Here is a 57,671-nt window from a genome sequence, read left to right on the forward strand (position 1 = left end):
GACCGGAGCTGGCCGCCGAGGCCGCCGCGAACCATTGTTTCCATGTGTTCGGTGTGTACCCGTGGTCCAGACTGCTGGGCCGTGGCATGGACGAGCACCCCGTGAGTGTCCTCGATAATTGCCGAATCAATTGGGGGACAGTGGTTTCCCACGACGAGACGGGCGTCGCCCTACGCTGTCGGAGCCTGGCGTGGAACGGACAGCTGCTCGAGCTCTCCACACCGTCGATACAGCGTGCGGATGTCTGGGCCGACGGCTACAGCGCGCTGCCGGACGTCGCGGTCGGGGATGAGGTCGCTGTGCACTGGGGTCGCCTGTGCGGCCGCCTGTCACAGGGCCAGGTCCAGGACCTCGAGGTGAGCACCGCACGTCAGTTGGAAGCCACCAATCTCCGGCTCGCCGCATCCGTCCGGAGGGAACCGTAGCCGTTGAATGCCGGTAGCTCGAGCAGCGATTGCCCGCTCGGAATGCGAACGGGCGCTTGATGGTTCTTCAAGTTCCGGGTGTTCTGATCTTGGACCGTTGAGGGTCCCCCCTCCGCGCCTGAACCGGCTGTACACGGCCGGATAGCGAGTGCGGGCCGAACGGTTCATGGAACCGTGCGCCGTAGGACATCGGCATGGCCACGGACCGCCGAGCCTTAAAACTCACCTTGCGCGAAACCCTGTCCACGGCTGGGTGAGGCGGGAAAACTGGTGGGGCACAGGGGAATTCCATTCTTCCAGGGAGAATCCGTGACTGTCGATGCCAGTGCATTTCTCAACAACGTCAACATCGACGCTGTCGGCGGCCTTGTGGGGGCAATCCAGGCCGACCCGGTGAAGGCCCAAACCACCTGGGCGGCCCACGTGACATGGAAGGGTGCGTTCGCCTCGGAGGCGAGTATCCGCACATTCGCTCCTGTCCCTTCGGATGAGCCGGCTGCCCTCGGCGGAGCCGACGGTGCCCCGAATCCGGTAGAGCAGCTCCTCGCGGCGCTCGGGAACTGCCTGGCCGTCGGGTACGCAGCGAACGCCACGATCGCCGGTATCCAGCTCAACGACCTGCGCGTCGACCTGAAGGGCGATATCGACCTGCACGTCTTCCTGGGGCTCGCCGAGGGGCACGCAGGCTTCGAGTCGATCACCGCCACCGTGACGATCGACGCCGACGCCTCCCCGGAGCAGCTCGAACAGTTGCACGCGAAGGTGCTGGCCAGTTCGCCTGTGGGACACACGGTACGCAACGCGGTGCCGCTCGAGGTCGTCCTTGCCTAGCCCGGGACCCGAGGGTTCGACGGTTTCGCGCCACAGTGAGACGGGTGTGCGGCCAATTGTCGATCGCGAGTACGGTTTCCGCACCCGGGCGATCCATGCGGGCAATATCCCGGACCCGGTCAGCGGCGCCCGCGCACTGCCGATCTACCAGTCCGCGGCGTTCGTCTTCGACGACACCGCGGACGCGGCCGCCCGCTTCGCATTGCAGAAGTACGGCAACGTGTACTCGCGTCTGTCGAACCCGACCGTGGCCAGTTTCGAGGAGCGGGTCGCCAGCCTGGAAGGCGGGCTCGGCGCCGTCGCTACCGCAACCGGGATGGGGGCGGAGTTCATAACCTTCGCCGCACTGGCCGGGGCCGGCGACCACATCGTGGCGAGCGCGCAACTCTACGGCGGGTCACTCACCCAGCTCGATCTCACGCTGCGCCAGTTCGGTGTGGAAACCACGTTCGTCACCTCCGCAGATCCCTCCGCATACGCCGAGGCCATCACCGACCGGACGAAGCTGGTCTTCGCCGAGACCGTCGCAAACCCCTCCGGGCAGATCGCGGATATCGAGGGTCTCGCCGATGCGGCACATGCCGCCGGAGTTCCATTGGTCATCGACTCGACCATTCCCACGCCCTACCTCAACCGGCCCATCGAGTGGGGCGCCGACATCGTGATCCATTCGGCCACCAAATTCCTCGGCGGTCACGGCACCACCCTGGGCGGGGTGGTCGTCGAATCAGGCAGGTTCGACTGGCGTAATCCGCGGTTTCCCCTGTTCGACGCGCCGGTGCCGCACTACGGCGGTTTGACCTGGAACGGCAACTTCGGCGAGTACGCATTTCTCACCCGGCTGCGCTCCGAGCAGCTCCGCAATATCGGTCCCACGCTGTCTGCGCAGTCGGCATGGCAGCTCGCGGTGGGCGTCGAGACGCTGCCGTTGCGTATGCAGAATCATGTCGACAACGCCCGCATCGTCGCGCAGTGGCTCGAGGCCGACCCGCGGATCGAGTTCGTCAACTGGGCCGGACTGCCCAGCCATCCCCACCATGACCGAGCGGCCAAGTACCTGCCGCAGGGGCCGGGCAGTGTGTTCAGTTTCGGCATCAAGGGGGGCCGCGCGGCCGGCCGGGAGTTCATCGAATCGGTCGACCTGGCCAGCCACCTGGCCAATATCGGTGACACGAAGACCCTGGTGATCCACCCCGCCTCCACCACCCACGCCCAGCTCAGCGAGCAGCAACTGGCGCAGGCGGGTGTCGAACCGGGACTGGTGCGGATCAGCGTCGGGATCGAGGACGTCGAGGACATCATCTACGACATCGATCAGGCCCTGCACGCAGCGGTGAAATCGACGGAGGCGTGATGAACAGTGAGAACGGTGCGGCCGCGGTCGTCAACACCCAGCTCGCCAACGGCCTCACGGCCGCCGTGCCCACCGACTCTCCGCGCGCCCGGCTGCTGCACAGCGAACGCACCTGGTTCGGCCCCACGGCCAAAGAACGTCTCCGCATCCTGCGGCGCGCACGGTCGATCGCGATCGTCGGGTTCTCCACCAACCCCGCCCGTGCCAGCTATTTCGTGGGCACCTATCTGGTGCAGTCCACCGATTACACCGTCTACTTCGTCAATCCCAACGCCGCCTGTCGCACCGTCCTCGGGCAGCCGGTTTACACCTCGCTCGCCGACCTGCCCGAGACTCCCGACATCGTCGACGTATTCCGCAAGGTAGCCGACATCCCCGGCGTCGTGGCCGAAGTGACCGCCCTGACCTCCCCGGATAAACCATCCCCGGTGCTGTGGATCCAGCTCGGAATATGGAACGAGCGTGCCGCCTACGACGCCGAGGCGAACGGGCTCACGGTCGTGATGGATCGCTGCCTGAAGATCGAGCACGCCCGCTTCCACGGCGGCCTGCACCTGCTCGGCTTCGACACCGGCCAGATCACCGCCCGTAAGACCGTCCGATGACCACACCGATCGTCTCAACCCCGTAAACACACATCAGGAGGCATCGCCATGACCGCTCCCACCGTCGACAACGGCGTCAACGTGGAACACCTGCTCGGCGCCCGCGCCGCGCTGGCCGACAATCCCGAGATCGCCAAATTCGAATGGCGCTCGACTGTGAGCTGGGTCCGGGGCACCCACAGCCGCACCGAAGTGGAAACCTTCTACGGACTGGGCGCCGAGCAGCAGCACACCAAGAAGTTCACCTTCGACGCCGACCACCCGCCCCAGTTCGCCGCCGAGGACCACGGCATCACCCCCGCCGAGTACGTCCTGGTCGCGCTGGGCAGCTGCCTGACCGCAGGCGTGGCCGCGGTCGCCCAACAGCGCCAGATCAAGCTCAATTCCGTCCAGGCCACCGTCAAGGCCGACTTCGACCTGCACGGCATCCTCGGCGCCGACCCGAACGTCCGCAACGGCTTCACCAACATCACCGTCGACTACCAGATCGACGCCGACGCCGCACCGGCCGACATCGAGGCGATCGTCGCGCAGTCGCAGAAGCGGTCCGCGGTGTACGACGCCCTCACCAATCCGACGAACGTCAACGTCAACGTCAACGCCTCCTGATGCCGGCCACGGCCGCCGTCGTAGTCGGGGCCGGGCACAACGGCCTGGCGATCAGCCGCCACCTGACCGAACGCTCGATCGACCACATCGTCCTCGAGCGAGGCCAGGTGGCGCACTCCTGGCGCACCCAGCGCTGGGACTCGCTTCGCCTGCTCACCCCCAACTGGATGACCCGGCTACCCGGCCACAGCTACGAAGGTGACGACCCCGACGGCTACCTGACCGTCGCAGAAGTGGCCGACTTCATCACCGCCTACGCCACGACATCCTCGGCCCCCGTCGAGACCGACACCACGGTCACCACCGTCCAGGCCGCCGAAGACGGGTTCACGGTCACCACCGACCAAGGCGACTGGCAGGCCCGCACCGTTGTCCTCGCCGGGGGCATCACCACCTCCCCGCTCCCTGCGCTCGCCGCCGCCCTCCCCGACGACATCGAGTCGATAGCCGCGCTCGACTACCGCAACCCCGACCGGCTCCCCGATGGTGGCGTACTCGTCGTCGGGGCCGCCGCGAGTGGCATCCAGATCGCCGAGGAGGTCCATCGCTCCGGGCGCCCCGTCACCCTTGCCACCGGCGAGCACGTGCGGGCACCCCGCCGATACCGCGACCACGACATCCTGTGGTGGCTCGATGCCACCGGCATCCTCGACCAACGATGGGACCAGATCGACGACATCGTCCGCGCCCGCAATCTCGCGTCCTTCCAACTCGTCGGCGGCCGGCGCACTATCGACTTCAACACACTGCAGGATCAAGGCATCCGGCTCGTCGGCAAGCTGGCCGGCATCCGTGACGGCATCGCCCAGTTCTCCGGCTCGCTGCGCAACGTCATCACCCTCGCCGACCTCAAACTCAACCGATTACTCGACACCATCGACGAGCACACAGGCGAACACGGTGAACGCCTCGAACCCACCCGCGTCCCCGACTCACCACTGTTGCTCGACCTGACATCGGGAGAGATCCGATCGGTCGTATGGGCCACCGGCGTCGAACCCGACCATTCCTGGCTCGAACTGCCCGTCTTCGACCCCCGGGGCAGACTCCGCCACAACGGGGGCGTGGTCGACTGGCCCGGCCTCTACGTCACCGGAATGCCGGTATTACGCCGCCGCAGATCCACCTACATCGACGGAGCCGACGCCGACGCCGCTGACCTGACCACCCACCTCGCCGGCTACCTCCGCGGCAGGCACCCCGACAACACCGGCCACCGGAACCAGGCCCACACCTACTAGAGGGCTTCGCACGAGGTATAGCCGACTCCAGGAAGGCGGTCGGATTTCACCTGCGCGCATACTTGCAGCAATTGCTTCAGCACCGTTTTCGCTGTTCTCGTAACCGATGGAGATCCACCGAGTGCGGAGGTGACAACATGGGTGTGCCCGATCGCCGAACAGTTCTTGTCGGCGCCCTGACCGCGACAACCGCGGTGCTGGCGGGTTGCGGGGGAGATCAGCCATCGAAGCAAGTCCATACCGCGCAGGCGCCGCCGCAGACCTCGAAGGCCGCCTTCGACAGGCTGATGGCAGGCAACCAACGCTGGATCGATGGCAACCTGGACCACCCCGACCGCGATCCCGAGCGACGCGAGCTGCTGGCCCAGAATCAGCAGCCGTATGGCGTCGTACTGTCGTGTATCGACTCGCGCGTCCCGCCGGAGCTGGTGTTCGATACCGGGCTCGGCGACTTGTTCGTGATGCGCACCGGCGGGCTCGCGGTGGGTCCCGTCGTGATCGGTTCCGTCGAATACGGCCCGATGACCAGCGCCACCCCGCTGATCATGGTCCTCGGACACCAGCGCTGCGGTGCGGTCGCCGCGGCATACAAGGCCCTGCAGGAGAGCACCCCGCTGCCGGGCAATCTGCAGTCGATCGTGGAGGCATTGCGCCCGGCATACGAGCGGATGGATTCACCGGGCGACGACCCGGTCGAGACGATGACCCGCATCCAGATCGAGTTGACCGCGCAAGACCTACGGCGCAACAACGACCTCGCGCCGGTGGTGGAGCGTGGCGCTCTTTCGGTCGTCGGCGCCTACTACAACCTCGACACCGGACGGGTCGAAGTGCTCGACGGAGCCCCCGCCTGATACCGCCTCTTGCACATGACCGACCGGGCGGGTACTCCGGATACCAGGAGGTGTTCGATGCTGCCCTCCGCATCCGATCCGCTGACGCGGACAGAAGAGGTCATCGTGTCGTCGGAGTCCATCCGGCTGACGGGGATACTGGCCGTCCCGCAGAACTCCACCGGTCTTGTCGTCTTCGCACACGGCAGCGGTAGCGGCCGACACAGTCCGCGGAATCGGCTGGTCGCCGATGTACTGAATCGAGCGGGACTCGCGACGATGCTCGTCGACCTGCTGACCGCGCCCGAGGAGGGCGACCGTGCGCGTGTTTTCGATATCGAACTGCTCGCCGATCGTCTCGTCGAGGTGACCCGCGCGCTGCGCACGCGGTCGGTCCTGTGCGGCCTTCCGACCGGATATTTCGGGGCGAGCACCGGTGCCGGTGCCGCACTGTGGGCGGCCGCCGAACCCGGCGCCGAGATCGCGGCGATCGTCTCCCGTGGCGGCCGCCCCGACCTGGCCGGTCCGCGGCTGGCGCACGTCCGCGCACCGACGCTGCTCATTGTCGGCGGTAACGACCGGCGGGTACTGGAGCTCAATCGCGAGGCCCAGTTGCGGATGTCGTGTCCGAGCGAGATCGACGTCGTCCCCGGTGCGACGCACCTGTTCGAGGAGCCCGGTGCGCTCGAGCAGGTGGCGGATCTGGCCCGCGACTGGTTGCGCCGCCATCTCAGCGTTGTGCGGTCTTGAACACCACCGGTAGGTCGTCGGGCCGCGATGCGACCCGGGTGCCGAAGTCGCGACTGATGTGCTCGATCGTCTCGCACAGCCATCGAGATTCGTTGTGCGCGGCCGATTCCAGGCGCATGCGCCGGATCCGCAGCGGAATCATTCGCGTCTCTATCGCGCCGGGCTCGATGGACACCAGATACAGCAAGCGAAGATCCGGGCGGTACCGCTCATGGCCGCGGATGCCCTCGTAATCATCGATGACGTCACCGCACCCGTACAGAATCGGTTTGCCCCGATAGATCTCGATCGGCCGCGGATGGTGTGCGGAATGCCCGTGCACGAGGTCGATTCCGGCATCGATCAACCGCTGCGCAAACTGCCTTTCGCTCAGCGACACCCCGTAGCCCCAGTTGGGCCCCCAGTGTACGGAGACGATTGCGATATCGTCATTGCGCTTGTGCGCCAACACTTCTGCCGCAACTTCGTCGGCGGCGCGAATATTCGGCGCATCACCGATCCACCACAGCCCCGGCCGATCGCGGCGAGCCGCCCAATGGTGCGGAACCCCACTCGATCCCGCACCGACCGAGACAATTACCACTCGTCGTCCGTCATCGAGTTCCGATATCGCCGGGACCCGGGCATCATCGAAATCCGCACCCGCCCCGGCGCGCTGGATGCCCGCGGTATCGAGTGCTGCCACAGTGTCGGCCAGCCCTCGAATACCGAAATCGAGAATGTGATTATTGGCCAGCGCACAGACGACCGGCGCGATCGCGGTCAACACCGGCACATTGTCCGGGTTCATGCGGTAGTGGATGCCCTTGACCGGTGCGAACGCGCCATCGGCGGTGATTGCGGTTTCCAGATTGATCAGTCGCACCTGCGGGGCGAACCGAACAAGAATCGGCAGGACGTCACCCCATGGGTGGCCGAAATCCACGGGACGGGCGAATTCACCGTGCATATGCTCCGCCAGCTCCGCATACGTTCGCGCATCCTCGACATACCGTTCGTGCAGCGTCGGATCACCGGGGTGCGGGAGAATCTGGTCCACACCGCGCCCCAGCATGACGTCGCCGCCCAGCAGCACCGTCGCCATACCACCATTATCGATCATTTCCGTCACATGATGACGTGGACGATGAAATCGACAGTACTGACAACCTTGCTGACAGATTGACAATGAGTGTAGCGATGTAACACACTCTCGGGGTTTGCGGTCATCGGAAGAGAGGCTGGCCAGTGACCGATAACGCCCGTGCGGCGCTGGAGTTGGTTCGTGATTCGAGCCAGTTCAAGTGGTATGTGATCCCGCTACTTCTGATCGTCGTCTACGTGTATGCCACCGAGGTGGAGCGCCGGAACTGGAACGTGCTGTTCGGTGGGCTGGCGCTATGGGGGATGGACTGGTTCAACGAGATCTGGAACGCCGCGGTCTTCCACGTCACCGATCGCGCGCCGGTGTGGGGCGCGACGGGGCCGACCGCCTATCAGATCCTGATCGGGCTCAATATCGAGATCTGCTTCATGTTCGCGATCATGGGTGTAGCGGCCGCGAAGCTGTTGCCGCCGCGCGAGATACGCGTATTCGGGCTGCCCAACCGCCCGGTACTGGTGGCGGTGAACGCGGCGCTGGCCGTTGGCGTCGAGATCGTGCTCAACAAGATCGGCGTGCTGACCTGGGACTGGTCCTGGTGGCAGGCGGGCTTCCCGCCGCTGATCTGGCTGATCGGCTACGTGCCGTTCTTCACGGCCTGCTTCTGGGTGCACGATCTGCCCACGGTGCGCGCCAAGGCCGTCGTCGTCGGCGCGATCCTCGGACTCGACACGGTGGCTCTCATTGTTCTCGGCTCACTGGGATGGTTGTGAAAACTCTCGCTCGTTTCGCGCTCACCACCGCACTCACTCTCGTCTTCACCGGGCTCGAGGCCGTCGCCGTATAGGTCGCGGCATGAGGTGAGGTCCTGCAGCACGAAATAGATGTCCGTGCGCATGAACACCATGAACTGAAATGGCAAGGGTAGTAATGCGATCACCGCGACCGCGGCCGAAATCCGTTGGGGCGTCGTGGCCTGGGCTGTCGCAGCGGCAAGCATGATCGCCAAGCCCGCGACCGAGAAGTTCGTCGACATACCCAACCCGTATTCCTTGCGCGGTAAGCCCACCGCTGCTGCGATCCGAACTTCGTTGTCACTGAACCTGTGAGCTATTCGCCGTCGCGCGCCGTCCGGCACCTTGCGCCAGTTTCGTTTACTCTTTGGCAACTCGCGCGTCCGGTTACTGCGCACAGATAGGTACCGACCGGTCTTCGGCTGACGATGGGAATCCCATGCATCTATGGAGCTACATCCGAGGACGGGGCGAGCTTCTGGCGTTCCTGACGTATCAGCATGCCTCCCTGGCATTTCAAACGGTGCTGGTCGGGACTGCCGTCGCTGTCCTCATCGCGATGGCGGTCTATCGGCTTCCGCTGTTGTCCGCGCTTTCGCTGACCTCGAGCCGGGTCGCGCTGACGATTCCTTCGCTTGCGCTGTTGGCGCTGCTGTTGGTCCCGTTCGGACTCGGTGTGGTCCCGTCGTTCGTCATGCTGGCGTTCTTCGCGGCATTGCCGGTGATCGGCAATGCGATCGTCGGCTTGCGGTCGGTCCCTGCTTCGGTCGTCGAATCCGCTCGCGGGATCGGTTTTTCGCGATGGCGCATTCTGCTGACCGTCGAATTGCCGATTGCCTGGCCGGTGATTCTCACCGGCATCAGGGTGTCCACCCAGATGATCGTCGGTGTCGCCGCCATCGTCGCCTATGTTCTCGGACCCGGCCTCGGATCGCTGATCTTCAACGGCCTTTCGCGGCTCGGTGGCGCGAACGCGCTCGAAATGGCGCTGACGGGCACCATTCTCATCGTCATCATCGCGTTGGTGTTCGACGCGCTCCTCGTCCTGCTCGGACGCCTCACGATCGCAAAGGGACTGTCATGACCGATGTGACCAGCCAACCCGCTCCGACCACAGCGGAGCGCAATGTCACCGGTGCGTCCATCGAGTTGGATTCGGTTGTCAAGCGCTACAAGGGCCAGCAGAAACCGGCGGTTGAGCGCCTCGACCTGGAGATCGATGCGGGCGATATCGTCGCGTTCGTCGGCCCGTCCGGCTGTGGCAAGACGACCACACTCAAGATGATCAACCGGCTGATCGAGCCGACCGAAGGCCGGATCTTGATCGGTGGTCGCGATGTCACCAGGGAAGATCCCGACAAGCTGCGGCAGTCGATCGGATATGTCATCCAGTCCGGCGGGCTGTTCCCGCACTGGTCGGTGGCCAAGAACGTCGGCGCCATCCCGCGGGTGCTCGGGTGGGACAAGAAGCGGATCGCCGAACGCACCGAGTATCTGCTCGATCTGGTCGGCCTGGACCCCGGCACCTTCGCCGACCGGCTGCCGAAGGATATGTCCGGCGGACAGCAGCAGCGGGTAGGGGTCGCCCGCGCGCTCGCGGCGGACCCGCCGGTGCTGCTCATGGACGAGCCGTTCGGCGCGGTCGATCCGATCACCCGGGTTCGCCTACAGGACAGCCTGATCGCGATCCAGCACGAACTCGGTAAGACCATAGTGATCGTCACGCACGATTTCGAAGAGGCCACCAAGCTCGGCGACAAGGTGCTCATCCTGTCCGAAGGCGGTCACGTCGAGCAGTACGCGCGCCCGGAAGAGATCCTCACCGACCCGGCCACACCGTTCGTGGAGGAGTTCGTCGGATCCGGCGCGAAGCTGGCATATCTGACCGTGTCGCGGGTGCGCGACGTCGCCTACGAGGAGGTGATCACCGCTCGGGTCGGCGAGTCGGCGCGGGGTGTGATCGAACGTGCGAAGGCCGCCGGACACACCTGGATCGTCGTCGTCGACGAGGCCGGGCGGCCGCGATCGTGGCCTTCGCTCACGGAGGTGGCGACCAAACCGGAGGTCTCCGACTTCCTCGATCGGCGGCTGCCCGTCGTCGCACGATCCTCGACCCTCAACGACGCGCTCGACGCCATGCTCGCGGCCAGCCAGGGCGCCGCACTCGTCACCGACGGCCGTGGCGCGGTCGTCGGCTCGCTCAGCATCGGCTCGGTGACGGAAACGATCCAGGCCAAGCTCGCCGACGTGCGTGCCGATGAGGCAGACCACTCGTACGCGACATACATCGACGGAACCGATCCGGCGCCGACCCCGGTGGTCGCCGCCGACGAACCCGGATCGGCTGGGTAGTCATGAATCGTTTGCGCCGCATTCCGATCGACGTATGGTTCGAACCGATCATCATCGGTGTCATCGGTATCGGTTACGTCATCTGGTATAGGTCGACCACGTTCACCGCGACGGAGAAGGCGTCACTCGGCTGGGCCAACCTGCAGACCACGATCCTCGAACACATCAAGCTGACCGTGGTGGCCACGTTGATCGTGGTCGTCCTCGCGATTCCATTGGGCATCGCGCTGACCCGACCCGCGTTGCAGCGGTTCGAGCCCATCGCCGTCAATATCGCCAATATCGGCCAGGCCGCGCCCGCGGTGGGTCTGCTCGTCTTGTTCACCTTCTGGTTGGGCACCGGATTCCGCACGGCGATAGTCGGTCTCGTCGTGTACGCGATCCTGCCGATCCTGCAGAACACGATCGTCGGGCTGCGGCAGGTCGATCAGCGCACGATCGAGGCCTCGCGGGGCATCGGGTTCTCGGGCACGCGGACGCTGTTCCAGGTCGAGCTCCCGCTCGCGGTGCCGGTGATCCTCAACGGTGTCCGCACCGCGCTGGTCATCCTGGTCGGTACCGCGACGCTGAGCACCTTCATCGGCGCGACCAGCCTCGGCACGCTGATCACGACCGGCGTCACCCTCTTCCTGCCCAAGCTGCTCATCTCCGGTGCGATCCTCGTCGGGCTGCTGGCGTTGATCATCGACTGGCTGGGCAGACTCGTCGAACTGGCCGCGACTCCGCGAGGTGTCTCATGAGATCGCCACTGGTCACGCTGGTTTCCACACTCGTCGCGACGACAGCCATGCTCGCCGGGTGCGGTCTGGTGAGCTCGTCCGGAACGTTCCACGACGCGGAGCTGCCCGGTGGCGAGCGGCCGCTGGACGGTGCGAAGGTGACCGTCACCTCGAAGAGCTTCACCGAGGGTGTACTGCTCGGCAAGATCACCGCGACCTACCTGGCCGCGGCGGGCGCCCACGTCACCGACCTGACCGGGGCGCCGGGTTCCGCATCGTCTCGACAGGCCCAGCTCAACGGCGATGCCGATGTGCTCTGGGAGTACACCGGCACCGGTTGGGTCAACTACCACAACGAGGCCGAGACGATCTCGGATCCGAAGGAACTCTGGCAGCGGGTCCATGACGTCGAGGAGCGCGACCACAATCTGGAGTGGCTGCCGCCGGCCAACTTCAATGACACATACGCATTCGGCGCATCCACGCCGAATGCCGAACGCCTGCAGGTGAAGTCCCTGTCCGAGGTGGCGGCGCTACCGGTCCCCGATCGGACGTTCTGCGTCGACGACGAATTCTTCAGCCGCTCCGACGGTTTCATTCCGATGCTGCAGAAGTACGGGATCCCCTACAACGATCCGAACGGTGTCCCGTCCGGCAATGTCACGCGCATGGACGCCGGTGTCGTCTACACGGCGACGGCCAAGGGCGCCCCGTGCAATTTCGGCATGATCTACACCACCGACGGTCGGGTCAAGAACCTGAATTTGGTCGTACTCGACGACGACAAGAAGTTCTTCCTGCCCTACAGCGGCACCGCGGTCGTGCGCGGCGCCGTCCTCGACCGCTACCCACAGTTGCGAACGCTGCTCGGCACGATCTCCGAACACCTCACCGACGAGCTGATGCAGGATCTCAACGGCCGCGTCGATATCGACGGCGAGGATCCCGCCGACGTCGCCTACGACTGGCTGAAGAGCGAGAAGCTGGTCGAGTAGCTCGCGTGTCGATGCCGACCTGTACTGGCGCCGAATCACCTTGCAACGCAGCAATACCAGAGGTCGACCAAGAACATCTCGTGCTCGGGCTGATGTGGTTTTGCTGGGGTTCTCTCGCCGACGATCAGTACGACAACTTCGACTGGGGTGACCGGGACAGCCGGCTGCACGGGGTGATGCGATCCATGCGGGCGGTTCTCGACGACGCACATCCCCCCGGCGGGGCGTCGAATCCGGTGATCGCCGGATTCGCCGATTTCTGGCCACGCCTGTGTGCTGACCTGTCCGTACGCGGCAGTTGCCGCGCTCCGATTTGCGATAGCGATGATCTGGTCCCAAAACAATGGTCATCTCTCCGGCGCTTCTTTCGGCGTCCCTTCTACCGCGGTGATGATCTTGATCACCGCGGCAACAAGCCGGCCGTCGGGCTCGATGAGACGCGGCAACGATCTCCGATTTACCAACAGCGATCCAAGAGTGAGATCTACCAGTTCAGCACCGACCTGCTCGGCAGATCTACGCCCTTCCGGCTCGAACCACGTCCACGCCCATTGCGCGGCACCGAAGATGAGCAGGCTCCGGATACTTGTATCGACAGGCCGGAACTCACCCGACGCAATACCCGCATCGAGCACGCCGTGCAGGATTCCGATGTAATGCCTTCGTAGCTTGCGCCCGTCGGAACTCTCATCCTCCTGCGCGAACCGCGCGACCTCGCGCTGGAATGCGACAGTCCGATTTCGATCGTGCACCTGATAGAGCATGGACGCGTACAACAGCCCGGCAAGCCGTTCGGTCGGCGTAGAAAACTCCGACACGATGCGCTCTGCCTCATCGATCCGCCGCCGCATATAGGAAATATGCAGAGCTTCTAGCAACCGCGCCTTCGTGCCGTAATGATGCACGATCAAGCCCTGTGAGATGCCCAGCTCACTTGCAACACTGCTGAAGCTGGTCCCGTCGTAGCCCTTCTCGGCAACATGGCGGGTGAAAATATCGAGAATCGCACCCGACTTGCCCGGTCCCGCCGCACGCCCACTCACCGATCCCACCCCTCCTCGTCCTACTTTCCCGCGCACTCTAGCATCCGCTGACTGCTCAACCAGTCATTGACTGAGTGCGCAGTCAGTACTAGCATTATGCGCCGAGTCACGGCGGTGCACTCTCTTCATCAACCATTCATCGCGCAAATATTCGAGCAATCAACTATGAAACAGCACGCCCGTCCCGCTGAGGCCGTCATCGAGCAACGAGCCTCCGAACTCCACACCCGCGTCCGCGGCCGGTGGAACCTGCGCACGACAAGTAGCGACCACCGTGCCGGCGTCGCCGACCAGCGGTACGCGCCGCCGACCGAAATCCGCAGCGATCGCTCACGCACATGCTCGACAGCACCATCCGATCTGTGCTTCGCATGACCGGCCGCTCTGGCGACGCCACCAACATCTCGACGCGCATCGCCCGAGGCGGCGACCACTACGCCATCACCAGCCGCAGCGGGTGGTCCCCACGCGCCACGAGCCTTCCATGCCAGCTGGTCACCATCCACCGCGTTACGGCCCCTGAGTCCGAGCAGACAACCCCGGCGAAGTCCACAACTTGGCCGTCACCAACAACGAACTTCGTGGCCACACAACATGATTCGCTAGCAACCCGGCTCCTCGACCGTGACGGCCTGGCGACGAAGGACCAGCTGGCCTGCCTGAAGCGTCAGCCCGCGATGAAGGGTCTGTGATCACCCATGGACGCGGATACGGCGGCGGCGCAGGGGGATCCGGCGATGGATGCGGCAGCACTGCTGTCGCCGGATCAACTATTGGCCGCGATCGCCGGGCGGCTCGCCGAGCCGTTGCCGCTGATCGCGTGGGCGAGAGAACTGGGCGATCTACACGCCGCCCTGATTTCGGCGGTTTTGAATCCTCGGCGGCCTCCACCCGACGTCACCGAGGCGGCCCTCCATGCGGATATCGCGAAGGTCATCGACAAGATCAACTCTTGGGCGGTGTTCTACGTCCGCCACAGCCGGTGCGCCCGCCGCCACACTCACTCCTTTGGTGAGGTGATCAGTCACGTCGCAAAGACCTACGCCGAGGCGTGGTGGACGGTGCTGCACGCCGACTGCGAGGAGCTTCGGCACTCGGCGTGGGTCCATCTTGGTGAGGTCCGTGAAGGCTACGCGCAACTCATCGGCGAAATCCGGGCCGGCCGCGTCCAACTCCCACTGGGATGGCGAGGCATCCGACATACCCGACAAAATGACAGCTCTTTCACAAAACCGGAAACCGACGCAGATGAGGAGCATCACGGCACGCAGTAGCAGGCAGAACGGCAAGGTCGAACACTCCCGGCCGACTTCTCCTGGCCTGCGTTGCCGCCAACCCTGATCAGTCAGACCGTGAGGATCATGCGGTACCGGGCCCGTCCCTGTTCCATTGCGGCATATGCCTCGGCGGCCTGATCGAGCGGCCGTTCCTGGATTCGCGTGCGCACGCCGGATTGGACCGCGAATTGCATCGTTTCCTCGATATCGCGCGCAGTGCCGGAGGCGTGGCCGGTGACGCTGAGTCCGGGCCCGATCAGCTGCATCGGGCTGATCGGCAGTGGCTCGGCGGTGACACCAATGGCGATGAGCTCACCGCGCGGTAGCAGTCCACCGGCCGTTTCGGCCATGGCTTTGGCGCTGCCCACGGTCCCAAGAACGACCGACGCACCGCCGATCCCCCGCAACGCTTCGCTGACGTCGCCGGCGGTCGAGTCGATGTAGTGGTGGGCGCCGAGCGCGTGGGCGTCATCGGCTTTGTCAGCGCCGCGGCCGATCGCAATTGTTTCAAAGCCCATCGCGCGGGCGAACTGCACGCCGAGGTGGCCCAGGCCGCCGATCCCCAGAACGGCGACGCGGTCGCCGGGCACGGCCCGGGTTTCGCGAAGCGCGTGGTAGGTGGTGACTCCGGCACAGCCCATCGGCGCGGCCTCGGCCATGGAAAGCTCGTCAGGGATGCGAGCCAGCGCATTGGCCGGCACGGTCACCGACTCGGCGTATCCGCCGGGGTACTGCCAGCTGGGGACCTGCATGTTCTGGCAGTGGATGAAGTCGCCTTTGCGGCATGGGGCGCACTTGTTGCAATGGCCACCGAACCAGCCCACAGCGACGCGGTCACCGACGACGTAGTTGTCGACATCGGCGCCGAGTTCGGCGATTGTGCCGGCGATCTCATGCCCCGGTGTCAGCGGCCACGACATATCCGGGAACGCGCCGCTGACGAACGCACGGTCGGTGCCGCAGATCCCGCACGCTGAGACCGCGAGGCGCACATGGTCGCGAGGCGGTGAGGTCGTTTCAACATCGACCAGTTTCAACGCCGCACCGGCGGACTGCACGTGAACAGCCTGATGAGTAGACATCGGTATCCTCGCTTTCCCTGGGGAGCGGCGGCGTCGGGGACCTCCCCGCAGCGGACCGAGGCAGCGGCGCCGGCAATTCTCGAACGGTAATTGGGACCAGATGAAACATCAGTTCTCACGGTTTATCTTTTGTTGCCTTCGGCAACCCCGGATGCCATCGACGGTGCTATCGCATTCAACAACGGTGCCAGCGGCACCCTGGTCACGCCCGTAGAACTTGGTCGTACCACTTTGCAATGGCCAGCCGACGGGTCGTCATCCATCATGCGCGGCGTCGCACGCCCTAGTGCAAAAGGCACCGGCCCAAAACGGTGCGGTGAGAATTATACGTTCGCCGAGGCGGTACCGAGGTGCAACGCGATGTGTGTGCTTGCAGTGCCCCGTCAACAACCGTCGGTATGTAGCCGGATGTCGGATCTATGAGCCGACTGCGAAGTCGCGGACGGCTTGGTGTGCTGGTTGCGCCAGGCTCAGGAGCGCGGCCCAGCAGTCGTCGAACCGACGCGCGTTGCTTGCCCGGCGAGTCTCGCCATGCACCATCACTGTTCCGCCTTGTCGCCAGTGAGTGTGCGTCGACGGGGGGTCTTGCCATCAGGTGAAAATCATCGATGCGAGGGCTTGCATGAACGCGTGCATATCCGCGAGCGTGTGCCCGGGCATCATGATGTCGCAGTACGGCAGGGCCGCCGCCATCGCACCGGTGGTCGGTTGGAATCGGGAGTCGCCCGCACGGGGATTGAGCCAGATGACGCGCCAAGCCCGGCGACGGATCCGGGCCATCGCACGGGCGAGGACATCGGGGGTGTCGCTGTCCCAGCCGTCCGATGCGATCACGACGACGGCGCCGCGCACCGCATTGCCGGACGGAGTTGCGAGCAGCGTGGCGAGGCACCGCCCGATGTGCGTGCCGCCGTAGCGGTCGACCACCTTGTCGTTGGCCCGGGCCACCGCGGCATCCGGCGAACGGTGCGCCAGCACCGAGGTCAGCCTGGTCAGCGAGGTGGAGAAGGCGAACACCTCGGGGCGATCGGGCGAACGGCGCTGCATCGCGGCCCGCATCAGATGCAGGTAGATCGTCGAATACGGCTGCATCGAGCGGCTGACGTCGCAGATCATGACGATTCGGCGCGGGCGGCTACGGGGACGGGTGCGGACCAGCACGGCCGACTCCCAGCCGGTGCGGCGGGAGTTGTTCATCGTCGCCCGGAAGTCGATCCGCTTGCCGTGCGGATGGTTTTCGTAGCGCCTGCTGCTGCGCTGCGGCCAGAGCGCGGACGCCTGCTCCAGCCAGGCGCCGACCGTCCGCAGATCGTCCGGATCGAAGCGAGCGAAGGGTTCCTGTGCTCGTGCCGCGAACCGGCTCGGCAGCACGTCCGGTAGCGCCACCCCCTTGTCGGTCGATCGGTCGGCACCGGCCGCAGATTGTAGTGTCGCCCAAGGGACTTCACCGCCATGCCGAGACTGCCCCCGCCCGCCCACACCCGGCGCCGACGCGCGTTCGGTCGACAGTCCGTGCGTTCGGCTCGCCGGGTCCACACCCAGCACCGCGTCGGCGAACACCATCGCGAAGACCGCGTCGAAGGCGGCGAGATCCTGCATGCGATCGACGAGCGTGAGCCGCGTAGCCCAGTAGAGCTCGGTGCGCGTCCGCGGCGCCATGCGACGCAAGGCTTGCACGAACAGCGCGGGCCCGCTCGGCGCCACCGCGACGCCACCACGCCGCAGCCGCGCGACCACCGCAACGGCGAATGCGGCCAGATCGACGCCGCGCAGCAGTACCGCTCGTGTCATCGTTTCCCGCGCATCTGCCTGCGTACCAGGACAATTGCGAGCGCGGCCGCCAGCACGAACGCAATCGCCGGCGCATACTTCTTGATCATCGCGGGCCCGACCAGATCGACGAGGTCGAGCGGTGCCGGCTCGGGTTGTGCGACCGGTTGCGGGCGCATTCCTCGGCTGTCCGGCCCAACTATCGCCGCCGCGGCGGCCGAATCGCCCCCCGCAAGTTTCGCTTCCAGGGATGTGACGAATTGACCGATCAGTTTCTCGGACACCTGCTGCAACATCCCGCTGCCGAATTGGGCGAGCTTGCCGACGATCTTGAGGTCGGTGTCCACGGTGACGTGGGTCTTGTCGCCGTCTTCGCGGAGTCGGGTGGTGATGGTCGCCGCTGCGTTTCCGGATCCGCGTGAATCCCGGCCACTGCCGTTGATGACGGCGCGATGGTCGTGTTCGTCGCGTTCGACGAAATTCGCCCTACCGGTGAATTCGCTGGTCACCGGGCCGACTTTGACCTTCAGTTTGCCGAGGAAGTCGTCTCCCTCCCAGCCGACCATCTGTGCGCCTGGCATGAGCGGGACCACCTGTTCAAGATCGGTCAGCACCTCCCATGCCTGCTCGACGGGCGCGTTGACGGTGAACTCGTTGGCGATCTTCATCGGAGTATCCCTCTCATCCGGTAGCCAGGCTTTGGGTGTATTCGACGAATGCCGCCTGGACGGTGGCGCGGTCGTCGGGAGTCTTCGCCAGTGCGCTCAGCGCGGCGACCGCCTCCGGCGCGGTGAGATCGGCGACGTCGAGCATCGCCAGCGCGGCGATCCAGTCGATGGTCTCGGCGACGCCGGGCGGCTTGTCGAGATCGAGATCGCGGGCGCGGCCGACGAATCGGGTGGCGTGCTCGATCAGCGCGTCGGTTGCCCCGGGCACGGTGCGTCGCACAATCGCCACCGCGCGGGCCGGCTCCGGGTAGTCGATCCAGTGGTAGAGGCAGCGCCGTCGCAGCGCGTCGTGCAGGTCGCGACTGCGGTTCGAGGTCAGCACCGCGAGCGGCGGATGCTCGGCGACAAAGGTCCCGAGCTCGGGAACTGTCACGGTGGCCTCGCCGAGGAATTCGAGCAGCAGCGCTTCGAATTCGTCGTCGGCACGGTCGATTTCGTCGACCAACAGCACCGGCGGCGTCGGACCGCGATATCGCACACAGCGCAGGATCGGGCGGTCCACCAGGAATGCCTCGGTGAACAGGTCGGCTTCGGTGAGGTCGGCACCGCGCGCCTCGGCGAGTCGGATGCTGAGCAGCTGACGCTGGTAATTCCAGTCGTACAGCGCTTCGCTCACGGTGAGGCCCTCGTAGCACTGGAGGCGTATCAGCGGTACACCGAGCACCGTGGCCAGGGTCTTCGCCGCCGTCGTCTTGCCCACTCCCGGTTCGCCTTCCAGTAGCAGCGGCCGACCCAGCGTGGTGGCCAGATAGAAGGCGGTGGCGGTCCCGGTATCGAGCAGGTAGTCGTCGGCGTCGAATCGTCGCACCACGTCCTCGATATCGTCGAACGGCGACATCATGGCGACGTCGCGGCGCGCAGGCGCTCGTAGTCGTCCCAGGTGTCCACGTCCAGGGGCATTGGTGCGTCGACGTCGAGGCGGGACACCGGGATGCGGCCCGACTCGATGATCTTCCACACGGCCTTGTCGCCGTGCAATCGGGCCACCTCGCTGAATACGCTGCGTCTCAGCCAGAATGGATGCCCGACACCGTCGTGGTAGCGGCAGACCGTGATCGCGGCGGTCGTTCCCTCGGCGATCAGTCGGTCGACGGTCGCCGCCGACAGACCCGGTTGATCACCGAGCATCAGCACGATTCCGGTGGCCCGGGGATGCACCGAGCTCAGGGCCGAACGCAACGACGACGAACAGCCGGCATCGAAGTCGTCGGCCATGGCCACATCCAACCCGGCGAGATCGACCTGCTGCCGGACCGCCGCGGCTGCGCCGCCGAGGGTGACGATGATCTGATCGAAAGCGCAGGATCGCACCACGTCGAGGGTGGCGCCGAGAACCGTCGTATTCCGATACGGCAGTAGCTGTTTCGCAGTGCCGAGACGCCGTGAGGTTCCTGCGGCGAGTACGACTCCAGTGACGAACCCGATTGTCATGAGCCCGTCTTCGCCGCGGCAAAGGAGGTGCGGCAGCCGGAGCTGCAGAACCAGTAGTCGACATCGTCGATAGTGAGATGCGGTGTGTCCGGCCCGACGGTCACGGTCATACCGCACACTGGATCGAGCGCCTCGAATACGACGCTCGCCGGGCGGGGTGCGACGACCAAGCCACCCTTGCGGATCGCCTGGATCAATTGCGCGACAATCGAGACGGCGATCTCCGCGGAGGTCTTGGCGCCGATCGGCAAGCCCACCGGGGTGCGCACGCGCGCACGCTCGGCGTCGGTCGATCCGAGCTCGTCGAGAATCGACGCACCCCGAATCCTGCTGGCCACCAATCCGATATACCCCACACCGGCGTCGAGCGCGGCGCGGATCATCTCGGCTTCCGGACCTCCGTGGCTGGCGATCACCACCGCCGTCGTATCGGCCAGCGAATCCAGCGAGTCGGCTCCGGCAACACTGCGCTGGACCCCGAATCCCACCAGTTCGCACATTTCGGCCAAGGCGTCCGCGATGGGTGTCGCGCCGCAGATGCGCACCAGCGGCGCCGGGATCTGTGGCTCGAGGAATATCTCCAGCGCTCCGCCGGACAGACAGGGATTCACCACCACCGCCGCGCCGGGCGCTTCGGGAAACTGCAGATCGCCGTCGGGTAGCACGCGCAGCAGCACACTCTCGTGCGACTGCAGGGCACCCAGCGCCGCCTTGCGGACCGAGTTCTGGGCGCACTGGCCGCCGACGAATCCTTCGATCGTCCCGTCCAGCAACAGGATCGCCTCGTCCCCGGCGTGCGCCGAGGTCGGCTGCTGCGCGCGCACGACGGTCGCGTGCACGAACGGAGTCCGGGTGCGGACCAGCTGCTGTACTCGCTCGGACATCTTCATCGGTGGTCCCATCGCTCGCACCCACTCAGATAGGCGGTGTGGCCCGGCCCTGCATCGCTTCCCACACCCGCGACGGCGTCAGCGGCATGTCGGCGTGCCGGACTCCGAACGGCGCCAACGCATCCACCACCGCGTTGACCACCGCTGCCGGCGATCCGACCGTGGCCGATTCGCCGATGCCTTTCGCACCGATCGGGTGGTGTGGCGAAGGGGTGACCGTGTACCCGGTCTCGAGATGCGGAACCTCGAGCGCAGTCGGGATGAGGTAGTCCATCAGGGATCCGCTGAGGCAGTTGCCGTCCTCGTCGAAGGCCATGATCTCCATCAGCGCCATGCCGATGCCGTCGGTGATGCCGCCGTGCACCTGCCCCTCGATGATCATCGGATTGATCCGGGTGCCGCAGTCGTCGACAGCGAGGAAGCGCCGCACCTTCACCACGGCTGTCCCCGGGTCGATGTCGACGACGCAGAAGTACGAACCATACGGGTAGGTGAGATTCTCCGGGTTGTAGCAGATCTGCGCGTCGAGTCCGCCCTCGATGCCCTCGGGCAGATCACCGGCGCCGTGTGCTCGCATCGCGATCTGCTGGATCGTCACGGCCGCGGACGGATCGCCCTTGACGTGGAACGAGCCCTTCTCCCATTCGAGGTCGGCGACCGAGACCTCGAGCATGCCGGAGGCGATGATCCGCGCCTTGTCGCGCACCTTCCGCGCCACCAGTGCGGCAGCGGCGCCAGAGACCGGTGTCGACCGGCTGCCGTAGGTGCCCAGGCCGAACGGAGTCTGATCGGTATCGCCGTGCACCACGTCGATGTCGTCGGGCGGGATGCCGAGTTCTTCGGCGACGATCTGGGCGAACGTCGTCTCGTGCCCCTGCCCCTGGGTCTGAACCGATATGCGCACAACGGCTTTGCCGGTTGGATGGATGCGCAGCTCGCACCCGTCGGCCATCCCGAGTCCGAGGATGTCCATATCCTTGCGCGGACCCGCGCCGACGGCCTCGGTGAAGAAGGACATCCCAATGCCCATCAACTCGCCGCGAGTGCGCTTGTCCTGCTGCTCCTTTCGCAAAGCGTCGTAGCCGATCATGTCCATCGCCAGGCGCATAGTCTTCTCGTAGTCACCGGAGTCGTAGACCCAGCCGGTCTTGCTGGTGTACGGAAACTGATCGGGGCGAAGGAGATTCCGCAGCCGCAGCTCGGCCGGATCCATCTTCAGTTCGTAGGCGAGGCAATCCACCAACCGCTCGACGAAGTAGACGGCCTCGGTGATCCGGAACGAGCACGCGTAGGCGACGCCGCCAGGGGCCTTGTTCGTGTAGACCGCGGTCATCTTGCAGTAGGCGGCCTCGATGTCGTAGCTACCGGTGAAGACGCCGAAGAAGCCGGCCGGATACTTCAACGGCGCCGCCGTGCCGTTGAAGGCGCCGTGATCGGCGAGCACGGTCGACCGGATGGCCAGGATCTTGCCGTCGGCGGTGGCGGCGATCTCGCCGACCATGATGTAGTCGCGGGCGAATCCGGTGCTGGTGAGGTTTTCGCTGCGATCCTCCATCCACTTCACCGGTTTGCCCAGCAACAGCGACCCGACGATGGCGCAGACGTATCCCGGATAGATGGGCACCTTGTTGCCGAACCCGCCGCCGATATCGGGTGAGATCACCCGGATCTTGTGCTCGGGCAGTCCGGCCACCAATGCGTAGAGCGTGCGGTGGGCATGCGGCGCCTGGCTCGTCGACCACAGCGTGAGCTTCCCGGTCACCGGATCGAGATCCGCGACGGCACCGCAGGTCTCCATCGGGGCGGGATGCACTCGCGGATAGACGATCTCCTGCTCGACTATGACGTCGGCGCGCGCGAACACCGCCTCGGTCGCGGCGGCGTCGCCGGTCTCCCAGTCGAAGCAGTGGTTGTCCTTCTTACCCTCGAGATCGTCGCGGATCACCGGCATCTCGGGCGCCAGAGCGGTCCGGGCGTCGATCACCGGATCGAGCATCTCGTACTCGACGTTGATGAGCTCCAACGCATCACGCGCGGAGTAGCGATCCTCGGCGACGACGAAGGCCACCTCCTGGCCCTGGAATCGGACCTTATCCGTCGCCAGCACCGCCTGCACATCGTTGGAGAGCGTCGGCATCCAGGCCAGTCCCTTCGCCGCCAGATCCGCACCCGTGACAACCGCCTTGACCTTCGGATGTGCCTGTGCCGCAGAGATATCGACGCTCACGATCCGCGCGTGCGCGAACGGGGAACGCAGGATCGCCATATGCAGCATGCCGGGCAGCGACACGTCGTCGACGTAATTGCCGCGCCCGCGAATGAACCGCGGATCCTCCTTGCGCAGCATCCTGCCGTGACCGCACGGCTTGTGGTCGTTGTCGACACGGTCTTCGGGCCGGGACTCGACGGCGGTCATGACGCGCTCCCGACCGGCGTTGGCGTGGCGGCGGGTTCGGGCTCCACCGCTTCGCCTCGTTGCTTCGCCGCGGCCCACTGGATCGACCGCACGATGGTGGTATATCCGGTGCAGCGGCAGATCTGGCCCGAGATCGCCTCCCGGATGGTCTGCTCGTCGGGATTCGGGTTGCGGTCGAGCAGGGCGCGGGCGGTGATCAGCATTCCGGGCGTGCAGAATCCGCACTGCAACCCGTGACACTGCATGAACCCCTCCTGCACGGGATCGAGTTGGCCGTCCACCTCGAGCCCCTCGACGGTGCGCACCGAACGTCCGCCGGCCATGACGGCCAGCATCGTGCACGACTTCACCGGTTCGCCGTCGACCTCCACCACACAGGTGCCGCAGTTGCTGGTGTCACAGCCCCAGTGAGTTCCGGTGAGCCGCAACTGATCTCGCAGGAAATGCACGAGCAGGGTGCGTGGCTCGACCTCCGCTGTCACCGGCTCGCCATTGACGGTCATGGTTACCTGCATGGCTAATTCCCTTCCAGCACAGGATCATTCAGTACGCGCTCGACCGCGGTGCGCAGCACGCGAATCGTCAGTTCGGACGCGAGATGGCGCTTGTAGTCCGCGCTGCCGCGCGCATCGGAGGCAGGTGAGCACGCCGCGCTCGCCCGGCGGCCCGCCTCCGAGAAGACCTCCTCGGTGGGCGGCTCACCGAGCAGCACGTCGACCGAGGAAGCGATCGCCGCTGGATCGGGGTTGACTGCCGTCAGACCGATCCGCGCGGCCGCGATCGTGCCGCCGTGCAGTGTCACCGTTGCGCCGGCCGCCGCGATCGCCCAGTCGCCGACCCGGCGCTCCACCTTCGCGTAGGCGCTCGATGTCCGATGCCGCACGGGAATTCGGATCTCGATCAGAAGTTCGTTGTGCGACATGGCGGTTTCGTACGGACCGATCAGGAAGTCGTCCATCGCGATCTCCCGGTCGCCGGACGGTCCGCGTACCAGGCAGGTGGCGCCGAGGACCGTGCAGACGGTGCTGAGATCTTCGGCGGGATCGGCCTGGCATAGCGAGCCGCCGATCGTGCCGCGGTTGCGCACAACCGGATCAGCGATCACCCGCTCAGCGTCGCGGAAGATCGGGCACACCGCGGCGAGATCATCGGACTCGAGCATATGCCGATGCCGGACCATCGCACCGATTCGCACCAGGGTCGGATCGGTGACGATGTAACCCAGTTCGGCAGCCAGGTCGTTGATGTCGATGAGATATTCCGGATTGGCCAGACGCAGCTTCATCATCGGCAGCAGGCTGTGCCCGCCCGCGACGATGCGCGCCTCCTCCCCCAGCCGGTCCAGTAGTCCGATGGCGTGATCCACGCCCGTTGCGCGCTCGTATTCGAATGGCCCAGGAACTTGCATGTGATCTACCTCACATCAATGGGAACAAGCTCAGCCTCTGCCCCACCGATGCAGTCGTCAAGACCGAGTTAAGGAATCACTTAATTCGCTGTTCACGCCCGGTGTGTGGTGAATCCGGCCGCCGGTTTGGGCCAGTGCGAGGCCGTGTCCGCCCCAGCGTCGCGCAATGATCTCGGCCGCGATGGACACCGCCGTCTCTTCCGGTGTCCGACCGCCCAGATCGAGCCCGATCGGGCTGGAAAGTCGGGCGAGTTGCTCGGCGGTGAGGCCGGCCTGTCGCAGCCGGGTCAGCCGCTCGTCGTGCGTGCGGCGCGACCCCATGGCGCCGACATAGCCGATCTCCGGCGCGCGCAGTGCCACCTCGAGCAGCGGAACGTCGAACTTGGGATCGTGGGTCAGCACGCAGACCACGGTCCGCGAATCGACCGCGCCGGCCGCGATCTGTGCGGCCAGATAACGGTGCGGCCAGTCGACCACGACCTCATCGGCGGTCGGGAACCGGGCGGAGGTGGCGAAGACCGGCCGCGCGTCGCATACCGTCACCCGGTACCCGAGGAACGATCCCTGCTGGGCGACGGCGGCGGCGAAATCGATCGCCCCGAACACCAGCATCCGTGGCTGTCGCGCATAACTGGCGACGAAAACCGCCATACCCTCGCCGCGGCGCTGCCCGTCCGGACCGTAGGACAGCACCTCGCTGCGGCCCGTCGCGAGCAGCCCGCCTGCGTCATCGATCACCGCATCGTCGGCGCGCGCCGACCCCAGCGTGCCGTGTGCACTGCTCGGCCGGATCAGCAGCCGCCTCCCGACAAGGGCGGAGTCGGGGTGCTCGATGACGGTCGCGATCGCGACCGGCCGGTGCTCGGCGATATCCACGGCGACCTCGCCAAGTTCCGGAAACGTCTCCCGCGAGATCGCCTCGACGAAGATGTCGATGATGCCGCCGCAGGTGAGACCGACGGCGAATGCGTCGTCGTCGGAGAAGCCGTACCGCTGCAGCACCGGACGACCGGTCCGGACGACGTCGGTGGCGAGTTCGTAGACCGCGCCCTCGACGCAGCCGCCGGAGACCGAACCGCCGACCGTTCCGTCCGGGGCGACGACCATGGCCGCACCAGGCGGTCGCGGCGATGAATGGAACGTCCGCACGACCGTTGCGACCCCAGCCGTGCCCCCGGCGTTCCAGGTTGTCATCAGATCCGTGAGCACATCCTGCATGATGTGTCCTCCAGGCACGATGCGACTGTCGGCGCTACATCCACCTCCAAAGTAGACTCGAATTGTGACGCCCGCCCAGCTTCGGGCCTACTCGACCGTGGTGCGGCTCGGCTCCGTCCATGCGGCGGCCAGAGAGCTGGGGATGTCCGACGCCGGTGTCTCGACGCACATCGCCCAGCTGCGTAAAGAGCTCGACGACCCGCTGTTCACCCGCACGGCGGCGGGTCTGGCCTTCACGCCCGGTGGGCTGCGCCTGGCCAGCCGGGCGATCGAGATTCTCGGACTGCAGCGCCAGACCGCCATCGAGGTGAGCGAGGCGGCGCACGGCCGACGGCTGCTCCGCATCGCGGCATCGAGTGTGTTCGCCGAACATGCCGCGCCCGGCCTCATCGACCTGTTCGCGGCGCGGGCAAAGGATCTGTCGGTCGAGCTGAGTGTGCATCCCACCAGCCAATTCCGCAGTCTGATCGAGACCCGCGCGGTGGACATCGCGCTGGGGCCCGGGCCGAATGGCACCGACACGACCATCAGCGCCCGGCCGTTCCTGAAGTATCAGGTCATTTCGGTCGCGCGCCCCGACAGCCCGCTGGCGGATGTCGCACCGCATCCGGCGCTGCTGCGGGAGCAGCAGTGGATGTTGGGCCCCAGCGCCGGCAGTGTCGACGGGCACATCGCGACGATACTGCGCGAGTTGGCCATTCCCGAATCACATCAGCGGATCTTCCAGAGCGACGCCGCCGCCCTCGAAGAGGTCCGCCGGGTCGGGGGCATCACCCTGACGATCGGCTTCGCCGTCTCCGCCGACCTCGCGACCGGTCGGTTGAGCCACATCAAGGGACCCGGCCTTCAGGCATCCGATGAGTGGTGCGCGACCACCCTGCCACCCGACACCCGCCAGCCCGCGGTGTCGGAACTGCTGCGGTTCATCACGACCCCGCGATGCATCCAGGCGATGATCCGCGGGTCCGGCGTCGGCGTCACTCGGTTCCGCCCGAAAGTGCATGTGACGTTGTGGAGTTGAACGCGGGCACTGCGCGGAGCAGCTACGCGCCCCGGGTCGCACCTGCCTCGGCAACGCGCGCGCCGCCGCCCGTCCACAATCTCGAGTACCTCCTGGCCACCGCAGCGCGCGAACCGGACGACGGAATCCGCAAAGGCTCAGTGGGATGTCGTGGGTCCCAGCGGTTGCAACGACCAAGGCATTGCCTCGACCGGGACTGCCGCGGCAGATCTGTCCATTCGGCTCGTCTTGGATCCGGTCGTGAATTCGGGATCGGTCCCCATAATGACGCGGCCTTCGCTATTGACCAGCACTACCCGCTGACCGAATGCCTGGAATCGCGGAAGCAAGATCTCCTCGATCGCGGCAACCGGCACATCGGCACCGGCGATTCCGAGAAATGTTCCCGATGTGGCCGTGACCGGTATCGAGAATGTGCAAACGTACTCATCGGTGCACGCGTAATCGAGGTGCGGCCCCTGTACCCATCGCCGACCCTGCTCGCGCGGAACCGTGAACCAGTCCATTTTGGTGTAGTCGTAGAAGTACTCACTATCGGGATTCAATTCCAGCACCAGGCGTTGCGCGTCCGGAAGCCACCATTCCAAGTGTCGGGGGCGATCGGTGAGAACGCCGTCGGCCATCACTACGCCTGCTCCGGTGAACAGCTTTCCGCGCCGCTCGAGCTCGCCGATAGTGGTCTCGCGCAGCGGTGCCAGATCAGTCGACTGGGGAGCGGACCGCGGCTTCTCGGTGAGACCATCCCAGAGGGTTGTCAGCGCGGTCCCGATGGTTGTCAGCGACAGGTAGACCTCGTCGGCCAGTTTCGCGACGGAATCAGCGAGCGACTCGATGGTCGCCGGGACCGGAAAGTTATCGGTATTCCTCATCGATCACTGAGCTCCAAGCGTAAGGCGACGAGGCGGCGGATGCGTGATTCGGTATGCGATTCTGCCAGTTCTCTCGCCCGGGCATCGTCTTCTCGTTCGATCGCGTCCACCAGATCACGATGGACAGTCCCCTCAGCCGCCGGGTCCAGTTTCAGCCTCGGCAGCCAGAGCAGGGCGGATAGCTCGGCCTGCAGTCCGACCTCGGCGCGGGTCAGCCGGGTGGACTGCGCGCACACCGCCATCTCGATATGAAAGCGGCTGTCGGCCCGGCGCGCCAAGACGAGGTCGGTGCTGTCCTTCAGCCGGTCGGCCAGGGCTCGGAGCCGGACTATGTCGGCCTGCAACCCGCGGCGCGCGGCAAACACAGCAACCGCTCCGGTGACGGCGAAGTGCTCGTCCCCCAGATCGCGCAGTTCCTGGATGCTCATCTGTTGCAACCGTGCCAGCGAGGTGTTCTCGAAGACCTCCGCCGAAGCGCTGATGAAGCTGCCGCCCCCGCGCCCGCGCTTGGTGTGGACGATGCCCTGCTGCCGAAGTACGACCAGCGCCTCCCGCAGAGTCATCGTCGATACACCCAGCTGGTTGGCGAGATCGGTCTCACTCGGCAACTGCTGGCCGTCGACCATCACACCGAGGCTGATCGCTGCGGACAGCCGCTGCACCACGGCATCGGTTTTCGGACCGCCGCCCTCGAGCGGTGACAGCACGGCGCCGAGCGCGGTCAATCCGATCCTCTTCTGCTGGGGCAACACGACTCCTCGGGTGGCGGGGACGTAGCACGATTCTAGCCAACTAACACTTGAACTATGAACTATGAAGTTAGATGTACACCGGTTCTATTCCGCACTCGGGGCTTAACGCGATCTTTACCGACGGACGTCTTGAACTATGAAATCTAATGTCTTATGTTCAGAACTATGTGAATACCCCGACACCTTGACGCGCCGGCGTCACGATCGAAGCAGGAATTTCCCCATGTCCGAGAATCCGACCTGGCCCAGGAAGCACCTCCGGTGGTGCACCGGTGGCCGTGCTGAGTTGCTAGCCGAGATGGCGGCGCATAGCCGACTGCGGCCGGTTGACAGTGGTCGCCAAATGCACGAGGTAAGCGTGCGGCGACGGGGGGTCGAAGATGGATGAGGATCTTCGCCGAACGGAAGTCGACGGCTTCTGTGTGACGTGGCGCTTCGTTCAGCATCATCTGATCGCAATTGTCGCCGTAGACAACGCATCCGACGCTTCGCAGGTAGCTTCCTTCTGCCCGAGCAACTACCCGGATCTCGCGCGGGCGCGAGAGCTCTTTCCGGAACTGGCGAGGCTGTGGGATGCGGTCCGCCACGAATTCTGGACGAAACTCATTCCGCCGCTGCCCCTGGCGGCCAGACGGCGAGTATTGGCATAACGTCGCCGAGGGCCGACCGTTCCGAAGCTGTATGCGGCGTTGTAGGGCCGGATACAGATCTGGCTTGTCGGATCATGCACCTGCGGCGAGGACGGCTGTGATGGCGCGACTGAGTCGATGAGCTTGCCGATCTCTGTGTCGGTCAACTAAGGCGTTCTCCGCTAGGCGGGAGAGCAGAGTCTCCACCGGATCCGGGACGGCTCACCCTCCCCATCACGTCGCAGCAATTCCGGGCTTGCCGATACGACCGACAAGGTGGTGGGCTATTTGGAAACGCCATAACACTCACGTCCCCGATCCCGCTCGCAGTTCGGTCGAGAAGAAAGGCGGTACACCAGGCAATCGCGTGGAGTAGCCGGCCAGATTTCAGCGCCGAGATGATGGAGCAACACATGGACGACGACATCGAACGCACGCCGCGGCCCACGGCGTTCCCGCGCATCGACGACTACGGTTTCATCTCCGACTGCGAGGTCACTGCGCTTATCGCCCCCAGCGGAGCCATCGAGTGGATGTGTCTACCTCGTATGGACTCCCCCAGTATCTTCGCAGCCATACTCGATCGTTCCGCAGGTTCGTTTCGGTTCGCCCCCGCCGACTTCATGGTGCCCACCGATCGCCGCTACGTCCCTGGCACGATGGTCATGGAGACGAGTTGGCGCAGCGGCGACGGGTGGGCAACGGTTCGCGATGTGCTGCTGGTCGGGCCCTGGCGGCACCAGACACCCGGCCGCAGCGCCCACCGTCGAACCCCCACCGACTACGACGCCGAGCACATTCTGCTGCGGACGGTGCACTGTGAGACCGGGCAAATGCAGTTCGGGCTCGACTGCCAGCCGTCCTTCGGCTACGGCAGGCATCGCGCTCGTTGGGAGTACCTCGACAGTTACCACCTCGCGCAGGCCAGCGCTGACGGGATCGATCTGCAGCTGACGCTGAGCACCGACTTGCGCTTGGGGCTGGAAGGTACGCACGCGCTTGCTCGCACCCTACTGAAGGCGGGCGACACACGCTTTTGCGCGCTCTCCTGGGGTAGTCGCGACGCGCCCCGCGCCGTTGACGAGGCCGATGAACGGCTGCTGCGGACAATCCACCATTGGCGGCACTGGTTGGCCGGCGGGCGGTTCCCGGACCATCCGTGGGCTGCCCAGCTCACCCGCAGCGCACTGACCCTCAAGGGCCTGACCTTCGCACCCACCGGCGCCATCAGCGCCGCCGCCACCACGTCATTACCCGAAACCCCAGGTGGACAACGCAATTGGGACTATCGCTACTCGTGGATACGCGATTCCGCCTTCGCTCTGTGGGGCCTGTACACACTGGGTTTCAGCTGGGAGGCGAATGACTTCTTCTCCTACATCATCAACTTGACCGAAAACGTCCGGGACATGCAGATCGTCTACGGGATCGGCGGCGAGAGCGACCTCACCGAGCAGACCCTCACCCACCTGCGCGGCTACGAAAATGCCGGCCCCGTGCGCATCGGCAACGACGCGTACCGGCAACGCCAGCACGATGTGTGGGGCGCTGCGCTGGACGCGGTCTATCTCTACGCGCGCAACCAAGACCAAATCGACGCACGAGCCTGGCTGGTGCTGAGCCGGGCGGTCAAAAGCGCCCTCACCTACTGGCGCCAGCCCGACCATGGCATTTGGGAAGTACGCGGGGAGCCGCAACACTTCACCTCCAGCAAGGTGATGTGTTGGGTTGCCGCCGATCGCGGCGCCCGGCTTGCCCGCATCCACCAGGACGTCGAACGCGCGGATCGCTGGCAACAGGCCGCAGACGAAATCCACGCCGACATATGCGCTCATGGGGTCGACTCCCGGCAGGTGTTCACCCAGTACTACGGCAGCACGGCGCTGGATGCTTCGAACCTGCTCATCCCGCTGGTTCGTTTCCTGCCCCCCGACGACGACCGAGTACGCAACACGGTGTTGGCCATCGCCGACGAACTGACCGAGGACGGCCTCGTATTGCGGTACCACGTCACGGAAACCGACGATGGATGCGCAGGGGAAGAAGGTGCGTTCACGATCTGCTCGTTCTGGCTGGTCTCGGCGCTGTCGGAGATCGGCGAAAAGAAACGAGCCAAGCAGCTGTGCGAGAAACTGCTTGCCTACGCCAGCCCCCTCGGCCTCTACGCCGAGGAGATCGACCCCCGAACCGGCCGGCACTGGGGCAACTACCCCCAGGCGTTCACCCACCTCGCCCTGATCAACGCCGTAATGCACGTCATCCAGGACGAACAAGCCATACTGCGGCAGGCACTCGGCGGGGAATCGATCGCCCCGCGACTGGACGATGCATCATTCACACTGGGATACATGCACCGCTGACCCTGACGCTGGGGACTACAACAACTCGACGATCCGTTCGGTGGTCGCTACGCGGTGGCACGGTGTGACCGTGTGGCGGTCGCCGACGTGTTTCGCAGAAGCGGCTATTCGACGGTCATCTCCCCCATTTCGGACCAGTCGGTGGCGTCGATGGTCTGGCTGATGATGCGCGGGGTCTGGGCGAGGGCTGCGGGAAGTTCGGTCATCGCGGACTTGAAGTGGGAGCTGCCGACATGGGCGGCGCCGGCGGCCTGGTCTCGGAATGCCTCCACGAGGACGAATTCGGACGGGTCGTCGACGCTGCGAGACCAGTCGAACCAGAGGTTGCCCTCCTCGGCTCGGGTGGCCGCGGTGAATGGGCCGACGAGGTCGAGCCATTCGTCCGCCTTTTCGGGCTTGGTCTTGAATTTGACGACGATGAAGATCATTGCGCGCCTCCTACGGTGGGTCGGGCTGCCACGACACAGCCCGACTCCCGCTGGTGTCGGGCGGTGATCGTTGCGAACATCCCATTGTCGGACGGTCAGCAAATGTTGGAGGGCCGAACGAGGCCCTCGGCCAGATCAGTACGACGGCCGAACCGTGCTGAGCGGATCGTCTGCTGCCTGCGACGCCGCGGGCAGCAGGGCGAAGAGCTGACTGTTGATCGGTCGCAAGGGTGCAGTGTCGTCGCGGTCCAAGGCGGCGTAGCCCTGCGCGATCAGACGATCGGCGTGTAGCGGGCTGCTCATCTCGGCTCGGCGGGCGGCGAGCTGGTGAAAGAGCTCGACCTGCAAGACACCTGCGCGATCGAGCACCTGACCGATGAGGCGGCCGAGGTCGTTCGTGTGCTGGCGCAGCGCCGTCGAGTCACGTGTGTCGATCGCGTCTTCGATCGCGAGCATCGTTGCGCGCATCGCGACGGCGTCGTCAGCATTCCCATGCGCGGCAACGATATCGGTGGCGTCGGCGCAGGCCGAACGAGCCTTGGCGACAAGTTCGGGCCATTGCAGCGCGTCCTCGGCTTCGTCGAGGGCGACGTGCAGCTCGCGCACCAGCGCGTCGCAACCTTGTGCGGCATCGGTGTCGTCGAGGGCAGCGGCGAGCCGTTGTTCGACCGTCTCGGTTCGGCCCGCCGCATCGACCTGCATGAGCACCATGCCGGCGACCGGATCGCCGGCCTTCACCTGACGAGATCGCAACGACGCCAATCGTTCCCGGATCTCACTCACTCGGCCGAGGAGTTCGGTGTGGGTGGGCACCGTCTCGGATTCGAGATCGGCGACCTGGTCGAACTCCTCGTCCAGCATCGGCACGTAGGCACGTGCGGTCACCAGCCGCGACGAGTCGATCTCCACGATGAACTCGATATCCGAGCCGAGGGGTAGCGGCCGCGAGATGTGCTGGGCGCGCACCTCGAGGCAGCCGACCCGCCGATTCCGATCCGCCCTCGGCTGTTCGCCTTCGAGAATCGGAATACGGATCACGCCGCTCGCGACGCCGGGCGTGACGGTCGTCGTGGTGTGTAGCTTGGCGCGGCAGCGCACCGGCAAGGTGGCGCCTTTAGGAGCGAGCGACAGCAACGTGTTGTCCGCGAGGCCGATTCCGATGGAATGGATCAGTGGTTGCTCGGCCTGCACCGCGCCGACGGTGTATGTGAACGTGTCGGGGCCAACCTGGTGGCGGTTACCGAGCGCATCGCTCAACCACACTTGAAACGTGTTGAGCCGCCCGCGCTCTGCGAGCACCCGCGTGGCGAACGTGCCGCCCGGCGCGACGGGAACGCGGCCGCTGCGCCACGGCGGGCGGGACTCGGGATTGCCGAACTCGATGGACAGACCGTGGTCGGCCGGTCCGATGCTGCCGCGGATCAACGGGTCGGGGTCCGGCCCGGCCGGGTGGTAGTCCAGTGTGAGCGCAAAGCCACCGTGCGCGACCGGTGGTGCCGAAACAGCTTCGTAGCGTTGCGTTCCAGCGAAGATCGCGGCACCGCGTGCGACGACCGTGAGCGGATCCTCGGTGTGATCGAGCGCAATGCCCAGCCCGGATTCCGGGTCCGCGAGATACTCCCGAACAAACGGTGACAGCGTCGGCCCGCCGACGAGGATCACGCGTTCGATATCGCCACGGCCCAGGTTCTTCTCGGCCAGCGCTCGCCGGCACAACTCGACCGTGCGCGCGAGCACCGGGGCGGCGAAGCGCTCGACTGGCGGATCGTCGAAGTCGTCGAGCACGGGCCGAATCGCTGTTGCGACCTCCGCACCGGCCAGCCGCTCGTCGCCGGATGCCATCCGCACGGTCGCGCGCACCTGATCCGCGGCCGCCGAATCGTCCCCACGTTCGACCGCGCGGGCAAATAGGGCGGCGTTGACCGAAACCAACAGCGCGGGCAGCAGCCGCCGCAACTGATCGACGAAATCGGGACGGATCTCCGGCTCGTCCAACTGCAGAATCCGGTCGCGCACATAGTCCCAGCCCGGCTCTTCGCTGACAGCTTCATGCCAGAGCCACCGCACACCCGCCCAGTCGACAGCGTCCGCTGGACCGGCCAGGGCCCTCGCGTGCGCATCGACCGCGCGATTGTGCGCATCGTAACCCGGCCAGTGCCAAAAGAATTCGTCGATGATCCGGCGCATCGGGTCCCCCAGTTCCCGACAGGCCTCGGCAATCCGCTCGTCGCCTCGCGCCTGCTCGGCGCGTCGCCGGACCGCACGAGCCGATGCCGTGACGTCCAGTCCGGTCACGTGAAAACTATTGCGCTGGTATATCTCCGGGCCGACGAAACGGCGCAGCCCGGTCTCGTAGCCGGGCTCGATCATTCGGCTCATCGCGTTCCCTCGAACCTGGCCCATCGCCACCATGTCGTCATCGACTCCACGATCGAAATCGGATGTCATTCGGATCGCCGACCAGTGCCCGCGACCGCTGCCAGTTGCCGATGCGGGTGATGATCACCGCCGCGCACGCCCCGGCAACCACCATCGACAGCGCCACGGCAGCGGCCCGTGCCGGCGATAGGAAGTCGGAATCGGTTGGCCAAAAGAGCACGGTCCACGTGGCCAGCCACGCCAACCACCACACACCGACCAACAACCCGCCCGGACGCCCACGGAGATCCGGCGCATCCGTCGGTGTCCGCGGATCACTGGCGCGCAGCACGTCGGTGAGGATCGACGCCGGAAACCACGTGTTGACCACGGGGCAGAACCAGCCGCCGACCACCCACCCGATCGGTAGCCGATGCCGCGCCGCACACAGCGCATCGGCATTGCTCCGGGCCTGCCGCAGCCACGCCATGAACACGATCCCCGTGCCGACCAACGCCATGAGCATGATGATCATGGCCGAACCGACGACCATGGACCAGTCATGAAACTCATTGCGGGCCTTGGCATTCGGATACTCTCCGTGATAGCTGTCGAGCGCGCGATAGCCCAGCGCCTCGGTGCTCACAAAGACGAGCAGTGCAGCCGTGGTGCAGCCGATCAAACCGATCGACCAACGCCCGAGCGCATCGATCGGTCGGACGACCCGCAGCTTGCCGACCGCGGCGACGGGCGTGACCGACGCAGACACCTGGCCCTGATTCTGCTCGGGTTCGGCCCGGCGGCTAGCCGAGTGCCGCGAGCCGTCGTTTTCCAGCCAACGCGTCGTGGCGGCGGCCACAGTCAATCCGATCGTGATGACCGGGAAGATGACCCCGACCGTCACCAGCACCGGACTGCCGACCAGGATCAGCTCGTCGTCACTCGCGGCAACCGCCTTCACGATCGCGAATTCGACTATCCCATAAGCGATGTCGGCCGTGCAGGCGGCGACGATGAACGTACGGCCGGCCCGGCTTCCGCGAAGCAGCTGAATGGCGCCGACGAGCAGCAGCACGCCGACCACCGAGAAGATCGGAGCCGAGATCAGCAAGGTCGTCCGCATCGGGCGATCCGCCTCGCGAAGCAGTTCACTGCCCGTGCCGAGAAATATGAACAGGCCGACCGCCAGCACTGCGCTCAGCAGCCGATGCGCCGCGCCGAACAAGGCGAGCACACCCGCCGCGATCGCAGTGCCGCCACTTGGTCGGTGTCCGTACTGCGGATTCGGTCGGCCATCGGGATACGGTTGGTATGTCATTTTTCGTCCGTTTCCCATGGCTGCGCCGGACGGTAATCGAGCCAGCGCTTGGTCGCCGGAACCGCGGCGAGAATGAGAGTGATCATCGCCGGGGTCTGGACGACGAGCGTGGCCAACACGGAAGGACCGATGTCCAAGCTGATCGTGCTGTCATCGCCGAATCCAGCAATTGCCAGGTACGCGAGCATGATCCAGCCAACCGAGACGTTCAGCGTGTAGGCGGCCAGCACTTGCGCCCGGCCTACGAGCCTTCTGCGGAACAGCTGGACAGCTCCCGCAGCCAACAGGACTCCGACGGTGAGCCCGAAGAGACCGATGAGGATGAGCACCGGTTCGAACCAGTACGGCCACTCGCCGTCCAGTCCGGCATCGGCTGGTGTCGAGCCGAGCACAAGGCCAACGAGAATGACTCCGAGCAGATGCGATGCGGCACCGAGGCTGGCCAACACACCAGCTGTGATCGCAGTGAAGCCACTCGGCGGATTGTCGGAAAGCTGGGGAAGTGTTGCCGGATACGGTTTCATGCATCCCTCAACTCCGTGATGGGCCGAACGGTTGGTCACGTTTCGTGCCCAACTTTTTCGGGCACCGACGTGTTGTAGTTCGGTAACGGCACAGAAAGGCGGTTCGGATGAGCACGGCAGACAATGGCGATTGGGTACGTGACGTTGCGCTCATCGCGCTGCTGGGCGCGGTCCTGCAAGACTGTGCGAGGGAACCGCTGTCACTGCTGGCGAGCGCCCCTGAGACGTCGGTGATTCGGATCGGGCGTGGCGGCGTTGATTCGGTGCGGGCGTTCGACGACCTACTGATCGAGGCGTACGAGTCGACCAAGGACATGCTGCTGGCCTCGGTGACCAAACAGGTCGGGAGCCGCACCGACGCGGAAGACATCGTCCAGACCGCGTTCATGCGCGTCTACGCCGCGCGTCCCGGTATCACCGACGCCGAGGAATTGCGCCGCTATATCTGGACCGCCGCAAAGAACCTGACCCGCGATACCTGGCGACGAGCCGCTAACGATCGCGACCGCCTCGATCCCGACGGCGAGACGCGGATCGCGCAGCTGGCAGACAGTGCCGGACTCGCCTTCGACGATGTGATCGCGTTGCGGCACACGCTGATCGCCGCGCTGAACGCCGTCCCCGCCCGCGAACGCCAGGCAGTGGTTGTGCGCGCCTTCGAGGGAAACACCTATGCCGAAACTGCCGCGATCATGGGCGTGGGAGACGGGACCGTGAAGGCCTACGTGCACGCCGCACTCAAACGGCTTCGGGCGAATATCGAAGCGGCTTGATACACAATCGAATTCAACGCTCGAGCGTCAGCCGCTCGCGCATGGTGGCTCGGTGTCGACGCCGCGCGGGATCTTGTCGCGTTCGGCGTCGGTGTAGTCACGATTATTGATCGCGCACAGCCGTTGTTGAATATTGTTGTCGTCGAGGTTGATATAGAGTGGCCCCTGGTCGGACAGGCCGATCAACGTTGCTCCGATGAGCGTCCATACTCGAATAGATCCTGGGACCGCGAACTTGGTGCTCGTCTGAGTGCGGGTGTCCCATACTTCGATCTCTGACCCGCCGGACAGGACTATCGTGCCGTCAGATGACCACCCCGCCATTTGAAAGTCTTCTGGAATCGCGGCAAGATCGACCTTAGCACTTTGGTCCGTGATGGAATTCCAGCGATACACGCTTCCCGCTTGGTCTTTGACGAGCACTTCCGCATCCCGTGGATTCATTTTTACATCGAAAATGCGGTTCAGAGCCCCGGGACTGAACGAACGTACCCGCACTCCGGTATCCAAATCCCACAATTGCAGTTCGGCATACCCGGCCCGCACAATCACCGAAGAGCTATTCGAATACCCAATTAGAAATGCGGTTCGTACACTATTTTGCAGATCTTCGGCGTTGTCACTTATTTGCACCGGATTGCCGATCTGCCGACCGTCGCTGATCCGCCAGCGGGTGATGACACCCGCATACAACACAGTGGCTTCGTCGTTATTGCCGACCACGATATGTGTCGCACGTTCGCTCGCAGGAAACGCGGTACCCAGATTCGGCGGAACAGGTAGTGTTATACGACGCTCGACGGTTAGGTCGGGATTGTTCAAGACCAGAAGTTCATTCGTGCGCGTCCCAGTGAGGACGTGCCGATTGTCCGGCGTGAACGCCACCCGGGTGTTCGGGGCGCCCGTCAACTCCGCGAGCTTTCTGCCCGCCTGGGCAACTACCCGCCTCGACTGCAGATCGACCAGTACCGAGACTCCGCCACGCACGATCTGCGCATAGCGGCCGTCGGGACTCCAAGATGCGTAGTTGTTGTTGTCCGGCAGGGCCGCTTGCCAACTCGATTTGTCCAGTTCTGCCGCGACCCCGTACCGCTCCAACCCATCATAAGTTTTCATCGCCACGACCGGACCATTCGGCGTGATCCCCACGGTCGCACGTCTGCTAGTGCTATCGTTCGGAATTTGGACATAATAGCTGCGGCCGGTGTCGATCTGCACGATCAGCGCGATTGCGAACGCATCCCGATACTTGCCAGTGTTGATAACGGCAAATTGTTTTGTGCCGTCAAGAATGGTGCCGAGCGGACAGCTACCGACATTCATGTGGTAGCGCTCGGTACCATCCATTTCCCTAACCGTCAGCACCGCAGGATCCGCGCCGCAGCCAACTATCAATCCGCTGGAACTGAAATCACCACCTGCCCACTCCCCGATCTCACGTCCGGTCCCCAACTCTCGAACGACCGAGCGTTGCTGCCTCGAGGAATTCATTTCCCAGAACCACGCAGCGGCGCGGTTCGGATCGATTCGAACGGGTAGGCGCCACGCCATCCCGTCCGCAGAAATACCCGACAACTGGCGAGGTGGTCCTGCGACATCATAGAGTTCTATCACGTCGGGATCGCCCATTTCGCCGCCGGTTTCTCGTTTCGGATCGAATGACACGATCAGCGATCTACTATCGTCGGAAAACATTTCCGAGACCGCAAAGCGTCCCACGCCCGTTGGGGCGTCCATACGAACCGTCATCGGACCGCTTCTAGTTGGGATGTCCCACAGCGAGATACCACCGCGACTGTTGACCGCAACTAGCTTCCTCCCGTCCGGACTCAGCTCGATCTCGATAAGGTCCGCAACGAATCCGAGTCGCCAGCGCGACGGCTCACCCACAAAAAGTTCGCTCACAACGATGATTTCGCCATTCGTCTGGGCGACTGCAAGGACGGACCCGTCTCGACTGTCGGATGTGTCTATCGCATTCGACCAGAGGCCGGAGTAGCGCGACTCCAACGAGCCCAGCCGAACCTGCGCCAGCAGTTGAGCAGCGCGAACCTCAGGGTTGTCTGGAGCGAATTTCCCTGCTGCTTCGACAAATTGGAGTGCCTGGTCGGCATCTGTGTCACCGACCACCTCCGACTGGTGAGCAAGGTTGGCCCCTGCCTGCTCGCGCAGCTGAGCCGTCCGGGCTTGACTGGTCCGATAGGCAACGACAGCTGTTCCCGCGGCGACGAGGGCGAGTACGGTCACAACCGCGGTGACGGTCCACAACCGCCGGACCGCGCGTCGACGGAGCCGACGGCTGGCACCGATGTATAGCCGATGCGCTGCAGGGACTTCGGGTTTGCGCTTGTCGACCCAGTCGAGCGCATCCTCCAGCGCCCTGCCGTGCAGTAGCGCGCCGTTGTCGTGCTCGGACAGCTCCCACTTCTGGCGGTCCCGCTCGAGTTGCTGCTGCCAGGCGCGGAAGTCGCGGTCGTCCTGCAGCCAGCCGCGCAGCCGCGACCAGTTGTCGATGAGGGCCTGGTGAGCCAGTTCGACGGTGTCGGTTCCGTGCGAATCTCGCCCCACGACGACCAGCCGATCGCGCGCCAATCGTCCAGCGACACTGCGCAGTTCAGGAAAGTCATCCATCGACACCACGGACCGGACGAAACCCCCTCCGCTCGAAGTGGGAGCGGCGAGCAGCTTCAGCAAGCGCTGCACGTCGAATGCTTCGAGCGGGTCGGTGAACTGGGCCAGCACGTGGTCGGCCCGGTCGGTGAAGAAACCTGTTGCGCGGCCGGCTCTTTCGTAGTCCTCGACGGTAATCGACGCGCCGGCGCGTCGATCCCACAGTTGCGTCAGCGTCGACTCGAGCAGTGGCAGCGCGCCCGGCTCGCCCACCGTGTCGTCTACGAGACGCTCGACGAGCGCCGGCTGCAGATCGACGCCAGGCGCACGGGCGGCGGGCCGCTGGATGGCGTCGCGGAGCTGGTCACGACCCATCGGCGCCAGCGCCACCGTCGCCCCGTCGAGAAATCCGGCGAGCTCTGCGTCGATCAGGTTGTTCAGCGCATCCCACCGCAACGTGAGCAGAATTCGGATGCGCCCCTCGGTATCGGCGCGGGTGAGCTCCATCAGCCATTGCAGCACCGCGCGCGCCCGCTCCGGCGCGGTCGCGGCCAGATCCTCGAACTGATCCGCGAACAGCACCAAGCCCTCCGGCGGCACGCGCTCGAGCAGCCGCGCCACCGAGTCGTCGACGGTCCCCGGATCACGTGCCGCGTGCTCCGCCAGCAGCGTCGAGAGCTCGCCGCCGTCCGGAAGATCGAATCGTGGGGTAACCGCACGGACGACCGGCGTGGCCGCATCGCCCGGCGACACATCGCCGGCGAGCCGGAAGCTCGCGATCTGCCGCCCCTGCGCGCGGAGCCGGGGGATCACCCCCGCGCGGATGAGCGACGATTTGCCGGTGCCGGACGGTCCCGCTACCGCGACGAGCGGTCGCTGCCGCAGTGCCGACAACACACGCTCGATGTCGTCGTCTCGACCGTAGAAGTAGTCTGCGTGTTCCTCGTCGAACGGCTCCAGCCCACGATAGGGATTGGGGACGAACGAGGGGTCCATACCGAGCACGTCGGCGATCGGGATCATGAACGCGGTCCCGGTGTACCCACGCGGGTCGGCAACCGCTGCCATCCCCACCACCGCGTCTGTTCCGCTGTCCCATACCGGTGCACCGCTGAACCCCCGCGTGATCGGCTGGCCGCCGACCCGCTGCAGCTGCAGCCAGCCGGTGCCCTGCCGTTCCCGGAACTCGCCGGAGGCCCAGACACCGTCGGGCAACTCCGCCGGAAAACCGAACATCCGGAACTCGCGCCCCCACGGGTCATGGGCACGCCAAAATGGCGGCGGCGCAACCGAATCGCCCACTGCGCCGTCCAGCTCCAGGATCGCGACATCACCCCGACCGTCCCCGGCGATCGGGGTCCACCGGCGCACACGCGCACGCCGCGGCCCGGCCGAGGGCAGCAACGGAAAGTCCACCGCCACAATCGAGTCCGGCGGCTGCACGGCATTTGGGTCGGTACCGGTTGCGTATGCGATCACGTGCGCACACGTCGCGACGACGTTCGGGCCCACCAGAAACCCCGCGCCAACGACCTGACCTGTGGTCGTGCAGATCCGCGCATGCGCCGAACCGAATCGAGCGACAGCGCTCGAACCACCTGCAGTCATGGGCCCTCTCTCTGTACCCGAACGAACATATCGCGGTACAACAGAGCTCGAGATCGAAAGCGAGATGGTCCGTTATTCACCTCGCCGCGTTTCGACAGCCTTCGCCTCGTCTACCGGTCGGTATCCAAGTGTTACGAGCACCAGTGTTATTGGACTCCTGTTACCGGCGTCGGCGAATCGCGCGCCGCAGCTTGGGGTTTCGTACCGGAGGCCACCGTCGTGCACAGCCGAGAGACGGGGATCGGCAAGTCGCGCATCGTCTTCCGGCAGACCACGAATGCACTAGCCCGACCATCGCGACGGCCACGGCAACCGCGGCGATCGTGACGGCGGCCGCGGCGACTGCCGCCATCAGCCGTGGGGCCACACGCCGGGCACGCCCAACCGGGATCAAGATCTGCCGTTGAACCGACACTCCCTCGAGGAGGTCGTTTGAAGCGGCGGCAGATGGCCTACGTGCCGGATCAAGCGGCCAGGTTCGGCCCGCAGCTGCTCATCGCCTCCGCCCGCGCAACATGGTCAAAAGTTGCCGCTGGGTTCGCGGAACCTCGAATCGTCCTGGCGAGAATCGGTTTCGAGGGGTACAGCCGCCGGGCTGATAGGTTCGGTCGGCAGCCCCTCGAACGGATCCATCCCGAGGCGACCGACCTGGAGCGTGCGTTGGAGGTCGCCGAGCGTGCCGGAGTGTTCTCCGGATGCAGGCGGATGGAACTCCCGGCGGGCGGGTGAGCGAGAGCGTGTCTTATATGCGGGTCCAGGTGATGCCGCGGGCAGGACGACGGCGGCGGGGCGAGGGAGCGGCCGAGCCCTGCCCGCGCGTGGCGCTGAGCTCGGGCCCGGCACGCGAGGCTGGCAGACTGCCGTACGCGCAGCAACCGCGACACTCCCTGAGTCGAGATCGGAGCGATTGATGAAAGCAGTCCGTTTCAACCATTTCGGAGGCCCGGAGGTCCTCGAGATCGTGGATCTCCCCGATCCGCATCCGGGTCCCGGCCAGGTCCGGATTGCGGTGCGCGCGGCCGGTGTCAACCCGAGCGACTGGAAGAAGCGCAAGGGCCTGATGGATGGGGCGCTCCCGCAGACCCTGGGCTACGAGGCGGCGGGCGTCGTCGACGAGCTCGGCGAGGGCGTTGCGGACGTGGCGGTCGGTGATCGCGTATTCGGCTTCTCCGCCGAAGGGGCGGCCCAGGCCGAGCTGGCGGTGCTGTCCAACTATGCGCCGATCCCGCGGTCGCTCGACTTCCCCGGCGCTGCCGCGCTGCCGGCCGCCATCGAGACAGCCACGCGCGCGCTCGACCAACTCGGCATCGAGAGCGGCAGCACGCTGCTCATCAACGGCGCCTCCGGAAGCGTCGGTAGCGCCGCGGTTCAGCTCGCCGTGGTGCGCGGTGCACGCGTGATCGGCACCGCCAGTCCGGCGAACCACGAGTACCTTCGCTCGCTGGGGGCCGAGCCCGTCGCCTACGGCGCGGGCCTCGTCGACCGGGTTCGCGCGCTCACGCCCGACGGCGTCGACGCCGCGCTCGACGTCGCCGGGAGCGGCGTCCTGCCCGAGCTCATCGAGCTCGCGGGCGGCCCGGAGCACGTCGTGACGATCGCCGACTTCGGTGGCGCACAGGAGCACGGGGTGAGGTTCAGCAGCGGGGACGCCGGCCGCGCGGTCCACGCGCTCGCCGAGATCGGCGAGTTGATCGAGTCCGGGCGCTTCTCGCTGCTGGTCGCGCAGACCTTCCCGCTCGCCGAGATCGCGCAGGCGCACCGCGTCAGCGAGGACGGTCATGTGCGCGGCAAGCTCGTGCTGGTGGTCATCCGCCCGGCGCCACCGGGGTAGCCCAATGTGCCGAGCTGTTCGAACAGTTGTGCGGCGATGCCGCCAACCAGGTCGACGGTGCGCGAATCGGCCTGGCGCACAACGTCGGCGGCCCGACCGCGGTCGCGGCGGTGACCATTCTGGCGGGCCGCAGGCCGGAGAGAACGGAGCACGTCGCGCAGAGTCTCAGTCGCCGAATGTCCAAGGTCCTGTTGCGTTCGGCCGCCTTCCCGGCTCCTGCTCCAGGTACTCGGCGCTGATAGCCACCGACGCGCGGGGCGCGGGCCTAAAGGGTTGACCACGATCGGCTGCGCCAGTTCGCATCGACCGAATTTGGCCCTGACTCGAATTTGGCCCTGATACAGCAACATATCAGCATCATCAGTTTGCCTGAGTCGTCCGTGCGCAGTGGCGTGACCGGGTGCAGCCGTTCGAGACAAGCTTGCACGACGTCACCGGCATTTCGGGTTACAGATCGGTCTCCATTGCGTACTTCTGCTGAATTGCATACCAGCACTGCCGGATTCGGAAGCAGCAACCTCGATCCCGTGCGAGGCTGTAGGCCCCGGGGCTCGAGCCGGGGAACGATCGCAGTGTTCGAAAGGGCGGACAATTATGACAACGACCGACAACTGGGCGCAGACCACCGACGACGCGGCCGCCACCGAGGAGGAGACGACAGCTACCGAAGACGACGTGGCGGTGACCGAGCCGGAGACAGCCACCGCAGCCGAGGTGGAAACGCTGGCCGCAGCGGGCGAAGCGGCGGCTGAGAGCGAAGCGGCGGTTACTGAAGGTGAAGCAGCCCAGCAGACTACGGCATCGGCGGCTGAGGACGATGTGGTTGCCGAGTGGGAGCCCGCTGCGACCGAGGGTACCGAAACGCCGGAGGCTGAATCCGCATTTGCTGAGAGTGAAGTGGTGGCGGCTGAGGATGAGACCGTCGCCGATGCTGAGGCGGAACCCGTAGCTGAGGCTCCCGACGTCAGTGAATCCTCGGCCGCCGAGAGCGGTTCGGTTGCCGAGGGTGAGGCGGTCACCGAAGCTGCGGAAGCCGAAGATGAAGATGAAGTGCCGCAAGCCGACCCGACAGTCGAAGCCGAAGCCGAAGCGGTCGACGCGGCCGAGGAAACGGAGACAACAGCCGCCGAAGACGAAGCTACTGCGGAAGCTCAACCTGGTGCTGAGGCTGAAGTTACGGCGGCAGTGGAAGCCAGTACGGTTGCCGTCGAGACCGAAGCGGGAACGGCATCCGAAGATGAAGGGTTGCAAGCCGACCCGACAGTCGAGGCCGAAGCCGAGGTTGCCGACACGGCCGAGAAAACGGAGACGACAGCCGCCGAAGACGAAGCTACTGCCGAGGCTCAACCTGACGCTGAGGCCGAAGCTGTAGCGCCGGTGGCGGAAGCCGATGCTGTTGCCGCTGAGACTGAAGCCGACACAGCAGGCGAAGATGAAGTGCCGCAAGCCGAGGGGGCAGTCGAAGCCGACGGAGTCGAGGTCGCGGATGCGGCTGCGGAAACGGAAGGGGTGGCCGCCGAAGACGAAGTTGCTGCCGAGAATGAGGCCGCCGAGGCCCAACCTGACGCTGAAGCAGAAGGATCGGCCGAAAGTGCGGAGGCGGTGGCGGAGACCGCTGCCATTGCTGCGACCGAGGCGGAAGCAGTCGCCGAAGGTGAAATGCCGGAAGCCGAACCGGCAGTCGAGGCCGAAGCCACAGTCGAGATCACGGAGGACGCCGATACCGGCGAAAGTGGGGCGACGGTGGCGGAGGAGGACATAGCCGGTGCCTCGGGTGAGGAGGCGGTAGCTGAAGGCGGTGCGGATGTCAGGACCGAAACACCGGCCGGGGAGGATGTCGCCGCAGAAGACAGCGATGCAGTAGTCGCCGAGGCTGAACCGGCCGTTGCGGAGGCGGCGGAGGCCGAAGGGGACCAGGTCGCTGCAGCGGAGGTGGCCGCTGAAAGCGAGGAACCCACAGACGGCGAGGAGGTGGCCGAGGCCGAAGTAGTTGAGGCCGAAGCAGCCGGCGTGACAGAGCTGGCGGTCGAGGCAGCTGCGGCGGAGCCACCCGTTGCCGAGTATGCGGAGGTCGTCGAAGCGGCTGAACAGGAGCAGGTAGTAACCGAAGGTGAGCCAGCAGCGGAGGCTGTAGCCACAGCGGAATCTGCGGTGGTGGGTCTGGAAGCAGCCGAGGAAGACTCAGCAGCTGACGATCAGGAGGAGGTCGAGACCGAAGCCACCGCCGAGGTGGTGGCCGCCGAAGGCGAGGCGCCCACTGAGGACGAGACGGTGGCCGAGGTGGGTGACGTCGAGGTAGCTGAGGAAGAGGGCGCGGCCGAGGCCCCCGAGGCGGAAGTGGCCGCCGAAGTACAAGCGGTAGCCGAGGAAGCGGAAGTGCCTGTGGTTGTGGAGGCTGAGGTCGAACCGGAGGCCGTAGCGGTGGCGGTTGCGGAACGTGAGGAGGTAGCCGAGGGCGAAACCCCCAGTGAGGTCGAGCTAGCGACTGACGACGAGGGCAGTCCCACCGAGCGTGACGTAGCCGAAGATGCGGCAGCGACCGACGATGAGACAGCCGTCGAGTCCGAAGAGGAAGTGGAGTCGGTCGCGGTCGGAGCAGAGGACCTGGTGACCTATTCGAGCTCGGTCGCCCTGGCCACTGACAAAGCGGCTTCCGCCGGTGAGGGTGCAGCGGCGAGAATCAGCGATCAGGCAGCGATCATCAGCGATCAGGAGAGGATCATCGCGAAACTTCGACGAAGGGTGATGGTTCTCGAAACCATGGTCAAAGCGCAGGAGGCCCAAGCCAACTCACTGGTCGGACTCGCCACGACCTATAAGAACGAATTGACCAGTCTCGCAGCCGATCTCATGGATCTCTGACCCGCCACCACGAAACACCGGGAAGTGCCTGCACGCTGGAAAGCCCACGGCGCTTCCCGGTCTGTTCGACCCGGGACCGAGCAATCCTCCAGTAGCAGGCCCGGGTCGAGAAGGCCGGATTTGGATCGCCGGCACCGAGCCACCGGCATCCGGCGACGCGGAGCCGGCTCGCAATCCGGCCAGCATCCGCACGTCCGGGCGCTTGTCAGGTCCGGTCGCCGGAGGGCCTGTTCGGCTGTCGCCGAATATCTTGACGACGACCCACCGTTCGAGGTGAACTTCGGCGACTCGACCACCGTCTCGACCGAAGACAGATTTCGAGAACCAGAGATCTCTCGTCGAATCGCGCGGACCGGGAGGCAAGACGCGCAGCACCACGATTCAGCGCACCGCGGGGGCGCTGCTCGCACCAGAATTGCGCGGAATTCGGATCAACGCGAGCGGGATCGGTCACCAATGCCACCGGGGTTGTTAGCGTCGGCCGGGTGGATCTGAACCTGGACGGAAAACGCGCGATCGTGACCGGCGGTAGCCAAGGGATCGGGCTGGCCATTGCTCGCGGACTCGCGACCGAAGGCGTGGATGTGGTGATCGCGGCGCGCTCAGCCGAACGACTCGAGGTCGCCGCACGGACATTGGCCGACGAGACCGGCCGACGAATAATCGCGATACCTACCGATACCGGGGACGACGGCCAGGTCAAAGAACTCGTCCAGCGCACTGTCGCCGAATTGGGCGGTGTCGACATTCTGGTGAATTCCGCCGCGACGCCGTGGAGCGCCGGATCCCCCACCGATCTGACCGCGACCACCGACGACATCGTCCGTCGCGAGATCGAGATAAAAGTGCTCGGTTACCTGCGCACCGCACGTGCGGTCGCACCGCACTTCATCGCGCAAGGCTGGGGCCGGATCATCAACATCAGTGGACTGGGTGCGCGGCAGGCCAATTCCATCACCCAAACCATTCGCAATGTCAGCGTTTCCGCATTGACCAAGAACCTGGCGGACGAACTCGGCCCGAAGGGTATCAATGTGACGGTCGTGCATCCGGGCCTGACCAGAACCGAACGCCTCACCGACCGTTTGACCGCACAAGCCGAGGAATCCGGAAGTACGCTCGCCGAACTCGAAGCCGGGCTCACGAGGAACTCGGTACACCGGGTCATCGACGCTCGGGAGGTCGCCGACGTGGTGACCTTTCTCGCATCACCACGCAGCATCGCCATCACCGGCGACGCTATCGCGGTGGGCGGCGGCGTCCCCGGCCCGGTCTATTACTGAGCACAGGTTCTGTGCGGCAGCGGCTGTCCGGTCACGCGACACTCCTGCGCTGCGCCGGATCGGCGATGGCATCCGAAATCTTGCCGGTGTCGCGGTCAGCGAAGACCGTTCCGGGCGCAACGATCTCATCGATGCGGTCCAGCACGTCGGCGGTGAGAGTGACCTCGGCCGCGCGTAGGTATGCGTCGAGATGCGCCTCGGTGCGTGGGCCGATGATCGCCGCGGTCACATCCGGATGCGCCAGCACGAAACCGATGGCCAATTCGATCAGGGTCAGGCCGGATTCCTCGGCCAGCACCGCGAGGGCGTCGGCCGCGGCGAGCTTCGCCGCGTTGGCGGGCGATTCGATATCGAATCGGCCCGCAATGAGATCTGCCCGATACGATTGCGGCTGCGGCGCACCGATCCGGTACTGCCCGGAAAGCCACCCCGCCGCCAGCGGACCGTAGGTGAGTACCCCGAGCCCATACTTGCGGGCGATCGGCAAGGTCTCGCGTTCGATACCGCGGATCAGCGGTGAGTACGGAACCTGTTCGGTGGCAGGTCGATTCAGCTTCCGCCGGTCGGCGACCCACTGCGCCTCGACCAATTCGGCGGGTGCGAATACCGAGGTTCCGTAGTACCGGATCTTGCCCGCGCGCACCAGATCATCGAGTGCGCCCAGGGTTTCGTCGATCTCGGTCACCGCCTCCGGACGGTGAACCTGGTAGAGATCCAGGTGGTCGGTGTCGAGTCGGCGCAGCGAATACTCGACGGCGCGGGTGAGCCAGCGCCGCGAGTTGCCGCGATGGGTCGGGTCGTCATCGACGGCGTTGTGGAATTTGCTGGCGAGGATCACCTCATCGCGACGGCCGCGCAGTGCCTTGCCGACAATGGTCTCCGACTCACCGCGCGAGTAGGTGTCGGCGGTATCGATGGCATTGACACCGGCATCGAGCGCGCGGTGCACCAACGCGATCGATTCCTCGTGGGAGGTCCGGCCACGAGCACCGAAATTCATGGCGCCCAACACGAATGGACTGATACGCACCCCGGTACGTCCCAAGATGCGCAGGTCGGACAGGCTCATCGGCGCGCCCCCACATCGGTGCGACGGCGGGTGGACGGATCGGTGAGCGACGGGGGCAGGTAGCCCTCATCGGCCGAGCTGATCGTCACGCCGGGCGCGACGATCTGGTCGATGCGGTCGAGCAGTTCGGCGTCCAGTCCTACATCGACCGCACCGAGCTGGGTCTCGAGGTGTTCGAGCGTTCGCGGCCCGATGATCACACTGCTGACCGCCGGATGCTGCAGCACGAACGCCAGTGACAGATGCACCAGCGACAGCCCCGAGTCGTCGGCGAGCTTGGCCAATTCCTCTGCGGCGGCACGCTTGCGCCGGTTGGCCTCGAGCGCCGGATCGTGCCGATGTGGTTGCCTGGTCAGCCTGCTGGATTCGGCCGCGCTCTCACCGGCCCGATAGCGGCCCGAAAGCCAGCCGCCCGCAAGCGGACTCCAGGTCAGTACGCCGAGACCGTACTTCTGGGCGATCGGCAGTGTCGCCCGCTCGGCGGCGCGGGCGAGTATCGAATACGGCGGCTGTTCGGTGACCGGTCGCTGCAGGTTCCGATCCTCGGCCACCCACTGCGCCTCGACCAGCTGATGCGGTTCGAATGTCGTTGTGCCGTAATAGCGAATCTTGCCCGCCGCGACCAAATCGTGCAGTGCGCGCAGGGTTTCCTCGATCGGCACCGCCGGATCGGGCCGGTGCACTTGGTAGAGGTCGAGGTGATCGGTGTTCAGCCTGCGCAGGCTGTCCTCGACGGCGCGGATGATCCAGCGCCGCGAATTGCCCTGACTATTCGGATCGGTGCCGATCTGGCCGTGGAATTTGCTGGCCAGCACCACCTCGTCCCGGCGACCGGCCAGTGCCTTGCCGACGATCTCCTCGTTCTCACCCTGCGAGTACACATCGGCGGTGTCGACGACATTGATGCCAGCGTCCAACGCGCGGTGGATGATTCGCGCGGCATCGTCGTGGTCGCGGTTGGCCCACGCCCCGAAGTTCATCGCCCCCAGGGTGAGCGGGCTGACCAGCACGCCGGTGCGGCCGAGATAGCGGAATGTCATGGTGCGGGTGGTCACTTTCTGCTGGCGGAAACGGTTTGGCGGGCAAAGGAATTCACCGGCTCGGGCAGGCCGAGATGGGCGCGCAGTGTGGTGCTCTGATACTCGTGGCGGAACAGTCCGCGCCTGCGCAGCTCCGGCACCACCTGATCGACGAAATCGGTCAGGTAGGCGGGCAGCACCGCCGGGATGATGGTGAAGCCGTCGATGCCGCCGTCGCGGAACCACAGTTCGATGTGGTCGGCCACGGTTTCCGGGGTGCCGATCACGACACGGTGGCCGCCGAGGAATTCGGTCAGCAACTGTCGGACGGTGTGGCCGGTCTCGATGGCGTAGCGGGTCACCGATTCGAAGAAGCCCTGCGGGCCGATCCGCCCTTCGGGCAACCGCGTCAACCGCTGCGGCAGTGGCGCGTCGAGATCGAGCTCCACGTCCGGATAACCGAGCCAGCGCACGAGCGACCGCACCGGCGCGCTATCTGGATGCAGGCGGCCCTGCAACTCGTCGAACCTGTTGCGCGCCTCTGCCTCGGTCGCGCCGATCACGGGGACCAATCCGGGCAGAATCCGGACGACACCCGGATCGCGCCCCGATATGGCTGCGGCCGAACGTATTTCGGCGGAGAATTTCCGCGCACCCGGCAAACTGAGCTGGGTGGTGTAGATCGCCTCGGCGTGCGCGGCGGCGAACGCACGCCCCTGGGGCGAGGAACCGGCCTGCACCAGCACCGGTCGACCCTGCGGCGAGCGGGTGACATTCAGCGGCCCCGCTACCGAATAGAACTCGCCGCGATGATCGGTCGCGTGCACCCGGTCCGGATCCGCGAACCGTCCAGCCTGCTGGTCACCGATGATCACATCGGCTTCCCAACTGTCCCAAAGTTTTTCGGTCAACTCCACATATTCCGCGGCCCGCCGGTAGCGTTCGTCGCGCTCGGGCAACTCGGTGATCCCGAAGTTGCGCGCGGCATTCGGCTCGAAGGTCGTGACCACATTCCAGCCTGCCCGTCCGCCGCTGATGTGATCGAGCGACAGAATACGACGCGCCAGGTTGTAGGGCAGATTCAAGGAGGTTGTCGCGGTGGGGATCAGCCCGATCCGGTCGGTGGACACCGCGAGCGCCGAGGTGAGCAGGATCGGATCCAGGGTGGCGGCGGGCGCACGGGCGATGCTCGGTTGCTGCACCGGGATATCGGGAAACAGCAGTGCGTCCAAGGCACCGCGCTCGGCGATGGCGGCGACACGCTGGTAGTGCTCGAGCCGGATGAACGCGTCTGCGGGCAGTTCTGGCTCCAGCCAGGCCGCCGGATGGTATCCGGCGCTGCCGACATTGACGAAAAAGTGCAAACTGCGGGCCATCAGGCCGCTCCCTCTTCTCGTTCCCGAGCGTATCCCGGCACAGGCAGCCCGAGGTGGGCGCGCAATGTCGTGCCCGCGTACTCGGTGCGGAAGACGCCGCGTTGCCGCAGTATCGGCACCACGCCGTCGACGAAATCGTCGAAGCCGCCGGGCAATACGTCGGGCATCAGGTTGAAGCCGTCGGCGATGCCCTGGTCCACCCAGTCGATGATCGAATCGGCGATCTGCTCGGGCGTGCCGGTCACGATGCGATGGCCGGCGCCGCCGCCCAGCTTGCGCAGCAGCTGCCGCACGGTGAGGTTCTCCCGGCGCGCCAGGCCCAGCGCGATCTTGTAGAAGGTCTGCGATCCGCCCGCCGCGTCGGGATCGGCGAGCAGATGCCATGGCAGCGGCGAATCCAGATGCAGGACTTCAGGATCGACACCGAGCTGACCGGCGAGGCGCTGCACCGCGTATTCGGGGGGAACCAGTTCGGCGAGCAGTTCCCTGCGTTCGGTGGCCTCCGCCTCGGTCGAACCGATCACCGTGGACAGGCCCGGCAGCACCAGCACATCGTCGGCGCTGCGACCAAAGACCACCGCACGCGCCTTCACGTCGCGGTAGTACTCCCCCGCTTCGTCCTCGGTCTGCGCCGCGGTGAAGATCACCTCGCCGACCTTGGCGGCCAGCGCTCGGCCGTCCTTGGACGCCCCCGCCTGCACCACCACCGGTTCACCCTGGGGCGAGCGTGGCACATTCAGCGGTCCCGCGACGTCGAAGTGCGTGCCGTGGTGCGCGGCCGGATGGATCTTGTCCCAGTCCGCGAAGCGGTGTGCGGACTTGTCACCGACCAAAGCGTCCGGCTCCCAACTGTTCCAGAGCTTGCGCACCACCGCCACGAATTCAGCGGCACGTTCGTAGCGCGCGCCGTGCTCGGGTTCGGCGTCGAAGCCGAAGTTGCGTGCGGCATCCTCGCCCGCTGTCGTGACCACATTCCAACCGGAGCGCCCACCGCTGAGTAGATCGAGTGACGCGAATCGGCGCGCCACATCGTAGGGGTGGTTGTAGCTGGACGACAGCGTCGCGATCAGCCCGATATGGCGGGTCGCGGCGGCCACCGCCGCCAGGATCACCGACGGCTCCAGGCTGTTGAAGGGACGGAACCGCAGGTCCTCCCGGATCGCCGGGCCGTCGGCCAGGAAGATCGCGTCGAACTTCGCCTCCTCGGCGCGCTTCGCGATCCGAAGGTAGTGCTCGAGGGTGAAGCTCGCGGCCGGATCGGTGCCGGGGAACCGCCAGGATCCACCGAACACTCCAGCATTCAGGATGTTGACGTTCAGGTGCACCTGTCGCCGGGTCATGGCTGTTACTCCTCGTGCTTCCCTGTGCCATTTCGCATTTCAGTATCCGAACAGCCACACCGCCGAACAAGGCAGGCGGCCTACACGGATTGTTTAGATTTTCTCGATTCACGACGCCAATTGCCGCGGGCGCGCAACGGTGCGCAATGCCCGGATGGCCGCGCCGATCGCGGGCCGTTCGAGTGATGCCTGCCGGTAGGTCACTCCGACCTGGCGCGAACCGTTCGTGATAGTGCACGCGATCAGATGTCGGTGCTCGTCGGATACCGACATCTCCGGGACAATGGTGACGCCGAGACCGTGTTCGACGATTTCCGCCATACCGGCGAAGCTGCCGCTGCGGTGTTCGATGCGCGGCGCGAATCCGGCCTCTCGACAGGCGTACATCACCGAAACGATGGACGGCGCACCATCGCGCGCGGCGATCCAGTTGGCGTCGCGCACCGCGGTGAGGCCGTGTTTGCTGGCGTGCTCCCGCAGCCCCGGCGGTGCGAGCAGCACGAGCGGATCGCCGAACAGGAATTCTGAGGACAGGCCGAGCGGCAGATCACGAGCGCGGAACGAATAGGAGTAGGTGATTGCCAGATCGACCTCCTGCTGCCGCACGGCCGGAACCGAATCCACCGGCATCAAATCGACCACCCGCACGCGCAGGCCCGGATTCTCCGCCATCAACCGCGCCGCCGCGGGCAGAGCCAGGCCCGCCTGGGCGGTGCGGAAGGTGGCCAGGGTGAGCACCCCGGTGACTGCCTCCGCGGTCGCGGCCACCGCGCTCTCGGCCTCCTCCAACGCCGTGATGATCCGCGACGTGTAATCGACCAGTACCCGGCCCGCGTGCGTGAGCCGTAACACCCGGCCTTCGCGTCGGGTGAGCACCGTGCCCACTTCATCTTCCAGAATCCGCAACTGCTGCGACACGGCCGAGGTGGTGATGCCGTGCAACTCCGAAACCGCCGTCATAGTGGTGCGCTCCGCGAGGTCGCGCAACAGGATCAGGCGTCGAATGTCGTACATGAATCCCTCGCTTCGACTGCTGGCATCCGGTACTCATCATCGACACCGGCAACGTTCGAGGAAATCCTTACGATCAGAACGATTCTGTGCAGTTCGCCTTGGCGGCGCTCAGGCGCCCACCAGTTCCGGTGCGCCGGGCACCGCGGACAGCAGGCGACGAGTGTATTCGGCCGCGGGCTCGGCAAAAACCGCTGCCACCGGCCCGTTTTCGACCACCTTTCCGGCGCGCATCACCGTCACGTCGTCGGCGATCAACCGCACCACACCGAGATCATGGGTGATGAACAAGTAGGTGAGTCCCTGGTCGTGCTGCAGATCGACCAGCAATCGCAGGATCTGGGCCTGCACCGAGACATCGAGCGCCGAGACCGCCTCGTCGAGGACGAGCACCCGTGGGCGCGCCGCGAGGGCGCGGGCGATGGCCACCCGCTGACGCTGGCCGCCGGACAATTCACCGGGTTTGCGGTGCCGGTGGCCGCGTTCCAGCGCCACCGCGTCCAGGAGTTCGGCCACCCGATTTCGGCGCTGCTCGCGGCCCGACAGCAGTCCGAACGCCACCAGTGGTTCCGAGATGATCTCCTCGACATCGAATTTCGGATCCAGGGAGGAGTACGGATTCTGATAGACGAACTGGATCTCGCGGCGCACCGGACGCAATTGCCTGCGCGACAACCCGCTGACCCGCTTGCCGTCGAACCACACCTCGCCCGAGTCGGGCACGGTGAGACCGACCGCGATCCGCGCGACCGTGGATTTGCCCGCGCCCGACTCGCCGACGATGGCATGGGTGCTGCCCGCGGTCACCTCGATCGACACATCGTCCACCGCGGTATTCGTCCCGAAGGCCTTGGACAGTCCGCGCAATCGCAGCAGTGGGTCACCGGATTCGGTTGCCGCCGAAGGTGTCTCGCCCACCGATGGCCGTAGCCGTGCGCTGTATCTCGACGGTGCTGCCGCGACCAGCCTGCGGGTGTATTCCGCCCGCGGGTCGGCGAGAATGGCCGCGGCACTTCCCTCTTCGACGATGCGACCCTGCTGCATCACGATGAGCCGGTCGGAACGTTGAGCGGCCACGCCCAGATCGTGGGTCACCAGCAAGACACCGAGGCCGAGCGTGGACCGAAGGTGCGCGAGATGATCCAGGATGACCTTCTGCACCGTCACATCCAGCGCCGAGGTCGGCTCGTCCGCGACCAACAGCGCGGGATCGTTGGCGAGCGCGATGGCGATCAACACACGCTGTTTCATACCGCCCGACAGTTCGTGCGGATATTGCCGGTACACCCGTTCGGGCTCCGGTAGACCGGCAAGTTCGAGCTTGGCCAACGCCAGCTCTCGAGCCGGTCCGGATGCGATGCGCCGGTGCAGCCGCAACGCCTCCAATACCTGCAGGCCAACCCGCTTCACCGGGTTCAGCGACGTGCCAGGGTCCTGCGGTACGAATCCGACGAACGGCCCGCGCAGCCGGGCCAGCCGACGATCGCTCCAGGACGAGGTGTCGTGCCCGTTCAGTTCCAACACACCCGCGCGTACCCGCGCGGACGCGGGCAGCAGGTGCAGCGCCGCATGCACGGTAGTGCTCTTTCCGGAACCGGATTCGCCGACGATCGAAACGAATTCACCGCGACCGACCGCGAGCGATACCCCCTCGACCGCATATCGGCCCGCTTCTGCGCGCCGCGAACGGTACCGGACGCCGAGATCTTCGATCCGGAGCAAGGCCGCATCGGCACTCATCACGAATCCCCTAACGCTCGGCCGATTCTGTTGGTGGACAGCACGACTACCGCGATCAGCACGCCGGGCATGATCGAGATCCACGGATAGGTGGCCAGGAAGTCGCGCCCCTCGGCCACCGCGAGACCCCATTCGGGTTGCGGCGGCGGCGCACCGTATCCGAGGAAGCCGAGCGCCGCGACGGCCAACACGGCGGCGCCGCACTCCAGCGCGGCGAGTGACACCACCGCGGGGACCGAATTCGGCAGCACATGGCGCACCAGCACCCGCCCGAACCCGGCTCCCGAACCGTAAGCGGCCTCGACATAGTCGGTGCCTGCCACCTTGAGCACCTCCGAGCGCATCACCCGCGCGAAGGCCGCGACGGCCGAAATACCAACGGCAACAGCGACGTTCATGGTGCCGTAGCCGACGGCCGTGACCACTGTCATGGCCAGCAGCAGACCAGGAATGGCGAGCAGCACATCGACGAAGCGCATGATCACCGAATCCGCCCGGCCGCCGATGAAGCCGCTGAACAGCCCGATCGCGGAACCGATCACGAACCCGAGCGCCACCGCGAGCAGGGTCGCGCTCACGGTTGTCGAGGTCCCATAAATGGTGCGCGCCAACAGATCTCGCCCGAGCCGATCGGTGCCGAACGGGTGGCCGAGGCTCGGCGGACGGAAACTGGCATCCGAATCCCCCTCGAACGGCGACCGATCGGTGAACCAGGACGGAACCAGCGCCCAGCCGAGGACCATGGCGATCACCAGCCAGGAAATCGTCAAACCAGGTGCCGTGATCAGCGCACGCAACCGGCTACGCGCGTTGGCCGTTCGTGCGGGCGCGTCGATCGCCGGCGCGGGAATATCGATCGCGGTCATACCGAAGTCCTTGTCCGCACACGGGTCCGCAGCCGGGGATCCAGCAGCGGATAGACGAGATCGACCAAAAAGTTCACGGTCACGAAGACGATGGCCGCGAACACCACCACCGCCTGCACCAGCGGCACATCCTGGGTGCGCACCGCGGTTTCGGTGAGCCGCCCCAATCCCGAACGGGAGAAGATGGTTTCGACGATCACCGCGCCCGCGAGCAGATTGCCGAAAGTGACACCGGCGATGGTGAGCGCGGGCAACCCCGCGTTCTTGAGCACGTCGCGCACCAGCACCCACAGCCTGGTCGCGCCCTTCGCCAGCGATACCGTCACATAACCCGCGCGCAGACCCGCATCGAAGTTCTTGATCAGCAACTGGCCGATCGGCGCCGACACCGGGATCGCCAGCGTGACGGCGGGCAGGACCAGGGCGGCGAACCCGTCGTTGCCGGTCGGCGGGAACCAGCCCAGCTGGAACGAGAACACCTGCAGCACAGCGAGTCCCACCAGAAACACCGGAACCGATACACCCGCGGCCGGCAGTGTCGCGACCAGATCGGCCAACCACCTGGTGCGGGTGTAGCCCGCCGTCAGCGCCACCGCGAAGGCGATGAACACCGCGAGCACCAGCGCGAATCCGGCTAGCAGCGCCGTCTGCGGCAACACCGACAGGATCAGCGGCCAGACCTGCTCACCCGTGCGCGTGGACGCGCCGAAGTCGCCGTGCGCGGCATCGAACAGCCGGTGCAGATACTGGCCGACCAAATTGTGGTCCAGTCCGTAGTAGACCCGTGCGTTCTGTTTGTCCTGTTCGGTGACCAGATCGCCCTGATTGGGATCGAACAGCAGGTCGACGGCGTCGTACGGGAGCACGTACAGCAACACGAAGGTCACCGTGTACGCACCCCAGACCACGAAAATCGCCTGTCCGAGCTTGGCGAGCACATACCGCGCCATCGGGCTACCTCGACTCGATCCAGGTGTCGTAGAAGACATTCCGCGACTGCGCCTCATACCCGACGTTGTGCACCTTGGGACTGGCCGCGGTCACCTGCGCCGGGTTGTAGACCGGTACGGTCAGCACCTGCTCGTCGAGCAGGAACCGCTGCGCCGCCTCGGCGGCCTTGGCGCGCTGGTCCTTGTCCAAGGTCTTGCTCACCGCACTCAGCGTGTCGATCGCCTGCTGATAGATCGGATCGCCCTGGGCCAGCTTCGACATATTGGTGAACTGCGGTGAATACACCTGCTCCAGCACCGCCACATCGGCGCGACTCTGGTTGGCCACCTGGATATTCCAGCGCTGCTGCTGGGTCGAGGCCGCAGTGTAATCCGGGATCGGCAGCACGTTCAGCTTCAGGTCGATGCCGATCTTGCGCAGGTCCTGCTGAATCAATTCGTAGGCGGGCTTGTTGTTGACCAAGTTGTTGATGCCGAGCAGCGCGAGTTCGAGCCTGCGCCCGTCCTTATCGACGCGGATCCCATCCGCGGCCTTCTTCCAGCCCGCGGCGTCCAGGATCCGCTCGGCCTGCTGCTGGTCCTGCTGCAGATCCTTGGAGAAGTCGACGTAGCCGGGGACCCGCGAGGAGAGCACCGAGCTCGAGACCTTATAGCTCGGCGTCAGCACCGTTTTGGCCAACGCCTCCCGGTTCCAGCCCAACTTCACCGCCTCCCGGACCGCGTGGTCGTTGGTCGGGAACAAATCGGTCTTGAGGTCCAAGGCGATATCGCGGCCCGGGATCAGCTGCGGCACAATGCGATAGCCCTCGCGGGTCAGCGGTGCCTCATCGGTGTTGTTCACATCGAGGATCGCGTCCACCTTGCCCGCGCGCAGTGCGCCGGTCCGCACACCCGCCTCCGGGATCACCGAGATCTCCACCGTATCGAGGTAGGCCTCGCCATTGTGTTTGCGGCTGGCGGGCGCCCAGTTGTAGCCCGGACGCTTCTTCAGCACCGTCTTCTGCTGATAGATGTGCTCGGCGACGGTGAACGGACCGGTCGTCACCAGGTTCTGCGCGAGACTGCGCTGTTCCTTGGGCAGCTGCAGCGTCGAATGCCCGAGGATGCCGGAGAAGTACAGCGAAAGTGCCTGCAGGAAACCGGCATTCGCGCGGTTGAAGGTGACCTTTACGGTCGTCGGGTCGAGCACATCCGTACCGACGTAGCCCACCCAGTACGCAGT

Annotated in this window: 49 protein-coding genes and 2 pseudogenes (2 of these 51 running past the window's edge); 23 read left to right on the forward strand and 28 right to left on the reverse strand. The window is 65.6% G+C overall.

Annotation, left to right across the window (positions count from 1 at the left end; all coding sequences use genetic code 11):
• The 8 genes and pseudogenes from OG874_RS15645 to OG874_RS15680 all read left to right on the forward strand — a co-directional run.
• Positions 1-425, forward strand: the 3' portion of a protein-coding gene (locus OG874_RS15645; RefSeq protein ID WP_330255868.1) for a DUF6390 family protein. It extends 322 nt beyond the left edge of the window; only the last 425 of its 747 coding nucleotides appear in the window; its start codon lies off the left edge, out of view; it ends in the stop codon at positions 423-425.
• Between the two features lie 309 nt (positions 426-734).
• The gene (locus OG874_RS15650; RefSeq protein ID WP_330255869.1) at positions 735-1,256 is read left to right on the forward strand and encodes an OsmC family protein; all 522 of its coding nucleotides are present in this window, start codon (positions 735-737) and stop codon (positions 1,254-1,256) included.
• A gap of 46 nt (positions 1,257-1,302) precedes the next feature.
• A complete protein-coding gene (locus OG874_RS15655; RefSeq protein WP_442943349.1) occupies positions 1,303-2,610 on the forward strand; it encodes an O-acetylhomoserine aminocarboxypropyltransferase/cysteine synthase family protein in 1,308 nt (435 codons plus the stop codon).
• Entirely contained in the window at positions 2,610-3,215 is a 606-nt protein-coding gene (locus OG874_RS15660; RefSeq protein ID WP_330255870.1) for a CoA-binding protein, read from the forward strand. The genes OG874_RS15655 and OG874_RS15660 overlap by 1 nt, the downstream gene beginning before the upstream one ends.
• Positions 3,216-3,263: 48 nt before the next feature.
• A complete protein-coding gene (locus OG874_RS15665; protein ID WP_330255871.1) occupies positions 3,264-3,824 on the forward strand; it encodes an OsmC family protein in 561 nt (186 codons plus the stop codon).
• Entirely contained in the window at positions 3,824-5,065 is a 1,242-nt protein-coding gene (locus OG874_RS15670; protein WP_330255872.1) for an NAD(P)-binding domain-containing protein, read from the forward strand. Before OG874_RS15665 ends, OG874_RS15670 begins: the two co-directional genes overlap by 1 nt.
• A gap of 137 nt (positions 5,066-5,202) precedes the next feature.
• Positions 5,203-5,919 (forward strand): carbonic anhydrase, encoded by a 717-nt coding sequence (locus tag OG874_RS15675; RefSeq protein ID WP_330255873.1) that lies wholly within the window; start codon positions 5,203-5,205, stop codon positions 5,917-5,919.
• A gap of 75 nt (positions 5,920-5,994) precedes the next feature.
• Positions 5,995-6,648: pseudogene (locus tag OG874_RS15680) on the forward strand (dienelactone hydrolase family protein); the annotation flags it as partial.
• Here OG874_RS15680 and OG874_RS15685 read toward each other — a convergent pair.
• On the reverse strand, positions 6,629-7,750 hold the full coding sequence (locus tag OG874_RS15685; RefSeq protein WP_330255874.1) for a CapA family protein: 1,122 nt from the start codon (positions 7,748-7,750) through the stop codon (positions 6,629-6,631). The pseudogene OG874_RS15680 and the gene OG874_RS15685 sit on opposite strands and share 20 nt — an antisense overlap.
• Positions 7,751-7,875: 125 nt before the next feature.
• On the opposite strand from OG874_RS15685, the gene OG874_RS15690 reads away from it, so the two are divergent.
• The 5 genes from OG874_RS15690 (at position 7,876) to OG874_RS15710 (ending at position 12,589) form a co-directional block, all read left to right on the forward strand.
• Positions 7,876-8,502: a hypothetical protein gene (locus tag OG874_RS15690; protein WP_330255875.1), complete on the forward strand. Its 627-nt coding sequence runs from the start codon at positions 7,876-7,878 to the stop codon at positions 8,500-8,502.
• Between the two features lie 460 nt (positions 8,503-8,962).
• A complete protein-coding gene (locus tag OG874_RS15695) occupies positions 8,963-9,607 on the forward strand; it encodes an ABC transporter permease (protein ID WP_330255876.1) in 645 nt (214 codons plus the stop codon).
• On the forward strand, positions 9,604-10,875 hold the full coding sequence (locus OG874_RS15700) for an ATP-binding cassette domain-containing protein (protein ID WP_330255877.1): 1,272 nt from the start codon (positions 9,604-9,606) through the stop codon (positions 10,873-10,875). The genes OG874_RS15695 and OG874_RS15700 overlap by 4 nt, the downstream gene beginning before the upstream one ends.
• A gap of 2 nt (positions 10,876-10,877) precedes the next feature.
• Positions 10,878-11,615, forward strand: coding sequence for an ABC transporter permease (locus OG874_RS15705; protein ID WP_330255878.1), 738 nt, complete (start codon positions 10,878-10,880; stop codon positions 11,613-11,615).
• Positions 11,612-12,589 (forward strand): glycine betaine ABC transporter substrate-binding protein, encoded by a 978-nt coding sequence (locus OG874_RS15710; protein ID WP_330255879.1) that lies wholly within the window; start codon positions 11,612-11,614, stop codon positions 12,587-12,589. Before OG874_RS15705 ends, OG874_RS15710 begins: the two co-directional genes overlap by 4 nt.
• 347 nt (positions 12,590-12,936) lie before the next feature.
• On the opposite strand, the gene OG874_RS15715 is transcribed toward OG874_RS15710, so the two are convergent.
• Positions 12,937-13,632: a TetR/AcrR family transcriptional regulator gene (locus OG874_RS15715; protein ID WP_330255880.1), complete on the reverse strand. Its 696-nt coding sequence runs from the start codon at positions 13,630-13,632 to the stop codon at positions 12,937-12,939.
• A 338-nt stretch (positions 13,633-13,970) separates the two neighbouring features.
• Between OG874_RS15715 and OG874_RS15720 the strand changes: the two genes are divergently transcribed.
• Positions 13,971-14,324 carry a hypothetical protein gene (locus tag OG874_RS15720; protein ID WP_330255881.1) on the forward strand — a complete coding sequence of 118 codons (354 nt, stop codon included), beginning with the start codon at positions 13,971-13,973 and terminating at the stop codon, positions 14,322-14,324.
• 6 nt (positions 14,325-14,330) lie between these two features.
• Positions 14,331-14,906 (forward strand): hypothetical protein, encoded by a 576-nt coding sequence (locus tag OG874_RS15725; RefSeq protein ID WP_330255882.1) that lies wholly within the window; start codon positions 14,331-14,333, stop codon positions 14,904-14,906.
• Between the two features lie 71 nt (positions 14,907-14,977).
• Here the strand turns inward: OG874_RS15725 and OG874_RS15730 are convergent, their stop codons facing one another.
• The 10 genes from OG874_RS15730 to OG874_RS15775 all read right to left on the reverse strand — a co-directional run bounded on the left by OG874_RS15730 (position 14,978) and on the right by OG874_RS15775 (position 25,852).
• Complete coding sequence (locus OG874_RS15730; protein WP_330255883.1) at positions 14,978-15,991, reverse strand: alcohol dehydrogenase catalytic domain-containing protein; 1,014 nt, start codon at positions 15,989-15,991, stop codon at positions 14,978-14,980.
• Positions 15,992-16,582: 591 nt separating this feature from the next.
• Positions 16,583-17,782, reverse strand: coding sequence for a vWA domain-containing protein (locus OG874_RS15735; protein ID WP_330255884.1), 1,200 nt, complete (start codon positions 17,780-17,782; stop codon positions 16,583-16,585).
• Positions 17,779-18,429, reverse strand: a complete 651-nt coding sequence (locus OG874_RS15740; protein WP_330255885.1) for an SRPBCC family protein — start codon at positions 18,427-18,429, stop codon at positions 17,779-17,781. The genes OG874_RS15735 and OG874_RS15740 overlap by 4 nt, the downstream gene beginning before the upstream one ends.
• Positions 18,430-18,442: 13 nt before the next feature.
• Positions 18,443-19,330, reverse strand: a complete 888-nt coding sequence (locus OG874_RS15745) for an AAA family ATPase (RefSeq protein WP_330255886.1) — start codon at positions 19,328-19,330, stop codon at positions 18,443-18,445.
• Positions 19,327-19,920, reverse strand: a complete 594-nt coding sequence (locus OG874_RS15750) for a nucleotidyltransferase family protein (protein ID WP_330255887.1) — start codon at positions 19,918-19,920, stop codon at positions 19,327-19,329. Before OG874_RS15750 ends, OG874_RS15745 begins: the two co-directional genes overlap by 4 nt.
• Positions 19,917-20,810: an XdhC family protein gene (locus tag OG874_RS15755; RefSeq protein ID WP_330257305.1), complete on the reverse strand. Its 894-nt coding sequence runs from the start codon at positions 20,808-20,810 to the stop codon at positions 19,917-19,919. The genes OG874_RS15750 and OG874_RS15755 overlap by 4 nt, the downstream gene beginning before the upstream one ends.
• Before the next feature lie 25 nt (positions 20,811-20,835).
• Positions 20,836-23,226, reverse strand: coding sequence for an aerobic carbon-monoxide dehydrogenase large subunit (locus OG874_RS15760; RefSeq protein ID WP_330255888.1), 2,391 nt, complete (start codon positions 23,224-23,226; stop codon positions 20,836-20,838).
• Positions 23,223-23,741: a (2Fe-2S)-binding protein gene (locus OG874_RS15765; RefSeq protein WP_330255889.1), complete on the reverse strand. Its 519-nt coding sequence runs from the start codon at positions 23,739-23,741 to the stop codon at positions 23,223-23,225. The genes OG874_RS15760 and OG874_RS15765 overlap by 4 nt, the downstream gene beginning before the upstream one ends.
• 2 nt (positions 23,742-23,743) lie before the next feature.
• A complete protein-coding gene (locus OG874_RS15770) occupies positions 23,744-24,634 on the reverse strand; it encodes an FAD binding domain-containing protein (RefSeq protein ID WP_330255890.1) in 891 nt (296 codons plus the stop codon).
• A gap of 57 nt (positions 24,635-24,691) precedes the next feature.
• On the reverse strand, positions 24,692-25,852 hold the full coding sequence (locus OG874_RS15775; RefSeq protein ID WP_330257306.1) for an XdhC/CoxI family protein: 1,161 nt from the start codon (positions 25,850-25,852) through the stop codon (positions 24,692-24,694).
• Positions 25,853-25,916: 64 nt separating this feature from the next.
• On the opposite strand from OG874_RS15775, the gene OG874_RS15780 reads away from it, so the two are divergent.
• Positions 25,917-26,873 (forward strand): LysR family transcriptional regulator, encoded by a 957-nt coding sequence (locus OG874_RS15780; protein ID WP_330255891.1) that lies wholly within the window; start codon positions 25,917-25,919, stop codon positions 26,871-26,873.
• Between the two features lie 137 nt (positions 26,874-27,010).
• Here OG874_RS15780 and OG874_RS15785 read toward each other — a convergent pair whose 3' ends face one another.
• On the reverse strand, positions 27,011-27,742 hold the full coding sequence (locus OG874_RS15785; RefSeq protein WP_330255892.1) for a cache domain-containing protein: 732 nt from the start codon (positions 27,740-27,742) through the stop codon (positions 27,011-27,013).
• Positions 27,739-28,491, reverse strand: coding sequence for a FadR/GntR family transcriptional regulator (locus OG874_RS15790; RefSeq protein WP_330255893.1), 753 nt, complete (start codon positions 28,489-28,491; stop codon positions 27,739-27,741). The genes OG874_RS15785 and OG874_RS15790 overlap by 4 nt, the downstream gene beginning before the upstream one ends.
• A gap of 383 nt (positions 28,492-28,874) precedes the next feature.
• Here OG874_RS15790 and OG874_RS15795 point away from each other — a divergent pair, with 383 nt between their 5' ends.
• Together OG874_RS15795 and OG874_RS15800 are read left to right on the forward strand one after the other, a co-directional pair.
• Positions 28,875-29,144, forward strand: coding sequence for a hypothetical protein (locus tag OG874_RS15795; RefSeq protein ID WP_330255894.1), 270 nt, complete (start codon positions 28,875-28,877; stop codon positions 29,142-29,144).
• 392 nt (positions 29,145-29,536) lie between these two features.
• A complete protein-coding gene (locus OG874_RS15800) occupies positions 29,537-31,483 on the forward strand; it encodes a glycoside hydrolase family 15 protein (RefSeq protein ID WP_330255895.1) in 1,947 nt (648 codons plus the stop codon).
• Between the two features lie 104 nt (positions 31,484-31,587).
• Here the strand turns inward: OG874_RS15800 and OG874_RS15805 are convergent, their stop codons facing one another.
• From OG874_RS15805 to OG874_RS15820, 4 genes are all read right to left on the reverse strand, one after another.
• Positions 31,588-31,911 (reverse strand): putative quinol monooxygenase, encoded by a 324-nt coding sequence (locus OG874_RS15805; RefSeq protein ID WP_330255896.1) that lies wholly within the window; start codon positions 31,909-31,911, stop codon positions 31,588-31,590.
• 135 nt (positions 31,912-32,046) lie between these two features.
• On the reverse strand, positions 32,047-34,359 hold the full coding sequence (locus OG874_RS15810; RefSeq protein ID WP_330255897.1) for an Hsp70 family protein: 2,313 nt from the start codon (positions 34,357-34,359) through the stop codon (positions 32,047-32,049).
• A complete protein-coding gene (locus tag OG874_RS15815) occupies positions 34,328-35,587 on the reverse strand; it encodes a DUF4328 domain-containing protein (protein ID WP_330255898.1) in 1,260 nt (419 codons plus the stop codon). The genes OG874_RS15810 and OG874_RS15815 overlap by 32 nt, the downstream gene beginning before the upstream one ends.
• Positions 35,584-36,150 (reverse strand): hypothetical protein, encoded by a 567-nt coding sequence (locus tag OG874_RS15820; RefSeq protein WP_330255899.1) that lies wholly within the window; start codon positions 36,148-36,150, stop codon positions 35,584-35,586. Before OG874_RS15820 ends, OG874_RS15815 begins: the two co-directional genes overlap by 4 nt.
• Before the next feature lie 68 nt (positions 36,151-36,218).
• On the opposite strand from OG874_RS15820, the gene OG874_RS15825 reads away from it, so the two are divergent.
• Entirely contained in the window at positions 36,219-36,884 is a 666-nt protein-coding gene (locus tag OG874_RS15825; protein ID WP_330255900.1) for an RNA polymerase sigma factor, read from the forward strand.
• A gap of 27 nt (positions 36,885-36,911) precedes the next feature.
• Here the strand turns inward: OG874_RS15825 and OG874_RS15830 are convergent, their stop codons facing one another.
• Positions 36,912-41,102, reverse strand: coding sequence for an nSTAND1 domain-containing NTPase (locus OG874_RS15830; protein WP_330255901.1), 4,191 nt, complete (start codon positions 41,100-41,102; stop codon positions 36,912-36,914).
• Between the two features lie 910 nt (positions 41,103-42,012).
• Here OG874_RS15830 and OG874_RS15835 point away from each other — a divergent pair.
• From OG874_RS15835 to OG874_RS15850, 4 genes and pseudogenes are all read left to right on the forward strand, one after another.
• Positions 42,013-42,933 carry an NADP-dependent oxidoreductase gene (locus OG874_RS15835; protein WP_330255902.1) on the forward strand — a complete coding sequence of 307 codons (921 nt, stop codon included), beginning with the start codon at positions 42,013-42,015 and terminating at the stop codon, positions 42,931-42,933.
• Positions 42,897-43,061: pseudogene (locus tag OG874_RS15840) on the forward strand (thiolase C-terminal domain-containing protein); the annotation flags it as partial. The gene OG874_RS15835 and the pseudogene OG874_RS15840, both read left to right, overlap by 37 nt.
• 466 nt (positions 43,062-43,527) lie before the next feature.
• Positions 43,528-45,795, forward strand: a complete 2,268-nt coding sequence (locus tag OG874_RS15845) for a hypothetical protein (RefSeq protein ID WP_330255903.1) — start codon at positions 43,528-43,530, stop codon at positions 45,793-45,795.
• Between the two features lie 485 nt (positions 45,796-46,280).
• Complete coding sequence (locus OG874_RS15850) at positions 46,281-47,078, forward strand: SDR family NAD(P)-dependent oxidoreductase (RefSeq protein WP_330255904.1); 798 nt, start codon at positions 46,281-46,283, stop codon at positions 47,076-47,078.
• A gap of 31 nt (positions 47,079-47,109) precedes the next feature.
• Here OG874_RS15850 and OG874_RS15855 read toward each other — a convergent pair whose 3' ends face one another.
• From OG874_RS15855 to OG874_RS15895, 9 genes are all read right to left on the reverse strand, one after another.
• The gene (locus OG874_RS15855; RefSeq protein ID WP_330255905.1) at positions 47,110-48,147 is read right to left on the reverse strand and encodes an aldo/keto reductase; all 1,038 of its coding nucleotides are present in this window, start codon (positions 48,145-48,147) and stop codon (positions 47,110-47,112) included.
• Complete coding sequence (locus tag OG874_RS15860; RefSeq protein WP_330255906.1) at positions 48,144-49,187, reverse strand: aldo/keto reductase; 1,044 nt, start codon at positions 49,185-49,187, stop codon at positions 48,144-48,146. Before OG874_RS15860 ends, OG874_RS15855 begins: the two co-directional genes overlap by 4 nt.
• A gap of 11 nt (positions 49,188-49,198) precedes the next feature.
• Positions 49,199-50,542: an NtaA/DmoA family FMN-dependent monooxygenase gene (locus OG874_RS15865; RefSeq protein ID WP_330255907.1), complete on the reverse strand. Its 1,344-nt coding sequence runs from the start codon at positions 50,540-50,542 to the stop codon at positions 49,199-49,201.
• Positions 50,542-51,882, reverse strand: coding sequence for an LLM class flavin-dependent oxidoreductase (locus OG874_RS15870; RefSeq protein ID WP_330255908.1), 1,341 nt, complete (start codon positions 51,880-51,882; stop codon positions 50,542-50,544). Before OG874_RS15870 ends, OG874_RS15865 begins: the two co-directional genes overlap by 1 nt.
• Positions 51,883-51,990: 108 nt before the next feature.
• Positions 51,991-52,896, reverse strand: a complete 906-nt coding sequence (locus OG874_RS15875; RefSeq protein ID WP_330255909.1) for a LysR family transcriptional regulator — start codon at positions 52,894-52,896, stop codon at positions 51,991-51,993.
• 108 nt (positions 52,897-53,004) lie between these two features.
• Positions 53,005-54,633: an ABC transporter ATP-binding protein gene (locus OG874_RS15880; RefSeq protein ID WP_330255910.1), complete on the reverse strand. Its 1,629-nt coding sequence runs from the start codon at positions 54,631-54,633 to the stop codon at positions 53,005-53,007.
• The gene (locus OG874_RS15885; protein ID WP_330255911.1) at positions 54,633-55,499 is read right to left on the reverse strand and encodes an ABC transporter permease; all 867 of its coding nucleotides are present in this window, start codon (positions 55,497-55,499) and stop codon (positions 54,633-54,635) included. The genes OG874_RS15880 and OG874_RS15885 overlap by 1 nt, the downstream gene beginning before the upstream one ends.
• Positions 55,496-56,449 (reverse strand): ABC transporter permease, encoded by a 954-nt coding sequence (locus OG874_RS15890; RefSeq protein WP_330255912.1) that lies wholly within the window; start codon positions 56,447-56,449, stop codon positions 55,496-55,498. The genes OG874_RS15885 and OG874_RS15890 overlap by 4 nt, the downstream gene beginning before the upstream one ends.
• Positions 56,450-56,453: 4 nt before the next feature.
• Positions 56,454-57,671, reverse strand: partial view of an ABC transporter substrate-binding protein gene (locus OG874_RS15895; protein ID WP_330255913.1) — the 3' portion only. Its footprint extends 435 nt past the window's final position; 1,218 of the gene's 1,653 nt are visible here — the last part of the coding sequence; the start codon falls outside the window, past its right edge — the gene reads right to left on this strand; the stop codon is at positions 56,454-56,456.

The sequence above is a fragment of the Nocardia sp. NBC_00565 genome, from assembly GCF_036345915.1.
In the GTDB taxonomy this organism is placed as follows: domain Bacteria; phylum Actinomycetota; class Actinomycetes; order Mycobacteriales; family Mycobacteriaceae; genus Nocardia.

Bases quoted from the DNA above. Each gene is read 5' to 3' on its own strand.
- OG874_RS15740 (WP_330255885.1), bottom strand. From the start codon at position 18,429: ATGAAGATCGCCAACGAGTTCACCGTCAACGCGCCCGTCGAGCAGGCA.
- OG874_RS15710 (WP_330255879.1), top strand. From the start codon at position 11,612: ATGAGATCGCCACTGGTCACGCTGGTTTCCACACTCGTCGCGACGACA.
- OG874_RS15755 (WP_330257305.1), bottom strand. From the start codon at position 20,810: ATGAAGATGTCCGAGCGAGTACAGCAGCTGGTCCGCACCCGGACTCCG.
- OG874_RS15700 (WP_330255877.1), top strand. From the start codon at position 9,604: ATGACCGATGTGACCAGCCAACCCGCTCCGACCACAGCGGAGCGCAAT.
- OG874_RS15810 (WP_330255897.1), bottom strand. From the start codon at position 34,359: ATGACATCCGATTTCGATCGTGGAGTCGATGACGACATGGTGGCGATG.
- OG874_RS15735 (WP_330255884.1), bottom strand. From the start codon at position 17,782: ATGACACGAGCGGTACTGCTGCGCGGCGTCGATCTGGCCGCATTCGCC.
- OG874_RS15775 (WP_330257306.1), bottom strand. From the start codon at position 25,852: ATGCAGGATGTGCTCACGGATCTGATGACAACCTGGAACGCCGGGGGC.
- OG874_RS15695 (WP_330255876.1), top strand. From the start codon at position 8,963: ATGCATCTATGGAGCTACATCCGAGGACGGGGCGAGCTTCTGGCGTTC.
- OG874_RS15770 (WP_330255890.1), bottom strand. From the start codon at position 24,634: ATGCAAGTTCCTGGGCCATTCGAATACGAGCGCGCAACGGGCGTGGAT.
- OG874_RS15665 (WP_330255871.1), top strand. From the start codon at position 3,264: ATGACCGCTCCCACCGTCGACAACGGCGTCAACGTGGAACACCTGCTC.
- OG874_RS15795 (WP_330255894.1), top strand. From the start codon at position 28,875: ATGGATGAGGATCTTCGCCGAACGGAAGTCGACGGCTTCTGTGTGACG.
- OG874_RS15800 (WP_330255895.1), top strand. From the start codon at position 29,537: ATGGACGACGACATCGAACGCACGCCGCGGCCCACGGCGTTCCCGCGC.
- OG874_RS15845 (WP_330255903.1), top strand. From the start codon at position 43,528: ATGACAACGACCGACAACTGGGCGCAGACCACCGACGACGCGGCCGCC.
- OG874_RS15745 (WP_330255886.1), bottom strand. From the start codon at position 19,330: ATGATGTCGCCGTTCGACGATATCGAGGACGTGGTGCGACGATTCGAC.
- OG874_RS15805 (WP_330255896.1), bottom strand. From the start codon at position 31,911: ATGATCTTCATCGTCGTCAAATTCAAGACCAAGCCCGAAAAGGCGGAC.
- OG874_RS15890 (WP_330255912.1), bottom strand. From the start codon at position 56,449: ATGGCGCGGTATGTGCTCGCCAAGCTCGGACAGGCGATTTTCGTGGTC.
- OG874_RS15730 (WP_330255883.1), bottom strand. From the start codon at position 15,991: ATGTCTACTCATCAGGCTGTTCACGTGCAGTCCGCCGGTGCGGCGTTG.
- OG874_RS15670 (WP_330255872.1), top strand. From the start codon at position 3,824: ATGCCGGCCACGGCCGCCGTCGTAGTCGGGGCCGGGCACAACGGCCTG.
- OG874_RS15825 (WP_330255900.1), top strand. From the start codon at position 36,219: ATGAGCACGGCAGACAATGGCGATTGGGTACGTGACGTTGCGCTCATC.
- OG874_RS15705 (WP_330255878.1), top strand. From the start codon at position 10,878: ATGAATCGTTTGCGCCGCATTCCGATCGACGTATGGTTCGAACCGATC.
- OG874_RS15880 (WP_330255910.1), bottom strand. From the start codon at position 54,633: ATGAGTGCCGATGCGGCCTTGCTCCGGATCGAAGATCTCGGCGTCCGG.
- OG874_RS15720 (WP_330255881.1), top strand. From the start codon at position 13,971: ATGCTCGACAGCACCATCCGATCTGTGCTTCGCATGACCGGCCGCTCT.
- OG874_RS15725 (WP_330255882.1), top strand. From the start codon at position 14,331: ATGGACGCGGATACGGCGGCGGCGCAGGGGGATCCGGCGATGGATGCG.
- OG874_RS15865 (WP_330255907.1), bottom strand. From the start codon at position 50,542: ATGGCCCGCAGTTTGCACTTTTTCGTCAATGTCGGCAGCGCCGGATAC.
- OG874_RS15685 (WP_330255874.1), bottom strand. From the start codon at position 7,750: ATGATCGATAATGGTGGTATGGCGACGGTGCTGCTGGGCGGCGACGTC.
- OG874_RS15675 (WP_330255873.1), top strand. From the start codon at position 5,203: ATGGGTGTGCCCGATCGCCGAACAGTTCTTGTCGGCGCCCTGACCGCG.
- OG874_RS15750 (WP_330255887.1), bottom strand. From the start codon at position 19,920: ATGACAATCGGGTTCGTCACTGGAGTCGTACTCGCCGCAGGAACCTCA.
- OG874_RS15870 (WP_330255908.1), bottom strand. From the start codon at position 51,882: ATGACCCGGCGACAGGTGCACCTGAACGTCAACATCCTGAATGCTGGA.
- OG874_RS15815 (WP_330255898.1), bottom strand. From the start codon at position 35,587: ATGACATACCAACCGTATCCCGATGGCCGACCGAATCCGCAGTACGGA.
- OG874_RS15860 (WP_330255906.1), bottom strand. From the start codon at position 49,187: ATGACATTCCGCTATCTCGGCCGCACCGGCGTGCTGGTCAGCCCGCTC.
- OG874_RS15785 (WP_330255892.1), bottom strand. From the start codon at position 27,742: ATGAGGAATACCGATAACTTTCCGGTCCCGGCGACCATCGAGTCGCTC.
- OG874_RS15760 (WP_330255888.1), bottom strand. From the start codon at position 23,226: ATGACCGCCGTCGAGTCCCGGCCCGAAGACCGTGTCGACAACGACCAC.
- OG874_RS15885 (WP_330255911.1), bottom strand. From the start codon at position 55,499: ATGACCGCGATCGATATTCCCGCGCCGGCGATCGACGCGCCCGCACGA.
- OG874_RS15830 (WP_330255901.1), bottom strand. From the start codon at position 41,102: ATGACTGCAGGTGGTTCGAGCGCTGTCGCTCGATTCGGTTCGGCGCAT.
- OG874_RS15765 (WP_330255889.1), bottom strand. From the start codon at position 23,741: ATGCAGGTAACCATGACCGTCAATGGCGAGCCGGTGACAGCGGAGGTC.
- OG874_RS15875 (WP_330255909.1), bottom strand. From the start codon at position 52,896: ATGTACGACATTCGACGCCTGATCCTGTTGCGCGACCTCGCGGAGCGC.
- OG874_RS15835 (WP_330255902.1), top strand. From the start codon at position 42,013: ATGAAAGCAGTCCGTTTCAACCATTTCGGAGGCCCGGAGGTCCTCGAG.
- OG874_RS15855 (WP_330255905.1), bottom strand. From the start codon at position 48,147: ATGAGCCTGTCCGACCTGCGCATCTTGGGACGTACCGGGGTGCGTATC.
- OG874_RS15660 (WP_330255870.1), top strand. From the start codon at position 2,610: ATGAACAGTGAGAACGGTGCGGCCGCGGTCGTCAACACCCAGCTCGCC.